51 protein-coding genes and 2 tRNA genes (1 of these 53 running past the window's edge) are annotated in these 57,671 nt (G+C 32.7%); 14 read left to right on the top strand and 39 right to left on the bottom strand.

The features are described from left to right. Window positions 1-549 carry the 3' portion of a hypothetical protein gene (locus DEA20_04950; GenBank protein HBS48515.1) on the top strand. The gene continues 78 nt to the left of window position 1, outside the view, so only the last 549 of its 627 coding nucleotides appear in the window; its start codon lies off the left edge, out of view; the stop codon is at window positions 547-549. Here the strand turns inward: DEA20_04950 and DEA20_04945 are convergent. Together DEA20_04945 and DEA20_04940 are read right to left on the bottom strand one after the other, a co-directional pair. Beyond that, on the bottom strand, window positions 546-1,004 hold the full coding sequence (locus tag DEA20_04945) for a hypothetical protein (GenBank protein HBS48514.1): 459 nt from the start codon (window positions 1,002-1,004) through the stop codon (window positions 546-548). The genes DEA20_04950 and DEA20_04945 overlap by 4 nt on opposite strands. A gap of 92 nt (window positions 1,005-1,096) precedes the next feature. Further along, window positions 1,097-1,801: a hypothetical protein gene (locus DEA20_04940; GenBank protein ID HBS48513.1), complete on the bottom strand. Its 705-nt coding sequence runs from the start codon at window positions 1,799-1,801 to the stop codon at window positions 1,097-1,099. 223 nt (window positions 1,802-2,024) lie between these two features. Here DEA20_04940 and DEA20_04935 point away from each other — a divergent pair, with 223 nt between their 5' ends. Further along, window positions 2,025-2,417 carry a hypothetical protein gene (locus DEA20_04935; GenBank protein HBS48512.1) on the top strand — a complete coding sequence of 131 codons (393 nt, stop codon included), beginning with the start codon at window positions 2,025-2,027 and terminating at the stop codon, window positions 2,415-2,417. Between the two features lie 7 nt (window positions 2,418-2,424). Here DEA20_04935 and dapF read toward each other — a convergent pair whose 3' ends face one another. Together dapF and DEA20_04925 are read right to left on the bottom strand one after the other, a co-directional pair. Continuing rightward, entirely contained in the window at window positions 2,425-3,240 is an 816-nt protein-coding gene (gene dapF / locus DEA20_04930) for a diaminopimelate epimerase (GenBank protein HBS48511.1), read from the bottom strand. Between the two features lie 11 nt (window positions 3,241-3,251). Next, entirely contained in the window at window positions 3,252-4,172 is a 921-nt protein-coding gene (locus DEA20_04925) for a cystathionine beta-synthase (protein ID HBS48510.1), read from the bottom strand. 224 nt (window positions 4,173-4,396) lie between these two features. Here DEA20_04925 and DEA20_04920 point away from each other — a divergent pair, with 224 nt between their 5' ends. Beyond that, window positions 4,397-5,830: a glutamate--tRNA ligase gene (locus DEA20_04920; protein ID HBS48509.1), complete on the top strand. Its 1,434-nt coding sequence runs from the start codon at window positions 4,397-4,399 to the stop codon at window positions 5,828-5,830. On the opposite strand, the gene DEA20_04915 is transcribed toward DEA20_04920, so the two are convergent. The 7 genes from DEA20_04915 to DEA20_04885 all read right to left on the bottom strand — a co-directional run bounded on the left by DEA20_04915 (window position 5,819) and on the right by DEA20_04885 (window position 13,370). Then, window positions 5,819-6,778: a hypothetical protein gene (locus tag DEA20_04915; protein ID HBS48508.1), complete on the bottom strand. Its 960-nt coding sequence runs from the start codon at window positions 6,776-6,778 to the stop codon at window positions 5,819-5,821. The two genes, DEA20_04920 and DEA20_04915, sit on opposite strands and share 12 nt — an antisense overlap. A gap of 242 nt (window positions 6,779-7,020) precedes the next feature. Beyond that, a complete protein-coding gene (locus tag DEA20_04910; protein HBS48507.1) occupies window positions 7,021-7,950 on the bottom strand; it encodes a hypothetical protein in 930 nt (309 codons plus the stop codon). Window positions 7,951-8,000: 50 nt separating this feature from the next. After that, on the bottom strand, window positions 8,001-8,249 hold the full coding sequence (locus DEA20_04905) for a hypothetical protein (protein ID HBS48506.1): 249 nt from the start codon (window positions 8,247-8,249) through the stop codon (window positions 8,001-8,003). 72 nt (window positions 8,250-8,321) lie between these two features. Next, a complete protein-coding gene (locus tag DEA20_04900; GenBank protein ID HBS48505.1) occupies window positions 8,322-9,182 on the bottom strand; it encodes a protease HtpX in 861 nt (286 codons plus the stop codon). A 91-nt stretch (window positions 9,183-9,273) separates the two neighbouring features. After that, window positions 9,274-9,792 carry a hypothetical protein gene (locus DEA20_04895; protein ID HBS48504.1) on the bottom strand — a complete coding sequence of 173 codons (519 nt, stop codon included), beginning with the start codon at window positions 9,790-9,792 and terminating at the stop codon, window positions 9,274-9,276. A gap of 14 nt (window positions 9,793-9,806) precedes the next feature. Next, a complete protein-coding gene (locus DEA20_04890) occupies window positions 9,807-11,624 on the bottom strand; it encodes an elongation factor 4 (GenBank protein ID HBS48503.1) in 1,818 nt (605 codons plus the stop codon). A gap of 42 nt (window positions 11,625-11,666) precedes the next feature. Beyond that, window positions 11,667-13,370 carry an arginine--tRNA ligase gene (locus DEA20_04885; GenBank protein HBS48502.1) on the bottom strand — a complete coding sequence of 568 codons (1,704 nt, stop codon included), beginning with the start codon at window positions 13,368-13,370 and terminating at the stop codon, window positions 11,667-11,669. A 242-nt stretch (window positions 13,371-13,612) separates the two neighbouring features. Between DEA20_04885 and DEA20_04880 the strand changes: the two genes are divergently transcribed. Together DEA20_04880 and DEA20_04875 are read left to right on the top strand one after the other, a co-directional pair. After that, complete coding sequence (locus DEA20_04880; protein ID HBS48501.1) at window positions 13,613-14,428, top strand: hypothetical protein; 816 nt, start codon at window positions 13,613-13,615, stop codon at window positions 14,426-14,428. Between the two features lie 9 nt (window positions 14,429-14,437). Continuing rightward, entirely contained in the window at window positions 14,438-15,001 is a 564-nt protein-coding gene (locus DEA20_04875; protein HBS48500.1) for a hypothetical protein, read from the top strand. On the opposite strand, the gene DEA20_04870 is transcribed toward DEA20_04875, so the two are convergent. Further along, window positions 14,996-16,342 carry a hypothetical protein gene (locus DEA20_04870; protein ID HBS48499.1) on the bottom strand — a complete coding sequence of 449 codons (1,347 nt, stop codon included), beginning with the start codon at window positions 16,340-16,342 and terminating at the stop codon, window positions 14,996-14,998. The two genes, DEA20_04875 and DEA20_04870, sit on opposite strands and share 6 nt — an antisense overlap. A gap of 256 nt (window positions 16,343-16,598) precedes the next feature. Here DEA20_04870 and brnQ point away from each other — a divergent pair, with 256 nt between their 5' ends. After that, window positions 16,599-17,798 carry a branched-chain amino acid transport system II carrier protein gene (brnQ, locus tag DEA20_04865; protein HBS48498.1) on the top strand — a complete coding sequence of 400 codons (1,200 nt, stop codon included), beginning with the start codon at window positions 16,599-16,601 and terminating at the stop codon, window positions 17,796-17,798. A gap of 66 nt (window positions 17,799-17,864) precedes the next feature. On the opposite strand, the gene DEA20_04860 is transcribed toward brnQ, so the two are convergent. Genes DEA20_04860 through DEA20_04815 form a run of 10 tightly spaced genes read right to left on the bottom strand, consistent with a single transcriptional unit; the run spans window position 17,865 to window position 27,020 of the window. Next, on the bottom strand, window positions 17,865-18,206 hold the full coding sequence (locus tag DEA20_04860) for a hypothetical protein (GenBank protein HBS48497.1): 342 nt from the start codon (window positions 18,204-18,206) through the stop codon (window positions 17,865-17,867). Next, on the bottom strand, window positions 18,207-18,608 hold the full coding sequence (locus DEA20_04855; GenBank protein ID HBS48496.1) for a hypothetical protein: 402 nt from the start codon (window positions 18,606-18,608) through the stop codon (window positions 18,207-18,209). A gap of 1 nt (window position 18,609) precedes the next feature. Beyond that, on the bottom strand, window positions 18,610-19,773 hold the full coding sequence (locus DEA20_04850; GenBank protein HBS48495.1) for a thiolase domain-containing protein: 1,164 nt from the start codon (window positions 19,771-19,773) through the stop codon (window positions 18,610-18,612). 6 nt (window positions 19,774-19,779) lie between these two features. Next, entirely contained in the window at window positions 19,780-20,811 is a 1,032-nt protein-coding gene (locus DEA20_04845) for a hydroxymethylglutaryl-CoA synthase (GenBank protein ID HBS48494.1), read from the bottom strand. Beyond that, the gene (locus DEA20_04840; GenBank protein ID HBS48493.1) at window positions 20,812-22,077 is read right to left on the bottom strand and encodes a hydroxymethylglutaryl-CoA reductase, degradative; all 1,266 of its coding nucleotides are present in this window, start codon (window positions 22,075-22,077) and stop codon (window positions 20,812-20,814) included. Further along, entirely contained in the window at window positions 22,074-23,177 is a 1,104-nt protein-coding gene (locus DEA20_04835; protein HBS48492.1) for a phosphomevalonate kinase, read from the bottom strand. Before DEA20_04835 ends, DEA20_04840 begins: the two co-directional genes overlap by 4 nt. 3 nt (window positions 23,178-23,180) lie before the next feature. Next, entirely contained in the window at window positions 23,181-24,158 is a 978-nt protein-coding gene (mvaD, locus tag DEA20_04830) for a diphosphomevalonate decarboxylase (protein HBS48491.1), read from the bottom strand. Next, a complete protein-coding gene (gene mvk / locus DEA20_04825) occupies window positions 24,155-25,057 on the bottom strand; it encodes a mevalonate kinase (GenBank protein HBS48490.1) in 903 nt (300 codons plus the stop codon). The genes mvaD and mvk overlap by 4 nt, the downstream gene beginning before the upstream one ends. Before the next feature lie 12 nt (window positions 25,058-25,069). Beyond that, entirely contained in the window at window positions 25,070-25,633 is a 564-nt protein-coding gene (locus DEA20_04820; protein ID HBS48489.1) for an HIT family protein, read from the bottom strand. Beyond that, a complete protein-coding gene (locus DEA20_04815; protein ID HBS48488.1) occupies window positions 25,611-27,020 on the bottom strand; it encodes a hypothetical protein in 1,410 nt (469 codons plus the stop codon). Before DEA20_04815 ends, DEA20_04820 begins: the two co-directional genes overlap by 23 nt. Window positions 27,021-27,405: 385 nt before the next feature. On the opposite strand from DEA20_04815, the gene DEA20_04810 reads away from it, so the two are divergent. From DEA20_04810 to DEA20_04785, 6 genes are all read left to right on the top strand, one after another. After that, complete coding sequence (locus DEA20_04810; protein ID HBS48487.1) at window positions 27,406-29,028, top strand: hypothetical protein; 1,623 nt, start codon at window positions 27,406-27,408, stop codon at window positions 29,026-29,028. A gap of 94 nt (window positions 29,029-29,122) precedes the next feature. Then, window positions 29,123-30,076: a hypothetical protein gene (locus tag DEA20_04805; protein HBS48486.1), complete on the top strand. Its 954-nt coding sequence runs from the start codon at window positions 29,123-29,125 to the stop codon at window positions 30,074-30,076. Between the two features lie 80 nt (window positions 30,077-30,156). After that, window positions 30,157-30,939 (top strand): adenylate kinase, encoded by a 783-nt coding sequence (locus tag DEA20_04800; protein HBS48485.1) that lies wholly within the window; start codon window positions 30,157-30,159, stop codon window positions 30,937-30,939. Window positions 30,940-31,003: 64 nt separating this feature from the next. Beyond that, on the top strand, window positions 31,004-31,690 hold the full coding sequence (uppS, locus tag DEA20_04795) for a di-trans,poly-cis-decaprenylcistransferase (protein HBS48484.1): 687 nt from the start codon (window positions 31,004-31,006) through the stop codon (window positions 31,688-31,690). Window positions 31,691-31,694: 4 nt separating this feature from the next. Continuing rightward, entirely contained in the window at window positions 31,695-32,696 is a 1,002-nt protein-coding gene (locus DEA20_04790; GenBank protein HBS48483.1) for a glycerol-3-phosphate dehydrogenase, read from the top strand. A gap of 418 nt (window positions 32,697-33,114) precedes the next feature. Then, window positions 33,115-33,834: a TIGR00730 family Rossman fold protein gene (locus DEA20_04785; protein ID HBS48482.1), complete on the top strand. Its 720-nt coding sequence runs from the start codon at window positions 33,115-33,117 to the stop codon at window positions 33,832-33,834. A 48-nt stretch (window positions 33,835-33,882) separates the two neighbouring features. Here the strand turns inward: DEA20_04785 and DEA20_04780 are convergent, their stop codons facing one another. Next, window positions 33,883-34,155 (bottom strand): hypothetical protein, encoded by a 273-nt coding sequence (locus tag DEA20_04780; protein ID HBS48481.1) that lies wholly within the window; start codon window positions 34,153-34,155, stop codon window positions 33,883-33,885. Between the two features lie 481 nt (window positions 34,156-34,636). Here DEA20_04780 and DEA20_04775 point away from each other — a divergent pair, with 481 nt between their 5' ends. Both DEA20_04775 and DEA20_04770 read left to right on the top strand, forming a co-directional pair. Next, entirely contained in the window at window positions 34,637-35,695 is a 1,059-nt protein-coding gene (locus DEA20_04775) for a hypothetical protein (protein HBS48480.1), read from the top strand. A 292-nt stretch (window positions 35,696-35,987) separates the two neighbouring features. Further along, the gene (locus DEA20_04770; GenBank protein HBS48479.1) at window positions 35,988-37,988 is read left to right on the top strand and encodes a hypothetical protein; all 2,001 of its coding nucleotides are present in this window, start codon (window positions 35,988-35,990) and stop codon (window positions 37,986-37,988) included. Here DEA20_04770 and DEA20_04765 read toward each other — a convergent pair whose 3' ends face one another. The 16 genes from DEA20_04765 to DEA20_04690 all read right to left on the bottom strand — a co-directional run. Next, window positions 37,989-39,800 carry a DNA ligase gene (locus DEA20_04765; protein ID HBS48478.1) on the bottom strand — a complete coding sequence of 604 codons (1,812 nt, stop codon included), beginning with the start codon at window positions 39,798-39,800 and terminating at the stop codon, window positions 37,989-37,991. After that, window positions 39,797-40,384 carry an acyl-phosphate glycerol 3-phosphate acyltransferase gene (gene plsY, locus DEA20_04760; GenBank protein HBS48477.1) on the bottom strand — a complete coding sequence of 196 codons (588 nt, stop codon included), beginning with the start codon at window positions 40,382-40,384 and terminating at the stop codon, window positions 39,797-39,799. Before plsY ends, DEA20_04765 begins: the two co-directional genes overlap by 4 nt. 144 nt (window positions 40,385-40,528) lie before the next feature. After that, window positions 40,529-41,428, bottom strand: a complete 900-nt coding sequence (locus DEA20_04755) for a hypothetical protein (protein HBS48476.1) — start codon at window positions 41,426-41,428, stop codon at window positions 40,529-40,531. Between the two features lie 205 nt (window positions 41,429-41,633). After that, window positions 41,634-42,176, bottom strand: a complete 543-nt coding sequence (locus DEA20_04750; protein ID HBS48475.1) for a hypothetical protein — start codon at window positions 42,174-42,176, stop codon at window positions 41,634-41,636. A gap of 282 nt (window positions 42,177-42,458) precedes the next feature. Beyond that, window positions 42,459-42,535 (bottom strand) — tRNA-Met (locus DEA20_04745). 17 nt (window positions 42,536-42,552) lie between these two features. Next, window positions 42,553-44,154, bottom strand: coding sequence for a protein translocase subunit SecD (gene secD, locus DEA20_04740; GenBank protein HBS48474.1), 1,602 nt, complete (start codon window positions 44,152-44,154; stop codon window positions 42,553-42,555). Between the two features lie 82 nt (window positions 44,155-44,236). Further along, window positions 44,237-44,321 (bottom strand) — tRNA-Leu (locus DEA20_04735). Window positions 44,322-44,419: 98 nt separating this feature from the next. Continuing rightward, window positions 44,420-45,877, bottom strand: a complete 1,458-nt coding sequence (locus DEA20_04730) for a hypothetical protein (GenBank protein HBS48473.1) — start codon at window positions 45,875-45,877, stop codon at window positions 44,420-44,422. 149 nt (window positions 45,878-46,026) lie between these two features. Continuing rightward, window positions 46,027-46,488, bottom strand: coding sequence for a hypothetical protein (locus tag DEA20_04725; GenBank protein ID HBS48472.1), 462 nt, complete (start codon window positions 46,486-46,488; stop codon window positions 46,027-46,029). 44 nt (window positions 46,489-46,532) lie between these two features. Beyond that, a complete protein-coding gene (locus DEA20_04720; protein HBS48471.1) occupies window positions 46,533-47,720 on the bottom strand; it encodes a hypothetical protein in 1,188 nt (395 codons plus the stop codon). Window positions 47,721-47,800: 80 nt separating this feature from the next. Beyond that, window positions 47,801-49,042 (bottom strand): serine--tRNA ligase, encoded by a 1,242-nt coding sequence (locus DEA20_04715; GenBank protein HBS48470.1) that lies wholly within the window; start codon window positions 49,040-49,042, stop codon window positions 47,801-47,803. An 83-nt stretch (window positions 49,043-49,125) separates the two neighbouring features. After that, a complete protein-coding gene (locus tag DEA20_04710; protein ID HBS48469.1) occupies window positions 49,126-51,435 on the bottom strand; it encodes a hypothetical protein in 2,310 nt (769 codons plus the stop codon). A gap of 158 nt (window positions 51,436-51,593) precedes the next feature. Further along, window positions 51,594-53,393, bottom strand: a complete 1,800-nt coding sequence (locus tag DEA20_04705) for a hypothetical protein (GenBank protein ID HBS48468.1) — start codon at window positions 53,391-53,393, stop codon at window positions 51,594-51,596. Between the two features lie 36 nt (window positions 53,394-53,429). Next, window positions 53,430-55,121 carry a hypothetical protein gene (locus DEA20_04700; GenBank protein ID HBS48467.1) on the bottom strand — a complete coding sequence of 564 codons (1,692 nt, stop codon included), beginning with the start codon at window positions 55,119-55,121 and terminating at the stop codon, window positions 53,430-53,432. Window positions 55,122-55,261: 140 nt separating this feature from the next. Then, window positions 55,262-57,274: a hypothetical protein gene (locus tag DEA20_04695; GenBank protein ID HBS48466.1), complete on the bottom strand. Its 2,013-nt coding sequence runs from the start codon at window positions 57,272-57,274 to the stop codon at window positions 55,262-55,264. A 24-nt stretch (window positions 57,275-57,298) separates the two neighbouring features. Next, window positions 57,299-57,671 (bottom strand): hypothetical protein (locus DEA20_04690; protein HBS48465.1); only part of this gene is annotated, 373 nt, incomplete at its 5' end.

The following is a 57,671-nucleotide window of genomic DNA, read 5'->3' as shown; positions in this document are numbered from 1 at the left end:
ACAATTTTAAAGCATGATAGCGATGAGTGCGTACCGCATGCAAATCCAGAAGAATTTGAAAATTATGTAAGTGAAATCGCAAAAGAAAAAATGCGGCATCTGATTATCCCTGATAATTTATCCACCCATAAAGAAATATTTGTTTTAACTGCAGACACTTTAATCAAAAGCTGCAAAACAAATCAAATCCTTTCAAAACCAAAAGATATTAACGACGCAAAGAGAATGCTTCAAATCGAACGTGAAGAAGAAATAGAAATTGTTACCGCATGCTGTTTAGACAAAAAAGAATTTAACGAAAATATTTGGAATACAAAAAAAAGAATCATTTTTCACAGTTCAACTACCGCTGAATATTTTGTCCCTAAAAAATGGGAAGATTTTTACTTAACAACAGAACCGCTTGCTCTCAAAGGTTGTGGCGCTGCCATCGTTGAAGGAGTTGGGCAATGCTTTCTAAAATCAATCAGAGGATCTTACAGCTCTGCTGTCGGACTTCCAATGTTTGAGCTTTTAGAAAATTTAGAGAAAATGGGATTTGGATTTTAGTTAATCTGATCTTTAGTCGGATGCCAATTTTTGAGAATCTTTTCTAACAAAATTTCTTTAGAATCTACTTTATCTTCTAAACCTTTATTTAATTTTTTAAGAACTTCTAATTCCGCTTGATTAATACTAACCCACAAAGTTTTTGAATCTACATTAGAAATATTCAACTTTTTAAGTTCTGAAGATATATTTTCTTTTAAATTTAAATTTTTTTGCAAATCTGTTTTTAGCGTTTCATTAAGCGTATCTTCCAAAAAATCTAAAAAATCTAAAAAAGAAAGTTGCAACTCATCATTTCTAATTGCTGCTATTTTAGGATCCATTCCACGTAGCTCATTTCCAAGCCCTTTATCAACAGCATTTTTAATAAGCAACTTAACCTTTGTTCTTTCATTATTTAAAAGCCAGTCTATTAAATAAATAAGTTCAAATGATAATAGAAGACTAGAAGACATTTTATTAATTCCTAAAATAAAGTTTTTTAATTTTGCTTTTAGAAAATGTAGTCTACAATATTTTTTTAAATTTATCTGCTAGTTTTTTAAAATTATCTTCTATGCCTGCCGCTATGAGAACCGCGAGAATGGCCCCTATCCCTATGATGCCTATGCGAATCTCCATACCAATAACTACCATAAGGATAGTAGCCATATGGATACCCATACCATCCTGGATAACTTCCAACTCCAAAATATATTCCTACTCTTGGCTCAGAGTCTGACGATTCGCTTTCCACTTCCACCTGCTGCTCTTGTGCTTGTTGCTGAGTTTGCGAAATATATTTCATTTTTTCTATTATGCTTTGCCCAAAGCTGTCTAAGATAAACGTTCTAATATTTTCAGATGTCATTTGCTCAGGTCTAATATCTCTAGCAAGTGCCACCATCTTACCAGACGAGAAAAGCGCTATCGCTGGATAACCTTTAATTCCCAAATTATCTATCACAGATTTTAAATCTTTTTTCTCAATATTAACTTTGGTAAATAAAACCAAAGGCTCCTTTGCCGCTGCCATTTTAAATGATTCATCTTGTTGTGCTAATAAATCTTTATTTTTTGTAGATCCATCATAAATATATACAGCAACAAGATCATATTTTATCGAATCATAAAAATCTTGATTGCTTTCTATACTATATGATGTATTTGTTTTATTTTCTGTCGATTTTACAATTTTTGCTTTTGGAAAAATTGAATTATTAGATAAAACTACAAAAAACAAATAAAACAGCAAAAAAATCAGTTTTTTCATAATTTTGCCTTCATTACTACTCTCTTTTTATTTACTACCCCTTTTATAAATTTACTAATTGCATTCGTTTTTTATCAATATTTTTATCAAAAATTCAAAAAAACCCAATTTTAACAGGATAATTATTTTTTTAAATTGACAATCTGTAACCCGTTTTTTTAAGCTTAGTTCATAAGGGTTTAGTGTAGTAATGAAACCCTGTTTTTAATAAAAAGGAGTCTTTATGAACGGTTTTAAGAAAACGCTTTTAGCCTCAGGTTTATGTTTATCTCTTATCTCATCTAGTGCTATTGCTTACACGCACAAGGATAAGACAGAAAAATGTCCTGCTACTAATGGATATTGCCCAATGTCTGGGGATAAAACATGTAATTGTCCTAAGAAGGATGGAACTTGTTCTTGCCCTATGAAGAAAAAACATAAAAAAATGAAAGAAGAAAAAGACACCCAAACAGCAAGAAAACATGGGGTAGTGCATAGACAACATGAAAAAGAACGAGAACGTCAACATAAAGGTTCAATGATTAAACCTGAACCTTCACAAAAAGAAAGTAGTGAAGAAAGAGAAGGACATCTTGAATCAACAGGAATGGTAGAAGAAGGCGTTCAAGAGTAAAAAATAGTTAAGAAACTATTCCTTTAAACACCATAGCTGCAGACGACGATTGAAATACATCAAAGTCTGCGGTAAGCCAGGAGGAAATAAAACCTCCTGGCATTTTTATTTTTACTACATTTTCAATTTCGATATCTTTTTTATAATGTAAAAGCGATACAAAAGCGGCAGCTCCAGAACTACATGCCAAAGTGATTCCACATCCTCGTTCAAAAACTATCATATTATAAAAATTTTCCGCCACATTTTGCGGCCAAACAAATTCGACATTTGTTTTATTTGGAAAATTTGGATCTGTTTCTATTTTTGAACCATTCTTTTGCAGCCAATCAAGCGAAACTGTTTTAAAAACAATAAAATGAGGATTTCCAACATTTACAGAATATCCATTGAAAATTTCCTCATCGATTTTTATTGTTTTTTCTTCGATCGATATAGCTTTACCTACATTTGTAATTACTTGAGCAACATTATCTTTTAAAGAATCTATTTTACAATGAATTTTTTTCTTCCCCATCAAAACATCAAACTCTTTGGGAAATTTGTGCTGCGTAAAAAGATGACTTGCAACGCAGCGAATACCGTTAAAACAAACTTCTCCGTTTGAACCATCCGAATTGTAAATCAGAGCTTTTGGTATCGCACCGTTAACTAAAATCAAAATCCCATCTGCACCGATTCCAAAATGTCTATCACAAGAAGAGCGGACAAAGTTTGACCAATTTGAATCGGACAATTTTTGATCTACAAAATTCTGATTTTCCAACATCCAGTCAAGCAAGATAAAATCGTTTCCAAGAGATTGATATTTAAAAAAATTCATTTTAACAACTATTAAAAGTTAAATACTTTACTTAAATAGGCTCTTCCTGAATCTGCAAATAACACAACTGCAATATCTTTGTCGCTTAATTTTTTGCAATAATCCAAAGCTATATGCATAACAGCGCCACAACTAAGACCAACTAAAAATCCTTTTGCAGCAAGTTTACGTGTCATTGCAAAAACTTCATCATCATTAACTGTCAAAATTTGATCAATTACAGCACGGTTAAGCGTATCACTTATAACATCAACACCGATACCTTCTGATATGTAAGCTTTTGGATTTGGATTTGAAAGTTTTGAATTTTCAGCATCTATTCCGATTACTTTAATATTTGGATTTTGCTCTTTGAGATATTTTGCAGCACCTGAAATAGTTCCACAGCTTCCCATTGCAGCAAATAAATGTGTAATTTTACCTTCAGTTTGTTTCCAGATTTCAGGACCAGTTGTTAAATAATGTGCTTCTACATTTTTTTTGTTGAAATACTGGTTTGGCATAAAAGAACCTTCAATTTCTTCATGTAGCGTATCAGCCATTGAATGATAACTTCTAGGATCTTCTAAAGTATCTGTATTTTCGCAAATACGAACATCGGCGCCATAAGCTTTTAATGTATTTATTTTTTCGATACTTGTTCGATCAGGAACAGTGATAATAACTTTATAACCTTTTATGACACCAATCATAGCAAGTGCAATTCCCTGGTTTCCAGAAGATGCTTCGATGATTGTTCCACCCGGTTTTAAAAGACCTCTTTTTTCTGCATCTTCAATCATGTAAAGCGCAGATCGATCTTTTATACTTCCACCTGGATTCAAATATTCAAGCTTTGCAAGAAGAGTTGGGTTTGTTCCAAAATCCAACTTAATTATCGGTGTATTACCAATCGTTTCTAATAAAGTTTTAAATTTTAGCTCATTTTTCATAATTCTAACTCCATCCAAGTTATAAGTTATTATTACTATTTTGAAATTTTATCTATTTTTATATTTACAACTTTGCACTATTAGTTTTCAATTTTTTGCAGAATTTAGTTGCATTTTAGTAGTGTAATACCAATAATTGTTTTTATGAATTTTTTATTTCATTCTATAATGCTATAAATAAAAAAATTTAAAAAAACCTTAAAAATCTAAAAAAAGGGTCCCAAATGAAAAAAGTTCGAGTAAGATTTGCCCCATCCCCAACGGGAAAAATGCACCTTGGAAGTGTAAGAATTGCCCTATTTAATTATCTATTTGCAAAACAAAAAAACGGAAGCTTCATTTTAAGAATCGAAGACACGGATACCGAGCGCAACATGAACTCTGGAATAATCGAGAATTTGAACTTCTTAAATTTAACTTACGACGAAGGCCCTATCGTTGGAGGATCTTACGGACCATATTTACAATCAGAAAGAACTCATATTTACCAGGAAAAACTAGATGAATTAATACAAAATCAAAAAATTTACCGATGTTTTTGCACCCCAGAAGAACTAGAGACTAAGAAAAAAATACAACAATCAAAAGGTGAACCTCCAAGATACGACCGCACTTGCTTGCACCTTTCTGATGACATGATCAAACAAAAACTACAAGAAAAAAAGCCTTTTGTTTGGCGTTTAGCTATAAACCATGATGCCATAACAGAAATAAACACGCTCGACCGCGGAATAATGAAATTCGAACTCAAAAACTTTACCGATTTTGCCATCACTAGATCCGACGGAAGCTTTACATTTCTTTTCACAAATGCCGTTGATGATTGGCTTATGAAAGTTTCACATGTGATTCGAGGCGATGATCATTTATCCAACACAGCTATGCAAGCAGCTATTTACGAAGCTTTTGCCACATCTATGCCAATTTTTTGGCACTTACCAATGATCTGCAATGAAGAAGGTAAAATTTTATCCAAACGTGATTTTGGTTCATCTCTTGACGATTTAATAAAAGAAGGTTTTTTACCTCAAACAATTCTCAATTATCTAGCCGCAATTGGCACCTCGCTAAATCCTGAAGTGCAAAGCCTTGATGAACTTGTTTCAAATTATAATTTTGAACATATTCATGCATCAGGCGCAATCAAATACAATGTAGAAAAGTTAAAATGGTACAACCACAAATGGATAAATCTGCTTGATGAAAATCTTCTATTTTCTTACGCAAAACCATTTATTAATCTACAATTTCCTGAAAGTAACGCTTTGAGCGATGACAAACTTCTCTATCTTGTAAACAAAGTAAAAAACGACGCACAAACACTCAAAGAAATAGCTAACTTTTTATCCTTTTACTTTGAACAGCCAAAGGTATCTAAAGAAGAGCTCGAAAATTTCTTAGGACAAGAAAAATTAAAATCAGTTTTTGAAGTAATCATTTTATCGTTAAGCAAAACTGACAAAATAGACTTTTTAATCGAACAATTAAAACATCACGCAACTGAGCAAAATTTAAAAATAAAAGAAATTTTTGGAAGCGTACGTTATATGCTTACAGGGAAATTCCATGGCTTAGGCATGCATGACTTACTAAACATTTTAGAATGGGATGAGATTAAAAATAGAATAGACGCAGCGCTTAAAATATTAAATATTTAAATCTATAGCGGTTGCTATAGCAAGCAACCCTTTTTTAATTAAGCCAATATCCGGACTCATACTCTCCACAGAAGCTAACTCTGCTTTAACATCTTTGTCTTTAGGATGGTTATTATCTTGCGGTTCTATTCTATTAAAATATAAATGCGCACATAAAAAACTATACTTAATGGCCGCCAAAATATACGCCCTCATCTCTTGATTTTTTCTTAATTCAATCACTATCTCATCTTGGTTAAATACAATAGGCTTACCTTTTACAAGAGCTAAAGAACATAAGAAAGAATTTGTTTCAAAATCTTTATACAAAATATGAGAAAACTCATGAAAAATAATATATTTAAAAATTTTATAACTTGATCCTTTTTTTTGCTTGCAAATTACCATCTCTTTTAGATCTTCTATGTGAAAACCAGCAAAAGTATCCTTCAACTCATTTTGTAGATAAAAATTAATATCTTCTACCTTAAACCCCATCGCAATAGCAGCATCTTTGATAAATGCGCCTTCGGTTGGATAATCTTTAAGCTCGATCTTTTTTATATTCTTATTCCTTTTGTTAATATCTTTATCATAAGGTTTTTGAAAACTATGCCAATATTCGATCGCTTTCATTAGCTCTTCTTTTGTAACACTCCATGATTTAAACAATCGCTGCAAAATCTCTTTTTCCTGGTTATAAAATTTCAATTCCCAAAAATCATATAATTCTTTGTTATCTTTTGCTTTACCATTTTTTAAAATTATAGAATTTTTAGGTGCAATTTTTTGTCCCAAATTTTCTTTAATTAAATCGCTAAAAGCATCCGTACCAGGAATATAAGATAATTCTGATTTCGATGATTCTTTAGAAGCAGCAGTTTGCTGCAAATCTGTTGCATCTTGGGAAAAGATGAAAGAAAAATAAAAAAGAGGTAAAACGACAAAAAGTTTGAAAATCTTAGTCATTAGAAATCCCCACGAATATTAATAATAAACTTAACTTTAGCTTTCATGAAAAAGAAACAATTTTCAAGTGGGTATTGAAGCCTTTTTAGCTATTTCACAACTGAAAATAAAGCCCCTTAAAATAGCCAAAAACTCTAATAAAAATTAATAGCAACCTTTAAAAAGAATGCAAATAGAAAAGATTGCAGTTTACCTTCGATTTGGCAACGGTTTGGAAGTGATTTAAACTCTAAAATAATTCCCTAAATATTAAAATCTAAGAATGTCGCCACCGCTAACAATCCTTTTTTAACTAATCCAAAATCTGGACTCATGCTTTCCACATAAGCTAATTCCTTTTGTACTTCTTCATTTTTAGGATAACACTCACCTTGAAGTTCTTCTCTATTAAGATATAAATGGGTATATAAAAAGCTATATTTAATAGCAGCTAAAATATATGCTCGCATTTCTTGGTTTTTCCTAAGTTCATTAACTATCGGATCTTGCCCATTGAGATCTTTGAGTGATTTTCCTTTTACAGAAGCTAAGGAACACAAAAAGGAAAGAGTTTCGAGATCTTTATACAAAATGTGAACAAACTCATGGAAAATAACATATTTAAAAATTTTTTTACTCGTCTCTTTCGACATTTTGCAAATTGTAAGTTCGATTAAATTTTCTATTCGAGCGCCTTCAAAAATGCATCGCAAATCGTTCCGTAGATAAAAATCAATATCTTCTACTTTAAATCCCATATCTGTGACCACATCTGTGATAATTGCAAATTCGACAGGATAACTTTTTAAGTCAATTCTTTTTAAATTTTTATCGTTTTTATTACCATTTTTTTCTATAAATTTTTGATTAAAATGCCAATCACATATTGCTGAAAATAAATCATCTTTAGTTACAGACCATGATTTAAACAATCGCTGTAAAATCTCTTTTTCTTGATTATAAAATTTCAATTCCCAAAAACCGTACAACTCTTTGTTGTCCTTTGCTTTACCCGAAGTAAGCGTTATTGGCTGCTTTGAAGTGACGTCTTCTCTTCCCAAAGATTCTTTAACTAAATCGCTTAAAGCATACGATCCTGGAATATAACCAAATTCTAAAAGCGAAGGAGCTTTAGAAAAAATAAAAGAAAAATAAAAAGATGAAAAAACTAAAAATTTAAAAACCTTAACCATTAAAAATCTCCTCTAATTTAAAAAAATCGCTTTTAAAAAACTCAAACTACTTACAATTTACCTTCGATTTGACAACGGTTTGGGAGTGCTTTGAATTCCCAAATTATCCCCTCTTTTTGCAAAAGTTGCATTAAATAAACAAACTCTTGCTCATAGTCGGGTGCAACAAAGAATTCCATAAGATTGTTAGGCGCATCCAAAGTCCGGTCAAAAACCCAGTTATTCTCGCTGCGACAAGTTCCCGTAACCATCCAAATTTTATCTCGAGTTGCGGTGGCCTGATAATATTTGCAGAACATAATATTTATTAATCCTTAACCAAATAAAAAAGGCCTAAAATTTAGGCCTTTTAATTGAAAATTTACTTATTTTTATTTTGCCATTGCTCGCAATTTTGCAATTCGTTTTTCCATTGGGGGATGTGTTGAAAATAATGCGATCAAACCTGAAGCAGAAAATGGATAAACTATGAACAAACTAGCAACGCTTGCTTGCGCTGTTGATTCTGGTTCTAAGTGCTGATTTTGCGCACTAAAATGAAGCCTTTCAAGAGCTGATGCAAGAGCAAGCGGATCTTTACAAGCTTCGGCGCCGGTTTCATCAGCCAAATATTCGCGGGATCTTGAAATAGCAAGCTGAATGAGCATCGCTGCTAGCGGCATAATAATCGCTGCAACTAAAGCTCCTAAAACTCCGCCATTTGATTTTTCTCTATCAGAAGACCCACCAAATATTGCTGCCCATTTGACCATGTTTGCAAGAAAACCAATTGCAGTTGCGATCGTTGCTGCGATAGTTGCTACTAAAATATCACGATTTTTTATATGAGAAAGCTCATGAGCAAGAACACCGCGAAGTTCGTGAACATCTAAAATATCCAAAATTCCCTGAGTAACTGCGACGGATCCGTGCTTAGGATTTCGTCCGGTAGCAAAAGCATTCGCCATAGATGTTGGAAGATACCAAAGCTTTGGCATTGGAATATGCATTTCCATTGATAATTCATGAATCATATCGTAAATGTGGGAATATTGTTCCTCATCTAGCTTTTGCGCGCCATACATGCTCAAAACAAGTTTGTCAGAGAAAAAGTAGGTCAAGAAATTCATAAGAAGTGATAGAATTAATGCAAAGTAAATTCCGTTTGTTCCACCAACCCAAAAGCCAAACAATACTAAGACACTGCTTAAAGATGTAAGCAAAATAACTGTTTTAAATTGATTCCAAAACATTTAAGCTCCTTTTGATTTAAAAATTATAGAAATGAACTAATAAATTAGGACTCTTAATTTCGATTTTTATACTATCATGAATATATTGATTTTATTCATTATAGTCAATTTCCCACTCGTCTTCTTCACTCAAATTGCTATCTGAATTTTTGATTCCCTGCTTTTTATTAATTTCTTGATTTAAATCGCCAGAAAATTCTTTTTTATGCTTCTCTTCTTCCACCGTTGTCGACTTCAAAGCGCTCCTTTTTTTAATAGCTTGAAGTTCACTTACCTGATTTTTTATCTGTTTTTTATAATCAAAATTTTCTTGTTCAAGTTGATTTTGAGTATCCACAAACAGCTTATTCATTTCTTCTTGTAGCTTTTGTATCTTTTTTTGCAACTTTAAAATCATCTCCACGCCAGAAATATTTATTTTCAGTTTATGTGTAAGATAGATTATCTCTTCAAGTTTATCGATATCCTCTTCTGAAAAAAGACGGGTATTGCCGGTCGACCTCTTTGGTATAATCAAACCCTCTTTTTCGTAAAGTCGGATTGTTTGCTGATGCACAGAAAACATTCTCGAAACCACCGAGATCGAAAAATATCCTTTTTTTCTTTTCATTAAAAAATCTCTCCTTATTTTTTCAAAACAACAAGAAATGCTTCCTGAGGAAGTTCAACATTTCCTACTTGTTTCATCTTCTTCTTACCCTCTTTTTGCTTCTCAAGTAATTTACGTTTTCTTGTTATATCACCACCGTAACATTTTGCGATAACATTTTTTCGCATAGCTGTTACAGTTTCTCTTGCAATAATTTTTGCACCGATTGCAGCTTGAATTGCAACTTCGAACATATGACGCGGAATAACTTGGCGCAATTTTTCGACCAATTCTTTTCCAAGTCTGTATGCTTTCTCTTCGTGAACAATAACAGAAAGAGCATCCACCGGTTTACCATTTAACATGATATTCATCTTTACAAGCTCAGCTGGTTGATAAGTTAAATTGTCATAATCAAAACTAGCATAACCAGCACTGTAAGATTTCAACTTATCGTAAAAATCCGTGATGATCTCATTTAATGGAAGCACATATTTCAAAATAACCCTATCTTCATCTAGATAAGTCATATCTTTTTGAATGCCACGTCGCTCTTCGCAAAGTTGTAGTAAGCTACCCAAATATTCTTTTGGTGTAATAATCGTAGCATCTACTACAGGTTCATAAATTTCATCTATTTTTGTAGTTTCAGGAAAGTTTGCTGGATTATCGATAACCATCTCTTCTTCACTTGTCAATCGAATACGATACGGAACGGTTGGGGAAGTGGTAATAATTAAAATATTATATTCTTGCTCCAAGCGCTGCTTGAAAACATCCATATGAAGCAAACCAAGAAATCCGCATCGGAAACCGATTCCAAGAGCCACTGAACTTTCTTTTTCGACATGTACACTTGCATCGTTTAAAGTTAATTTTTCAATCGCATCACGCAGATTTTCATAATCTGAAGCTTCTATTGGATAAAGCCCAGCATAAACCATCGGTTTTGCAGGTTTAAAACCAGGAAGAGGTTTTACAGGATGTTTTTTTAAATAAATTGTATCACCAACTCGCGCCTCTTTGACCGTTTTCATACCTGCTATCAAAAATCCCACTTGCCCTGTGTAAAGCGCACCGGTTGGGGTTAACTCTGGATACATCAAACCAATATCCAAAACTTCATATTCCTGATCTGTATTTGCAGATACAATGAAATCGCCTTTTTCCAAAGAACCATCAATAACTTCTATCAAACAAACAACACCACGATATTCATCAAACCATGAATCAAAAATCAATGCTTTTAATGTTTTATTTTCATCACCTTTTGGCGGAGCAATTCGCTCGATGATGGCAGGAAGGAGTTTATCCATTCCAAAACCAGTTTTTGCAGATGTCAAAATTAATTCTTCTTCATGTACATCAAACGCTTTCTCCATTTGTTTTGCAACTCTTTTTGGATCTGCATTTGTCATATCTACTTTATTAATAACAGGAATGATTGTCAGATCTTGATCAAAAGCTAAAAAGAAATTTGCCATCGTTTGCGCTTGAATTCCCTGCGCAGCATCAACAAGTAGCAATGCTCCTTGACAAGCATAAAGGGATCTTGAAACTTCGTAACTAAAATCAACGTGACCGGGAGTATCAATCAAATTTAAAAGATATTTTATACCCTTATGTTCATAAAAAAGAGATGCTGTTTGAGCTTTAACGGTAATTCCGCGCTCTCGCTCAACTTGCAGTTTATCCAAAAATTGTTCCTGCTTTTGTCTATTTGAGATCGTTCCAGTAATTTCGAGCAATCGATCTGCAAGAGTCGATTTTCCATGATCAATATGAGCAATAATGGAAAAGTTTCTAATTTGATCCGGTTTGAATTCTTTTAAATTTATATCTTTTATATCCATAAATCTTTTCTAGCTTTAAACGGCCTGGAAATTTACTAAAAATTACATTTTTTGCGGTTTACTCAAACCGAGCAAATCGAGACAGAATGATAAATTCTCTCGAACCAAATAAATAATCATCAATCGACATTTTGTTAAATTTTCTTTTTCAGAGTCGATGATTCGATTATTTGCATAATAATTGTGGAAAAGTTTAGAAAGTTCAAAAACATAGTATGCAAGCATATGTGTTCCGTAAGTTCTTCGGATACCGCTCAAAATTGATTCCAAAGCTATTAACTTTTTGAGAATAACAATTTCTTCTTTTCCAAGAGCATCATAAATTTGCTCATCAATGTCATCTACATTTTTTAGAGTATCCAAAAATGCCGCATAAGGCATAAGCTCTTTTGCTTTTTCAAGCACGCTTCCGCAGCGAACATACGCATACTGAATATAATAAACAGGATTTTCGTCAGTTTTCTTGAGCGCAACTTCTAGGTCAAATTCCAAATGCGCATCCGCTTTTCGATTTAGATAGAAGAATCTTGCAACATCTTTACCAACTAAATCTATAATGTCACGCAAAGTTGTAAAAACTCCTGAACGCTTGGACATTCGAAGCGCTTCACCACCCTTTTTAATACTCACAAGCTGATTCAAAATAACATCCAAACTTTCTGCTGGGTATCCGAGAGCTTCCATGGTAGCTTTTAGACGCTTTACATATCCGTGATGATCTTGCCCCCAAACATTTATAAGCTTTGTAAATCCCCGATCAAATTTGTTTTTGTGATAAGCAATATCCGCAGCTATGTAGGTCGGAGTATCATCATGTTTTTGAATTACTCGGTCTTTGTCATCGCCAAATTGTGATGATTTAAACCAAATTGCACCTTCAGATTCATATGCAAGTTCTTTATCAAAAAGAAGTTTCATCGCAGATTTTACAGACCCATCTTCATGCAATGTTTTTTCAGAAAACCATGTGTCATAAATAATACCGTAATCTGACAAATCTTTTTTGATATTTTTTAGTAAATGGTGAATTGCATAATTTTCAAAAAATACAGGTGGTTTTTCTAAAATAGATTTGCCATTTTCAGCTATACATTCTTTTGCCAAATCTATTAAATATTCTCCGGCGTAACCATCTTCCGGCAACATGCTTTCCATCCCAAGCTCTTGCTCGCAGCGAATCTTTAAGCAATTGCCCAATTTTCGTACCTGATTACCCGCGTCGTTAATGTAATATTCTTTTTCAACATCATCGCCCAAGAATTTTAGAACGCTACCCAAAACATCCCCAATGATTCCACCGCGACCACCTCCCAAATGAAGCGGCCCGGTTGGGTTTGCACTGACAAACTCGACTAAAACTTTTTCTTTTTTTAAATTTTGAGGCTTAAAACATTTTTCTTTGAATTCTAAAAGATTTTTTGATAACCCTCTCCAAACTGAATGATCAAAAGTGAGGTTCAAAAATCCAGGACCCGCTATCTCTGCAAGTACTACGATTTTTTTCAAATTCGCATCTTGCAAAATAGCTTCTTTGATATCAAGTGCAATTTCTCTAGGACTTCTTTTAAGTTCATTTGCAAGTATCATCGCTATATTGCAGCTAAGATCACCAAATGAGGGGTCTTTATCAATATTTAAACCGAGCTCTAAACTTTTATCCAAATTAGCTAAAAAGCTGCTTGAAAGTGCAAATTTATTTTTGACTAAATCAACAATTTGCAGACGAATTTTACTGATAAGATTCATGGAAAAAGCCTCTTAAAAGAATTTACAATGCGCAAAAAACCACACCAAAATTTAAACAATTAGATGCTATTATAACAACTTTCGTTGTATTTTAAAAGCTGCCAAAAAAGCTTTTTATATCCTCTTTTAGCCCCATTTTATCTTTTTTAATTTTAACTTTTAAAAATTAACCCTAAATTTATTGATTTTTAGACTCTTAGCTGTTTTACTGTATTTTGTTTTTATTTAAAAAAGGAAATTATATGAAATTAAAAATAGTTATTCTCTCTGTTTCAATCATTACATCATTATCGGCACAAAATCCATCCTTCAAAGAACTTACAGATAAAATGGTTCTTCCCGAATATTATACAAGATTAGAAAAATTGCTCGAGGGAAAAGTAATACACCAAACAATTCATTATTCAGATTGCGCAATCGAAAACAGCCCTTCGACAGTAGCTTATGTAAAAGAAAAAATGCAAAAATCACAGGTCCTAGAATCTGATGCACAAAATATGGAAATAGCAATCGCAGCAGCACTAGAAAAAGATAAACAAATCAATGATAATGGAATCTTTGCAGAATTCGGTGTCGGCGCTGGAAAATCTGCGAATTTTATAGCACAAAGAATCGGAAATAAAATTTTATATGGTTTTGATTGGTACAAAGGATTACCAGAAGATTGGAGAGCACCAAACTTTGTAAAAGGCACATTCGCTATAAAACAAGACGTTAGCATCCCACCATTTCCTCTAGAAAAAAATATAGAACTTGTTATCGGCAGATTCAAAGAAACGCTTCCAATATTTGCAACAAGTAAAAATGCACCATTTCTTTTCATACATATCGATTGCGATCTTTACTCATCCACAAAAGAGATTTTTGATAACATAAAAAATCATGTAATACCTGGAACAATTATCGTCTTCGATGAATATTTCAACTACGACGGGTGGCAAGAACATGAATTCAAAGCATTCCAAGAATTTATAAAAGAAAATGGTTTTACTTATGAATATCTTTGTTATAACAAGCTACATCAACAAGTAACTGTAAAAATCACATCTATAAAATAAGAGTAAAAAATGTTAAAAAAACTATTTTATATTTTAATACTATCATTAACTTTCATTCTTACTAATAGCAAATGCGATAATGTAGAACCGTGGACATGGACAGATAAAAACGGAGCAGAAATCTCTTTTCGCATGGGAATGGAAAAAGATTTATCATCTGCAGAAAATCTTTTCGCACAATCACTATCATGGTGGATAAAAAATGCTTTTTTGAATGTTTTCAATGAAGAGGCAAAAAAGCACTTTGCACAAACACACCTAATCTGCGCAAATAAAAATGAAACTTTAGTTGGTTTCGTACTTTTCGATAAAATGAATAACAAAAATGAAATTTATCTAGATTTCTTTGGCGTCGACCAATCTTGCAGAGGCTCCGGACTAGGAAAGGAACTTATCAAATCAATCTGTAAAATTTATCCACAAGCAAAAAAGATAACACTCGATTCTCATACATCAAATCCCACCATAAAATTTTATAAACATTTAGGTTTTACAACGCGAAACGAAGTTATCAAAAAAGATTCGCTTGCAAAATACAACATAAGTTTGGAAATTTTGGTCGAAAAATTATAAATCTTTCTTTTTTGTCACCACAAAAAATCGCCACGAAAAAAATAAACAATCTGCTATAGTCCAAACAAAATAGGCGGCATATCCACCCCAAAGTCCAAAATGCATCTTTATACCCAAAAAATATGCAGTCGGCAAAAATAGAACAAAACTGGAAAAAAGTCCTTCAAAAACAATAAATCGCGTATCTTTTATACCGGTCAAGATACCTCTCAACACAAGATAAACAGTACTAAAAATATTGGTACCTGCGACAAACCAAAGGGTTCGTGCCGTTAACGCTTGAACGTGCAAATCTTTTGGACTAAATAAATAAGCAACATATGAAGGAAAACAAAGCAACATCAAACTAAAAAAGGATGAAAAAATTAAAGCTATTAAACTAATTTTGTAAGTAAGAGGTTTAATCAAATCAAGTCGATCTTCACCTGCAAATTTACTTGCCATTGTCACAGCGGCAATCAAAAATCCCATTGGCGGCAAACTTATAATTATCAAAATATTAAAAATGATATTAAAAGAAGCAAAAGATACAGCGTCCAAATGTTGAAAAATTTTGATAAAAAACATAAAGGCAAGCATCAAAAGACCTGCGTAAGCACCAATTTCAACAACGAGCTTTATATACTCTTTGCGCAAATCTGACGATATGGAAACAAAATTTGTATATTTTTTTGTAAGTTTTTTTCTAAACAAAAATATAAAACAAAACACGGCGCCCAAAACATAGGACAAAAATGATGCAAGGGCAGCTCCAAATACTCCTAATTTAAAATTAAAATAACCCCCAAATCCCATAATAAATAAATAATTAAGAATAATATCAACCACCACAACAACAAGCGTCAAATGCAGAGGATTTATAGAATCTTTTAAACCTCGAAAAAAACCAGTGATCGCAAAAAAAATAAGTACAAACGGAGCGCCAAGTAACGATGCAAATAAAAAATTATCACCAACAGCGCGCAACTGCTGATTACCTATCAAATAAAAAGGATCTATTTTTGAAAAATTTAATTTTATGAAAAAAGCATAAATTATTACAATGCCCCCAACCAAAATTGCTGAAATCAGACTTAAAAATAAAACTCCCGCTATATTTTTCTCATTTTTTGCACCCAGATATTTTGCCGTCAAAACATTTGTACCAGTTCTGATCCCTTCCAAAAAGTTATAAATCGCAAAACAACTATTATTAGAAATCGAAACCGCCGATATCGCAAGAGCACCAAATTGTCCAATAAAAAGCTGCCCGATTAAAGCAACAAAAACAATAACCGCCTGCGAAACGATCGCAGGAACTGCAAGAAAAATAATCTCTTTAAATGTAAATTCCCCGTTCATACCACCCCCTTTTTTTGGTATTTAAGTAATTTAATAATGCCATATTCAAATTCAAATACGCTAGAGTCTGTAATTTTCTTATGAAAAATATGGCTACAAACTGCGAACCAGCTTACTTATGCACAAAATAAAATAACTATTAAAAGCCTCATATCAATCCAATCCAGCAATTATTGACAAACAAAATTTTTGCTAAAAATAAGAAAGTTGTTATAGTAATAAAATGTTTTTTGTAGTTTTGAGATAACTACAAAATATGTTTAATCTAAAGCAAAAAACAGGTTTCATTATGAAAAATCTAAAGCGTTCGCAGATACAAACAACAAGTTTAACAATTTTTGCAATGTTATTCGGTGCCGGTAATTTAATTTTCCCTCTAAGACTTGGAATCGCCAGTGGATCCAAATCTATTTATAGCTTTTTAGGATTCGCATTAACCGGAATTTTATTACCTGTTTTAGGAATTTTAGCCATCGTATCCTTCAGTGGAAATTATAAAGATTTCTTCGGAAGACTCGGTAAAATCCCAGGATTTTTACTTACATTATTTTGTATGTTAATAATCGGACCGTTTGTAGTCATGCCTCGAATAATCACTCTTTCCTACGAAATGCTTCAACCATTTTTACCAAAAATGTCGATTTTACCATTTTCGATAATTTTCTTAACATTAGCATTTTTTGCAGCCTGCAGACCGGGTCAACTATTAACTGTTATCGGCAAAGTATTAAGTCCACTCAAAGTTGCAAGTTTATCGCTAATTTTGCTGATCGGAATATTCACCGGAGTTGCAGCACAACATATTGATATTTCTTCCTTTCAACTTTTCACAACGGGATTTTTAACTGGATATCAAACTTTAGATCTTTTGGGCGCAATTTTCTTTGGTTCGATCATTGTAAACCTATTAACAAACTATGCTTCACAAGACAAACAAATCCCAATAGCAGAAGCTGTAAAAATCGCGGGAATAAGCGGATTATTTGGCGGTTTACTTTTAGGTTTGATTTATGCTGGAATGTTTAGCCTCGGCGCACACCACGGACAAGGTTTTGCATCCTTAAATGAAGGTGAAATATTTAGCGCAATTTCATTCAGCGTACTTGGAACATACGGAGCTGCATTGATAGGTTTAACAGTATTTCTTGCATGTTTCACAACAGCAGTATCACTATCTGCTGTTGTTACAGATTTTACAAAAAATTCAATTTTTCGTGCTAAAATTTCATTTGTCTCTGCGCTTTTAATTGTTTTAACAATCACAGGAATAATTTCACAAATCGGACTAGCTGGAATAATCAAATATTCATTCCCTGTCATAACAACTATGTACCCTCTTTTCGTTGTCATAACATTTTGCAATATCGCAAACAAACTTTGGGGATTTAAATATATCAAAATTCCGGTAGCAATCACCGCCATAGGAATGTTAATAAACATTTTTTTATCTAAATAAAAATTTATAAAACAATAAAAAAGGCCGCAGTTTAAAAGCTGCGGCCTTTTTTATTGAAAAAATAATTTAATCTAATTTACGATATTGTTCCGCTGTCCATTTTGGAGAATTAATCACAGCAGCAACAAGCTTTTGTGCTTCTACAAAATATTCTTGATTTTTCTCAAAAAAGAAAAGATCGCCTGATTTGATGTTGAAAAATTGATTTTTATAAAATATTTTTGCTTCACCACTTAGAACATAATAAATTTGATCACATCCAGAATTTAAAACTTTACCACTCTCCGGATATCGACCATCGATTTCTGCACGACAAAAACTAAGATTATTAGACGGCATTACATATTCATGAACAATGCAGTTTGAAGAATTTTCAATTTTGATAGCATCCGCAACTAAAATTAACATTCAACTTCCTAAAACAAATTTGATCCCATAATTTATTATTCCACTTTTTCCGCATTCATAAACTTTGCGAAAACAACTTTTAACTCTCATTCCAATTTTCAAAATATCAAATGATACATCAACAATTTGTCCTAAAATCCTAACGCCCTCATCAAGTTCGACTAATGCTATTATTATTGGAACCTGATTAGTAAACATCAATGTCGCAACATAACTTTGAGTCAAAGCTATTATCTTTCCGCGTCCGCTTAAAACGATTTTTGAAAAGGATTCACATCCACAACTGCATTTATAACTTTTTGGAAAATAAATTTTGCCACACGCTGTACATTTTGCAGCTTCTAAAAAATAGTTATTGTTATATTTTCGCCATCGGATAATTGGACTATTCAAATAAAACATATCAATCTTCTTTTTTCAAAATGTGAACAACAACAGAAGCTCCACAACCACCCATATTATGTGTCAAACCAACTCGTGCATCTTTTACCTGATTTTTATCACACTCACCTCGAAGTTGTTTTGTGATTTCGACAACTTGCGAAACCCCGGTTGCACCTACTGGATGGCCTTTTGCTTTCAACCCGCCAGATGGATTTACAGCTAAACCAAAATTGGAATCAAAATAAGTTTTACCTTCTTCTGTAGCTTTTCCAGCTTCACCCTTTGCAAAAAATCCCAAATCTTCGAGAGCAATAATTTCTAAAATCGAAAACGCATCATGAAGTTCTACAACATTTATATCTTTAGGATTTAAATCTGCAGATTTGCAAGCTTGATCTGCAGCAAGTCGTGTTGCTTTCATCGAAGTTAAATTTTCTCTGTTTTGCAAACTTAAACTATCAACAGCCATACCACTTGCAACTATATTTACTAATTTTTTATTAATTTTTTTTGCAAAACTGTCGCTGCACAAAATTACCGTTGCAGCTCCATCTGAAACAGGTGAACAATCTAAAACGGTAAAAGGATCCGAAATAATAGGCGAATTTAAAACATCATCTAAATTTATTTCCCGCTTAAAATGAGCATTTGGATTTAACGAGCCATGTTTATGATTTTTGATACTTACTGACGCTAATTGCTTACGCGTCAAACCGTATTTTGAAATATAATTTTGTGCAACTAATGCGTTTAATGCAGGAAATGTTGCTCCGCCAAAAGTTTCAAGTTCTTCCGATGCCGCCGACATCAAAGCTGTAGTAACTTCTTCACTTGTTACATCTGTCATTTTTTCTACACCGCTTACCATGACAACTTCTGCCATACCTGACAAAATAGCCATAACCCCATTTCGAATTGCTACACCACCAGAAGCGCATGCACTTTCAACACTGTATGCAGGAATATTCAAATTAAACATTTCAGCTGCAATCACACCAAGATGAACTTGTCCTGAAAAAATAGCACTATTCATATTACCAACAAAAATAGAATCAATTTGCTCTGGTGATATTCCGGCATCTTTTAAAGCTTGAAATTGTGAAATCGTAAGCAAATCCGAAATGCTTTTATCCCAATGCTCCCCGAATTTAGTACATCCTATTCCAAGAACTCCAATTTTCATTGCAAATCAATTCCATTTTAAAATTGTTGAATAATCTATGTACTCTTTTTGATCTATAAAATTTTGAACAGTTTTTGATTTATTTTGTTTCTTAGAAAGATTAGACGTTGTCGTCAAAATCATTGCATCACACCCACTTCCACTACCATAACTAACAACTAAAATCTTTTGATTTTCTTTTGCTTGATCTAAAACGGCTGAAACACCAATCATCGTTGTAGCGCTATAACAGTTTCCAAAATGAGGAGCAACCAAACCTAGTTCAATTTGTTTTTTTACAAAACCTAATTTTTTTGCAATTGAATATGGAAATGCACCATTAGGCTGATGAAAAACTACATGATCAAAATCCGCAGGCACCATTTTGGCATCTTGCAAAATTTTGTCCACAGTTTGAGTAATATGGAAAAAGTAAGAAGGCTCACCGGTAAATCGACCCAAATATTCTGGGTGATCTTCTCCATGCCTTCGCCAAAAATCGGGAGTGTTTGTGCTAAATGAAACTATTTTGTCAATCGATGCCACAATCTCATTTTCATTCGATCCCAAAATCCATGTAACGCTACCAGCTCCCGCACAATATTCTAAAATATCTCCATTTTTTGATTGAGCTTTGTCTGCTCCTATGACAAGTGCGTACTCCACATATTTTGAAGCAACAAGTCCAAGCGATGCATAAACTGCCGCTGTTGTAGACTTACAAGCAAACTGAAAATCTGCTGCTGTGTAAAAATTTGTTAAATTTAAAGCATTACCAACGATCGTTGCTGTCGGCTTCACTGCATAAGGATGACTTTCACTTCCAACATAAACAGATCCTATTTTTGATTTATCAATTTCTGCCATAATAAGTGCTTGCTGTGATGACTGCACAGACATCGTTGCAGAATCTTCATCTTTAGCCGCAACAGACTTTTCGTTTATTAATAAACTAGATTTAATTTTATTTGGATCTTGCTTGTAATATGCAGCAATCTCTTCGACTTTGATTCTAAACTTTGGAAGATAAACCCCAAATCCAACAATCCCTACAGGCATTTATTTTCCCTCTTTCAAGATAGCAAGAATCTCTTTTGCCCTGACAATTGAAATATTTTTTTCTTCTACCATTCTTGACGCTATCAAATCTACATGACCATTTGATGCCCCAGCATTGATCGCAACTTTTTTAGCATGAAGTTTCATATGCCCAGCTTGAATACCTTCACAAACTAGAGCTCGAAGTGCGGCAAAATTTTGAGCAAGCCCAACAGAAGCTATAACTCCTGAAAGCTCTTGTGCCGACCTCACATCCAAAATTTTTAAACAAATTTTAGATATTTTATTTGCCTGTGTACTTCCGCCGATGATTCCAACAGGAAGAGGAAGTTTTATTTCACCAACCAAATCACCATTTTCATTTTTATAATATTTTGTAAGAGGTTGATAGTTATTTTCCAAAGCTGCAAAGCTATGAGCACCTGCCTCAATAGCCCTGAAATCATTTCCCGTTGCGATCGCAACAGCATCAACTCCATTCATAATTCCCTTGTTGTGTGTTGCACAGCGATAAAAATCTGCCTTTGCAAAAGCATAAGCATCCAAAATATTTTCAATTACTTCTTCACCCAAATCTTCTTTGCTCCAAGTAGCTTTTGCTTCTGCAATTCTATAAGTTGCCAAGTTGGAAACAATTCTAAGTAATTTTGTACCACCGCTAAGTGATTCTAATTTTTCAGCAACAGCCTCAAGCATGGTATCAACAATATTTGCACCCATCGCATCTTTAACATTAATCAAAAGGTGAACAATCATCATTTTACCGCGCTCGGTATCAAGCTCTCGAATTTGCAAATCAACAACTCCACCCCCAACTTCAACCAAAATAGGATCCTGCAAATTGGCAAGATCAATTAAATACTGCTTATTTTTATCAATTACGTTTTTAGCTTTTTGAAAATCAGGAATTTTTGTCAACTGAATTTGACCGATCATTATAGGTTCAGAAGCACTAGAAATAAAACCACCAAGAAATCGCGCAAGTTTTGCAGCATTTGAAGCAGCAGCTATCACACTCGACTCTTCGGTAACCATCGGAATAAGATAATCTTTTTGATTTATTAAAAAATTTGTTGCTATACCAAGTGGCATAGGAAATACGGATATAACATTTTCAGCAAGTCTACTAACAACAGAAAAATCTAACGATAAATTTCTTAAAAGCAACAGCTCGTCATTTGTTAAATTAGCAAAATCTCGAATCAGATCTAGTCGTTCTTGCTGATTTTTTTTATAAAACTCACCAATTCTACTACTTTTTCTCATAAAATTTTTATATCCAAAGGAATAAGTTTGTTAACCCGCCAATTTTCTAAAATTTTATCTGCAATTTGTTTATCAAAAGTGACCGCAATCGCGCAATCACCACCGCCAGCTCCACTAAATTTTCCAGCAGCATTATCAAAAGTTGATAAATCTATCGCCTTTTTCAGAGCCTTAGTTTCAAGGCCGCTACCACTTGCATCCCCTAGGTCACTTAATAGCTTTGCATTTTCTTTTATCAAGTCTATAACTAGCTGCTGATTATTCGCTTCCAAAGCTTGAATTAAGTCAAAAGTTACTTTTTTAATTTCCTTAACAAATTTAAAGTATAAATCTTTTTTTTCTTTTTTAAATTTATTTATTTTTTCAACAATTAGCGCAGTTGACGCAGATTGTCCACAAAAACACGCATTCACAGTCATAGAGGGCGGCAATGTAATAGATTTAATAAACAAAGATGGCCAAGGTTTTTCAAATAGAAATTCGATATTTTTTTGCTCCAAAGCCAATTTTAGAAAACGCTCATCAACTTTTCCATAAATTATAGATTTACCAAAAACTGATGTCGCTACATCATATCCGGAACCAATCTTTCCTTGCGCCTGAAAATGTGAAATCGCTGCAATTTTATAAATAGCTTTCAAGTTTTTTTGAGAAACAATATTTTGGTTATGAATTTTTAAAATAGCTTTTACTACTGCAACACAAACTGCTGCGGAACTGCCAAGACCAACCTTCTGACCGCCAATTAAAGTTTCGCCGCTTGAGATCGCAAGTGAAAAACTATTTATATTTATATTTTTTGATAATAAAAATTTTAAACTGTTTTCTATACTCAAACGAGCAAAACCCATTTTTGAAATCTGTTCTGTAGAAATATTATCTAAAAATAAAAGCTTTTTGGCTTTACAATCGAAAGTTGCTTGCAGCGAATTAATATTAATTTGTGGAAAATTTAAAAGTATGAACTTCTTATTTTGTGAAATCTCTGCATAAACATACTTATTTATAGCTAGCGAAATGCAGCAGGATTTTGGTTCTAAAACAGCCCATTCTCCACTTAACATTAATTTAGTTGGAACTTTTATTATAATTTTATTCATAACTTATATAAGTTTCGCGCCACTGCCAGCACTGCACACGATAATATTTTGGATAAATTTTAATTCTGATAATTTTTTCTGCAATCTAATCAAATCTTTATCCAAACACAAAATCTTAACTTGCGGTCCAGCATCAATTGTAAAATAAACTTCCAGATTTTCAGCTCGCCATTTACTAATCAACTTCATAAGTTCAACCGTTTGCGAATTCCAATAAACCAAACTTGGTTTAGCCGTTAACATAGTCGCATGCATTTTTAAACAATTTAATTCTGCAGTTTCACCAAGAGCTGTAAAATTTTTATTTTTCAAAGCATTTCTCAAATTTTTCAAATCTTCATCGATAGTTGCAAGCCAAACATTATAAAATGGACTTGTCGCAACTGTATTATTCATCCCATCACGACTTGAAGTATCTTTTTTTTCATTCTGTAAAATAACAACAACAACTTTAAACTCTGGCCAATAATTTTCATCAAAAAGTTGTGTCGCAAAAGAGCTTTCATCAACCCCTGCTTCACCTTTTTCCCACATGACAAAACCACCATAAACTGATCTTGAGGCACTACCTGAACCTTTTCTTGCTAAAATCGAAAGTTCTTTGGGTGATAAATTTAATCCTGCCGCTTTGGTAGCAGCAAGAGCAAGAGCTGCAAAACCGCTCGATGAACTTGCAAGTCCACTTGCTGTTGGAAAATTATTTTCGGAAATGACTTTAGCTTTAAAATTTATTCCTGCACGATTTCGCACCAAATCTAAAAAGAGAGATAATTTGGAATGCTCGCTATCACTTTGAATAGAATCATTTATGACAAAAATATCGTTCGATAAATCCTTATTAAATTCAACGGAAGTTATGGTAAATAATTTATCTAGCGTTACCGAAAGACTACTATTGAACGGAATATTTAAAGTTTTATCTTTTTTGCCCCAATATTTTATCAAAGCAATATTTGCATTTGCTTTTGCACTTGCCTTCATAAATTTTCCCTTATTTTTGTTTTGATAGATTTAAAACCAAAACTTAAAAAAGATTGATCAATTTTATCTTGATCACCTTCGTTTGAAGCTAATGCAACAATACATCCGCCGCAACCGCTTCCTGTAATTTTTGCACCCAAAGCTCCACTGTCTTTTGCAATCGCAATCAACTTTTCTAACTTTGGAGTTGACACGCCAATCTCCACAAGCAACTTATGATTTTCATTCATCAATCTACCAACTTTTTCTAAATCATCATCAGCTAAAGCTTCTCTACCACGCAATATTAAATTTTTTGACCGCTCGAGCAAAAAATTAAATTTTCTCAAATTACTATTTTTCCAAGTCGCAACTTTTGCAACCGCATCTTTTGTATTACCAGATTCACCGCTAAATCCAATCACAATATGCAGAGCATTTTTAATTTTTAAATTTTCAGTCAAAATATTTTCTTTTTTTTCAAACCAAATTGGTTTTCCAAACGTTGAAACTGTATTATCAATGCCTGAAGGATTACCATGAAAGATTTTCTCTCCTTCAAAGCTAAGATCATTTATTTGTTCATCTGTTAAATTGAGACTAAAAAAATTAGAAATCGCTCTTGCGCTTGCAACACAAAAAGCCGCGCTTGCGCCCATACCCGCGGCAGGTATTAATGATGTTTGCACAGAAACATTTAGCTCATTTTTTGCATTAATATTTAGAATTTGTAGATATTTTTGGATTACAGATTTTTGAATTTGCCACACATCATTATTTGGATTATTGTTTTCGTTAGTTGTACTTAATGTTACAAAGCATCCTTGTTCTATGGGGCTTGCAATTGCAGGGGATCCATAAACTACAAAATGTTCATTGAAAATAATAATTTTGCCAAAACCAAATCCGGTTGCAGACATCTTCTTAAAACCTTATTTAAGCTTTTCCGTTGCTAGTCTCATTTTTTCAACCGGCTCTTTCATCTGCTCTGGAGTAAGTGGCTTTTGTGGATAACTTTCAAAGAAGCATTTAAAAGCAAAATACCAAGAATACTTTTCGTCCTTTTTTCGAGGAATATAATGATAATGAACATGAGTAACAGATTGTCCTACTTCTAAACCGTTATTTTGCACAATACGAAATGAATAAACGCCAAAAACGTTTTCCGCTGCTTTGTGTACTTTTTTAATAACTTGGAAAATTCGAAGAGTTTCTTCATCTGTAAGATCCTCAGAGCGTTCGACATGCCTTTTGGGAATGACTAAACAGTGACCTTGAGTAAGTGGCTTATAATTTAAACTTGCGAAAACAAGATCATCTTCATAAATTTTTTGCCATTCCATCCTTTTTGAATTACAGAAGGGACAATGTTCCCTTTGCTTGGCAAAAATTTCTGCAGAGTTTGCACTTTTCTGCACAAAATAAACTGCATAACCAAAAATCGCAGTAAACAATAACAAACCTAAAAATTTCTTATTCTTGAGTACCTTCAACATATGCTTTCCAACCCTTGTTTATAAATAAGCGCCATGCGAAAAAAAGCGTATCACTTATAGTCCAACATAAAAACGCTATAAAACCACCTATAGCGCCCATGCCTAATTTGATTCCAAGGATATAGGAAAGAGGTAAAAAGACAAGATAGCCATTAATTACGGCACTAATCAAAAGAATTTTAGAATCTTTTAGCCCTATTAATGCTCCCCTAAAAACAACATAAATTGAGCAAATCATATTGTTTACCGCTATTATTTTTATCGTTTTAGCCAAAACTGATGCAACGACAGGATCATGTGGACTAAAAACTGAAGCTATAAAGGGAGAAAAAATAAAAATAAATAAGCTTAAGAAAGAAAAGATAACAAAAGATATTGTTGCTAACTTCAAAATCGCATATCTGATAAAGATCTCTTTTTTTGACCCTACCAAATTACCGATAATGATTGAAGCTGCACTTAAAAATCCAACCATTGGATAATATGAAAATGAATAAATCTGGAAAGTAACTTGCTGCACCGCAAGATTTGCCTGTCCCAAAGAGCTAAACATGTAGGCAAAAATTATAAAGGTAAAATTTAGCAACCCAACATAAAACCCCATAGAAAATGATATTTTTGTGTAATCTTTTTGTAAGGATTTAAAAGGTATTTTTAAATTAAAATACTGTTTCGTCGCTTTTTTTTTGATAAGAAAAATGATACTTAAAACTGCACCTATTACATATGCAATTAAGGTAGAAATAACTACGCCTTGTAATCCCAATTTTGGAAAACCGAATTTTCCATATAAAAAAATATATTCTAGAAAAATACTAAAAAAGGATGTTGCACCAGTTACTATAAAAGGAGTAACTGTGTCTTTCAATCCGGCAAAAAATCCTGTTATAACAAACTGAATGATAGCAAAAGGTGCACTAAGCAGATAAATATGTAAAAACTGAGCACCCATATCTTGGACCGATCCACTGCTCATAAATGAAAAATAAATTTTGCTAAAATATCCGGCAGAAAGACAAACTAACCCGCCAATAATTATTGCTGAAAAAAGTCCAATATTTAAAGTTTTTGATACATTATCTTTTTGATTGTTTCCCGCAAAACGAGTTGTAAAAACAGTAGTTCCCGTCCTAAGACCGTCTAAAACATCTGAAATAGGAAGCCAAATGTTACTTGCAATATAAGAAACTGCGATAGCAGTCGTTCCGAGCTGACCCATAAAAAATGAATCCAACACGCCATAAACTATAAGCGTAATTTGAGAAGCTACTGTAGGAAAAGATAATTTTAAGATATTTTTTACACTTAAATCCCGCTTGGGACTAGGTAAATTCATAAAAATCTTTTTTAACCTCTTATAAAAATATTTATGTCCCCACCATGGCATCTTCTAAAATAACCATTTAGGCCAATTCTAAAAGATTTCAATGTCCTTAATTATTATCATGCGCCACATAAAAATTTATGCAAGCATCTAACAAAAAACGGTAGAAAAATCGTGATTACTAATAGATTTTAAATTTTAGCATTTAATCATCACTCATAGCATTATTTTACCGCTTCTAATAAAAAATTATTTCACTTAGAAAATACTTATATTTCCGAGCCAAAATTTTCTGTAAAAAATGCAAATTTCGATAAAAAAAATAATTTCATTTTATTTTCGACTTAGACAGGCATAAAATATACTCATACAACAAAGAATCTCTTGGGGGGATTAAACAAAATCGCAAATTTATTTAGTTAAAAATAAATAGAAAAAGGAAAAAATCATGAGGGCTTTTTTAGTTCAAAAAATTAAGGAAAATTGGAAATCAGGACTTACAGTTTCGCTAGTTTCTCTACCAATGGCAATATCACTTGCGGTTGCATCGGGCACAACACCAATGGCGGGAATAGTAACAGGAGTTTGGGCCGGATTAATAGCAGCAATTTTTGGGGGAAGTAATTATAATATAATTGGGCCAGCAGGATCCTTAGTCGGAATTTTAACCGCTTATGCAATAATATATGGACCACAAGTTCTTCCTACTCTCGCCGTCGTTTCTGGACTTTTTATAATGCTTGCCTACTTTTTTAGAATTGAAAAATATTTAATATTTTTTCCAGCAAGCTCTTTAAATGGTTTAATTTTAGGAATTGCTATCACAATGGGTTTTAACCAATTAAACTATGCTATTGGATTATCTAATCTTCCTAAACATGAAAAATTTTTAGTAAACGTCTGGGAAAGTATTAAACATATACCCCAAGCCTCTCTTTCATCTTTTATTATCTTCGCCATATTTTTAATAGCTTTAATATTGCTTGCAAAATTAATACCAAAAATACCCAGCTCAATAATCATTTTCCCAATAGGCATAATTTTTGGATATCTGACAACCAAAGGTATCATCCCGCTTACGCTACAAACACTTGATACCAAATTTCCTGATATGAAAATTTCACTTTTTATACCCCACTCTTTTGATTTTTCTCCAGCACTTTTGATTCCTGCGTTAACAGTTGCAATAATAGCAATACTCGAAACCATGATTTCCGCACGGCTTGCAGATGGAATAACCAAAACAAAACATAACAAACCCAAAGAAATGCTCGGCTTAGGACTTTCGAATATCGCTTCCGGTATCGCTGGAGGAATACCTGCAACGGCAGTTTTTGTACGAACGGCAGTAAATATAAAAACTGGTTGTACTCATAAAACCGCAGGAGTATTAAATGCAGTTTTTACGGGAGCATTTGCAACACTTTTAATCGGTTTTTTCAAATTTACCCCACTTCCAGTAATCGCAGCAATACTCGTAAGCGTCTCTATGGGAATGGTCGAACGTGAAAAATTGGAACGAATGTTCAAAGTAGATAAAGTTGGATTCTTCATTGCCTTGGTAGTCGCTTTTGTAACAATTTATGAAGATCCGGTAGTTGGTATGCTTTTTGGTGGTACAATCGCCATGCTTGTTTTTATGGAAAATATTTCAAAAGGATATTATGAACTCACTCCAAGCGAGCAACATATAAAATCCAAAGAAAATATTGTTTCAGTACTTCGAGAAGTAAAAGAACAAGGTACAGAAGCATTAATTTATTCAATAAAAGGAACACTCGCCTACATCAATTCACAATCACACATTGCAAGATTTGAAAATCGGCCGATCAAAGAAAAGGCTGTAATTTTAGATTTAAAAGATCTTTATGTTATAGACAATGATGGAATTGATGCTTTAGGCGAAATTATCGAACTAGTAGAAAAACAAAATAAAATTATTTTAATTTGCGGAATGTCTGAATTTGTGGAAAAAATGTTAAGCAAAGATGTGATTTACATAACCTTAAAAAATAAAGGCCACATTTTTGATTCAGTACATCATGCGCTACGCTATTTGAGCACCAAATAATTTTTACATTTTCTTATCTTGATGATAGGATTCCTCAGGTTTTAAAAACCTGGGGAATTTTTTATTAACAACAAAATCAAAGAAAGTTTTTATCATGAAATTTTATTTAAAACTAGCATTAGCATCTTTATGTTTTTGTAACAATTTATCTGCAGATTTTGAATTCACAATTAAGCCTTTAGACGACAACACTAAAATAACTTGCAATGGTAAAGTGTTAAAAAATAATCAATCTAACTACACCGATTTTTTAAATTATGTTCATGAAAAGGATTTTTCTATATGGGAAAGAGAGCTTTCAGGTTTTGTAGATTACACTTTAAAAGAAAAACTTTTCATTCCGGACCGTGCTATTAAGACATTTTACGACTATTTCAATCCTGTAATTTTGACTATAAAGAACAGTGAGTCCAAAGCTATTTTCATTCCTTCAAAATTTTTATGTTTAACGGATGAAAGTGATGTTCAAGATAAATTTTTTTTAAGCGGGGAAGGTATAAAAAGGTTATTTCCTCACACTTATTGCCAACATCATAATTCGGAACTTTGCAAATTCGAACTTATGTCGGTAGCTCTTTTTTGCATAATACCTCTAACAATAGCTTCGATTTTTGCTCTTGAATTATTAGAGGTATCACGTTCATGCATCATTGATAAACAAGTTGCTTATTGTTTTGCGGTAGGAGCTATATTTTTAACACTTGATGTATTTTTCGCATCAATATGTTCAGCTAGCGGAGCTGTAATGTCCCTTTATTGGATGCAGGTTTTGAGTTCTTTAAAAGATAGAAAATCCTTTTTCAAAAAAATAATGCAACACCAATCTGGATGTAGAATAGAGCCAAACGGTACCGCAAAAATTGTAACATTTATTCTTCAAGAAAGGACACCGCTTTTTGAGCTTGTAATAAGAAGTAACGATTTCAAATTTCGATATATTCCTGTTAATAAAGTTGCTGTAGAAATGAGACCAATCGGAGTAACGGCCTCATCTTCAAGCAGTAATCCTACTGTCGCTGCTTCCTCAGCTGCAATAAGCCCTGTTTAATTTTTAATCTTGAGCATTTTAAAAAGTAGTATTATGCTGGATCCTTCAATGTTTTTTTGTTAAATAATTTTAGGAGTTATATGATTTCAAAAACTTCAATTCCACAAAAATTAATTTTTGCAATAGCAGCAACAGCTCTTTTTGCATCATGTGGCAACTCCACAAATAAGGAAGATATGAAAACATCAATTGAAAATAAAAAAGAAATTCTTGTACTTTTCGGCGCACCAGGAAGCGGCAAGGGCACACTTGCTCAAAGAGCAGCTAAAGAATTAGGTTATACAACCCTTTCAACCGGCGATCTTTGCAGACAAAATATCGAAAAAGGTACAGATCTTGGTAAAACATTAAAAGGTTACATCGATAAAGGCGAGCTTGTTCCAGACAGTTTAATCTCTGACATGGTAAAAGTTTGGCTTACCGAGCAGCAATCAAGTAAAAATCCAATAATTTTAGATGGATATCCAAGAACCAAATCTCAAGCAGAAACTTTGGTCACCTTGCTTGCAGATCCAAACTTTTCAAATCTCAGTTTAAAAGTTGTCAAATTTGCTATCAGAGAAGAAGAAGTTGTAGACCGAATCGCAAACAGACTCGTATGTGAAAACAAAAAGTGCCAAGCAGTTTACTCTCTCAAATCTAAAAAACCCGCCAAAGAAGGCATATGCGATCTTTGTGGATCAAAATTGATCAAACGAACTGATGATAATGAAGAAGTTGTAAAAAACAGATTCAAAATTTACAGTGCAACTGAAAACGAAATTCTAAACTTTTTCAGCGAAAAAGGAATTTCTATAAAAGAAATTTCCGCCACTCAGCCAGTTGATGAAGTTTACGAATCTTTCAAAAAGATAGTTAAATAAAATTAAAGAAAGCCTCGAAATAAAAATCGGGGCTTTCTTTTTGACTAAAAAAAAGGACTTAATAATGCAACATCTCGCAATGATAATGGATGGCAATCGTCGCTGGGCAAAAGCAAATAAACTTCAAGTTTTTAAAGGTCACGAAAAAGGAGCAGAGGCTATCAAAACTGCTGTAAACTTTTGTCTTAAAGAAAATATTCCCTACTTATCCCTTTACACATTTTCTTTGGAAAATTTCAATCGATCAGAAGAAGAAAAAAATTATCTATTTTCAATACTTGCAAAAAGACTAAGAGAGCGGCTTCCTTATTTTATCGAAAATGAAGTTCGCGTCCGCTTCATCGGAGAACGAAGTTTTTTCCCTCAGCAAACATTAGAATTTATTAATGAAGCAGAAACGAAAACAGCTAATTTCAACAAATTAAATTTAAATTTTCTTTTTTGTTATGGCTCAAGACAGGAAATATTAAACGCTACCCAAATAATTGCGCACAAAGTAAAAAATAATGAATTAGATCCAAAAGATATCACTGCCAAAATGTTTGAAAGTAATTTTTGGATGGCAGGCGTTCCAGATCCAGAAATTATTATTAGAACTGGTGGTGAAAATAGACTTAGTAATTTTTTAATATATCAAGGCGCATACAGTGAATTAATGCCACTTGATATTTGCTGGCCTGAAATTTCAGAAAATATTTTGTTACAATGCAAAGAGCGGTTTGATTCTATAAAAAGAAATTTTGGAAAGTAAAAAAATGGAAAAATTAGTTACTGTTTTAGGCGCTGGCGCATGGGGCACTGCATTTGCCAATCTTTTGGCTGAAAACGGGTACAATGTAATACTTTGGGCTCACGAAGAAGAAGTAGTAAAAAATATTAATGAAAAAAGTATTAATGAAATATTTCTTCCCGGGATAAAACTAAACTCCAAAATCACAGCAACAAGCGATTTGCAAAAAGCATTAACTAATTCCAAATGGATTTTCGAAGTCATTCCTGTCAAATTTCTAAGAAATGTTTTAAACCAATCAAAACCGTATTTTAATCAAGATCAAACATGGGTAATTTTAAGTAAAGGTATAGAGCAAGAAACTTTATTTCTACCATCGCAAATTATCGAAGATGTTTTTGGACCTATAAAAAATAAAGCTACAATCAGCGGCCCAAACTTTGCACGAGATTTCGCAATCAAATCTTATACTGCAACTACTGTTGCGTCTAACAAATGTGAAATAGCTCAAAAATTACAAACTATTTTAAGCAACCACTATTTCAGACCTTATTTATCTTCAGATTTGATAGGAGTGCAAGCCGGCGGAGCTATTAAAAATTTACTTGCATTGTCACTAGGAATACTAAAAGGTGCTGGATATTCTGACAACACTATCGCATTTGTATTAACCCGCGGATTAAACGAAATGAGCTTGATAGCAGAGTATTTTGGCGGTAAAAAAGAAACTATTTATGGTTTGTCGGGACTTGGTGATTTAGTTTTAACATCTTTTGGCAAATCAAGCAGAAACCAAGATATCGGAATATTAATAGGGGAAGGAAAACCTCTCGATGAAATCTTAAAAAATATATCCGCTATTCCCGAAGGTATAAATACAGCAGTTTCTGTAAAACAAATCATCGAAAAAAATAATTTAAATTTACCTATCTGCCTTGGCACATACAAAATGATATTTGAAAAACAACCTATCGAAGATTTCTTAAAATTTATTATGAGCAAACCATTAACTACTGAATGTCAATGATAAAAGGATAAGGAGTTCGTACCCGTTCGACTGCACTCGCTAAAAGCTCGTTTCGCTCAGGGCGAACGACTAGTTTTATTTGGTTATTCTGTCATTAAACTAGTAGACTACATTTTTTTCAAGTTATCTAACCTCTACAATCTTTAGGCCAATCCTAGGTAGCCTCACTAGTAAAACTAGTGTTTTATTTTTTTTCAATTAAAAATTTATAAACCGTTCGCCCTGAGCGAAGCCATTTTATGGCGAAGTCGAACGGGTACGAACTCATTTTTAATATTTTACAAAACTCTATTAAAACAACGTAAATTCGACTTAAAATTAAAAATTAAATTATTTTATTTATAAAACAAACAAAATTAATTAACTATTTAAAACAATAATCTAATAATTATATCGAATTTTAAAAAGGAGCTTGTTTATGATTTTTAAAAGAATTGGAATGTATCTAAAATTTTTACGTAGCTTATTTCATCTAAATATTGGAGTCCTTTTTGGAATGTGGAAACTCACAAAGCTTCCGCAACCGATCATAACAATTTTTGGCGGTTCAAGACTTCCTATCGACAGCCACTACGCAAAAATTATTTATAAAATTTCTCAAAAATTAGCGGCTGAAGGATATTCGATCTTAACAGGTGGTGGTCCTGGAATCATGGCAGCAGCAAATCTTGGTGCAACTGAATATGCAAACGGAAATGGTAATCATCATAAAAAAACAATTTCGATGGGAATAGGCGTAGTAAGACTCGAATCGTACAACAAATATGCACAAGACTTTATTAGCCAGCCATACTTCTTCACAAGAAAATGGCTCTTAGTTCGCAACTCTGTTGGTTTTATTGTTGGCCCCGGAGGTTTTGGAACAATGGACGAACTTTCTGAAGTTTTAACACTTCTTCAAACTCACCATATGCAAAAAACGCCTGTAGTTATAATAGGAAAAGAATATTGGGAACCAATGATAGATTGGGTAAAAAATAAAGCATTAAAAAACGATCTTATAACCTTAAAAGATGTAGATTTAATATCAATCACAGACGACCCGGATGAAGCTGTACAGATTATTAAAAACTTCTGCTTAACATCAGAGGCCACGCCAGGCTATTGCGCCTTGCCAAATAAAAATGTGATGAAATAAAAAAGGCTCCTTTTTACGAGAGCCTTTTTGAATCTAAAATAGAATCTTTTATTTTGTAAGATCTGTTGGAAGTTCAACAGCTTCAACAGGAAGTTGTTCTTCTGTTTTAACTTGTTCTTCTTCAACTGCTGGAGTTTCTGTAACAGCTTCAACTTTTTGTTCTTGAGTTTCGCAACCACAATCACACGCAGGAACGTTAGCAACAACTTCTTGTTGTGCTACACAATTTTCACATGCGCAAGTTTCTTCTGCCATAACAACGCCGCTCAAAGAAACAACTGATGCTAAAACTAAAAACATATTTTTAAACATTTTATTCATAAAAATCTCCATAATTTCAAAATCTAAATTAATTAATATTAAAGTTAAATTAGGCCTTCAAAATACAGTTATATTCTGACCCTATGAATTTAATACTAATGTGAAAACATGAAGTGTCAATGTGTCAAAATAAGGCAAAAATACGAGTTTTATTTTAATATCAGTTGCAAATTTTTAGAAAAAATAAGAATTATTATCAAAAAACTATAATTTATGGAAAAAACGTCTTATTAAAATATTTTGAAAAAACCATTAAAAACGACATTTTTTGACACCCTGAAAGTTTAAATAAATTTAAAAACATCAAAAATGAATAAACAACAAAATTAACATTTCATCAATTATTGCAAATTTTTCATTTTTAACTATTATGACTTTACATTTTATACATGCCCTGTTAGTATTAAATTACAATTAGAATTAACGATCTTGTAGTAATTTAAATTAAAGTAAAATATAAAAATAAAAGAAGGATTTAATTATGAAAAAGTTATCTATAGTATCGTACGCTCTTTTGGGAGCATGCTTGTTGGCAAACAATGCAAAAGCAGTAAATCCAGAAGAAATATTAGCCGCAGAAAAAGAACTCGGTACAAGACATGCTCCGATGGATGTTTTAACACATCAAAAAGAGTTTTTATCTAAAGTATTAGCACCTAAAGAAGTTCAACAACGATTAAATTCATTTACCAACGATCCTGAAGTTAAAGCATTCTTTGTCGAAAGACCTAAAAAAATAGCATCTCCATTTCCACATACCGATAAATCAGACCCTGCATACATAAATTATAATGCCTTAGCGCAACATATTGTTCAAAAATACGAAATTCCTGTTTCTGGAGCTAGACTCCAAAATGGTCAAACCATTCACTTTTTGGGATTTTCACCAAACACTTATGTTTTTACAATAAAAAATCTTCCTGGTTATGTTTTAAAAATGCCTAAAATTTACTTCTCTGATAACCAAGAAATTATCCCCAATAAACACCAAGCTTTTAGCCGCGTTTTCAATAATGAAAAGCTTATCAAATTAGTTCATGACAATAGCCTACAAGACTTTGTTTATACATTTAAAATATGGCTTGCTCCAATAGGACAATTTACAACTTTAAATGACGACAATTATCTCGTAGTAGAATTTAAAATGCCTAATTTGCCATCTGCAGAAGAAAATAGAACTTTATTTAAAGATATGCTTTCCAGTCAAATTCCGGCCAATTTCAATACAAATCGAAGTTTTGATGAAATAGTAGAAGATTTAGCAGCAAATTATATAAAGCCAGAGTTCATCGAACATTTTGCAGCATTAACACAAGTCATTAGAGAAATTGGTGTTTGGAACCTAAACCTCGGCAACACTAGCATAATAAATGATTCTGGTAAGCTAAAATTCGTTTTCTTTGATCTTGAAAGAGCCGCCGGCGGATATGGAAGTGGCGAAAACTTTTACCGCCCAGAATCTGACCAACGTAAAAAAGATCAAACAGCAAGTAATGCAAAAGCCGGTTTAAACGAACTGATAAAAATACTTAAAAGTTAAACTCTAAATATTTACCAAAAAAGAGAAGCCTTAGAAATTATCCTAAGGCTTCTCTTTTTTGTCTTTTTCCAACATTCCATTGCAAATCCCAACCTAAAACTACTACATTTATTCTACTACGCCAGAAAACCTCAAGGCTTTTAGCCTAGGTGATAAATGGCGAGTAGAACCCTTCGTAGCTCCATGGGAGCGAAGTAGGGTTGGCTTCGAAGAATTACGCGTGATACAAAGGCTTTAAAGTCATTGACGCTTCATTTTTAGTAAGCGGATTCAAAAAGAGGTGGGGGAATAAATGAAAAACTTAAAATATCTTTTATTATCTTTTTTATTAATTAATTTATTATCACAAAATATATCTTCAAAACCAATAGATTTGGCATTAGTTGATACATCACAAGCAGAACCTTATTTGTATGAACCTTTTATCAAAATCTCTAAAGTCTGCAATTTCAAACCCCATTATTTTTCAATCGCAGATTTTTTAGATAAAAAGATAAATCTTAACAATTTCCAAGCCATCTTCTTTTTAATAAATGAAGAATTTATATTTTCGCTTCAATCACCTAATGAAGTGACCATAAAATTTTTAAATTTAATAAAACAAACAGCTTCAAAACCAAATAGATTAATTGGAATTTTTATTCCGCCAAACAGTAGCCATATAAAAAGAATCGAACCGATCATAAATGCATTAAATCTCGTGGTCGCACAAAATGGATCTTCATACTTCTTAAATTTCGAAAATCAATTTTATAAGCACAACATAAATTCAGAATATTTTGGCAATTCGATCTTAGACTTAAATAACTTTGATAATCTATTACAAACACTTCTTGCTTCCCCGCTAGAAGTTCGTTCTATAAATTATAAAACAACTCTTAGTGAACCAAGAGTGCGAAAAAATCAAGCATTCACCATGCAAATATCCTCACATAATTTATTTACCACCACACTGCCTATCAAAAGAATTTTTGATCCAAATTCGCTCTCCCCTTACGGAATTTATTGGTACAATCCGCAAAATAAAAATCACATCTTCATCGGCAGCGAAAGCCTTTTGTCGTTTGCAGGTATAAGCGAAAGTTTTTTAATATTCCCGCTCGAAGATGAATATAAAAAAATATTGATTCAAGATCTCGCACAAACATTGGTCGAACTAAACAAAGTAGCAAAACAAAACGTTAAAAATTTTAATGGTATTGATATCGCCAAAATACCAAACGCGCCGCAAAATTTAAAAATCGCAAAAGATGATTTTGTAAAACGACCAGTCAAAGTAGCATGGATGGAAGTTGAGATTTTCAAAGATGCACAAAAATCAAAAGAACAAGATATTTTGATCGATTATATTTACAAAGCAGGTTTAGATTACCTATGGATAAGCATCGCACCAAACTACTACTACAGCCCAATAGGATCTAAAGCAAAAAACAAAAATGATTTGATTAACATGATAAAAAACTTCACCCTCAAACTAAAAGCGCAAAAAGGCAGTAATAAAATTCCAAAAATTTTGGCAGGATTTGAAATTGCAAACAATTTGTACAATGAAAATAAACCTAAAGAGTTCGCTATCGATATTTTCGGCCGCAATTATGAAGATGTTCCTGCGCCTCTTAATGATCAATTTTGGGATAATGAGATAATTTCTTCCTTCAAAAAATTTGCAAAAGATTGGCGAAAATATTCAAACAAAGTTGCTCTTAGCGGATTAGTAATCGATCTTGAAATGTATGGAAGAAAAACTGTCGGAATGTTTTTATCAACTATGGGTTTTGAACCATCAACATTTAAAAAATTTAATACCACAACTACAGAAGCTCCATTACCTTATCTAGTGCAAAATAGAGAAGTAAAAAACTATTTCACATTTTTAAACAATCAAGCAATTATGTTAGGGCAAAAAATCAAAAAAAGCGCTAACAAAGCTGTTCCTCACTGTATCATCGGATGCTATTCTCCAAATATTTCAATAAATTGGTTTTACAAAGGATTCTTCTGTGGGCTTTCTTCCCCAAAACAAAATTTAATGCTTTTAACTTTTAATTCTAGATTTGACCTGCACAAAACATGGATGCTACAAAATAATATTTACGCATTTCATCTGCGAGCATTAATGCTTTCCAAAATAAAATCTCCAGCCGACTTTAAGCTCACAAATGGAAATATTTGGATAAACCGATTTTCTAGATTTATCGACAAACAAGATCCAAAAGAATGGTATGGTAATGAACAGTCTCCACTACCACAAAAAGATATTCCTAATTTTTTGGAATATTTAAGAGAGAATTAATCACTTCTTTTTGTTTTTCTTTTCAGATTTAAATTGAATATCAAAAAGATGTTTTAACTCTTCCACAGTTGTTGCATCGGTTGCAGATTTGTCTGGGCGATACCCCATGATCCTAGGGAAGCGCAAAGCAAAACCCTCATGTGTTTTTATTGCTTCTACAGAACCTGCGGTATGAATAGGTGAAATAGTTATCTCATCCGCTCTGATTGCGCAAACAATCTCAGGTGAAACCCAAATATCTGGATAAAGCTCTTTTTTACAATCAACATTTTTGGGTTTATTTGCTACTTCAAATTCGTCACATTTCTTTTTCAAATCTTTCCACTCCTGATCCGAAAGTCCAGTTCCAATCTTTGCCACAGTTTGAAAAATATCTTTTTTGGGATTGAAAACACCAACCAAAAACGCACCCAAACCAAAATGTGCGCGCTTACCATGACCCGCATTATATCCCAAAATTACGCAATCGATCGTATCTTCCAAATGCCCAGCTTCTTCACGTTTAAGCTTTACCCAATTGAAATTGCGCTTTCCCGGTTGATAAATAGCATCAAGTTTTTTCACAACGATGCCTTCAAGTCCATCCGAAATATTTTCGTGAAAAAATTGTTCCATCTCTTGCGCCGAATCCATCTTTTTTTCCTCAGTAAGCTCAATAATCGCATGCGCATCTTTTGATACTTTGGAAATCAAATTTTTAAGCTCTGCTCTACGATACTTATACTCTTTGTTCAAAATAGATTCACCCTCGAAATAAAGCAGATCAAACAAAAATAACTTAAGTGGAAAATCTTGCGAAAATTTTTCAACCTCGTATTTTCTTCTTCGCTTAACCGTTTCCTGAAATGGCAAAAACGTACCCGTTTCTACGTCAAATGAAATGGCTTCACCCTCTGCTACAAAACTATCTATTTGCATATTTTTGACAGCTTCCGTAAGCTCGGGAAACATATGTGACATATCCTGCAAATTGCGAGAAAAAAATCGTACTTCGACTTTGCCTTTGTGTTTAAACTTGTGCACTTGCAATCTAAAGCCATCAAATTTTGGCTGCGCTACACACGGACCCAATTTTGCAAAAATAGCTTTTGCATTTGCAAGTCGCTCTGCAGCAGCGGGTCGGATCGGAACTCCAGGAATAATTTTCATCTTTTCAATTCCCTTTATTCCGTCTTCCTTTAATGTTTTGATAATCAAACCGATATCTGCAGAAACATTGTACGCATCTTCAAGTTTTACACGCAGCGATTTATCGCCACTCTCCATCCACGAAAAAGCATCGAGCAGGGTCATATCAGAAAAACCCAAACGCAATTTACCGACAATAATTCGCAATATATATTTGGCAGATATTGGATCTAAAATTTTTAAAAGATGCAAAATTTCATTCTCTTTTTTATCCTGAGAACCTGTTCCAGAAATATCTAAAACCGAATTTAATTTTTCATAAACTTCTAAAACAGAAAGGTCTTTTTTGTGACTATCTTCAAAAAGATTTTCTTGATGCTGCCCTGAAAAACCAAATTCCACAAAAACAAGCCCTAAATCCCCTATCTTTTTTAAATAAGTTTTTACCGTTGCTACAGATTTGTTTAACGCAGCAGCGATAACATTTATCAAACTTTTTTCTGCAACATGAAACTGTGTACCCTGGTAAGATGGGCGTAACTCACCAAGCGCAAGATACGAAATAATAGCAGCTTCCTGTGGTGAAGATTTTTTCAAAAGCTCTGCGATCATTTTGGTTATAGAAGTTCTAGAACTCTCTTTTTCAATCTGCTCAAAACTTTCTGTAACAAATTTAAACTTCATGATTTGACTCCAAAATTTTTCAATAAATTTTTAATATTTGAAACATGTCGAAAAGAAACAAAAATAAACACAAAAAGTAAAAATATAAAATCATAAGATAATGGTGAAACGATAAATAAGGAAAAAATCAAAATGAACAAAAAAGAAAACAGTGAAGATATATCAACCCTTTTGCTCAATGCAAAAATAAAAATCCAAACCCAAACAGCTGGTAATAAAAGATATAGAGGATATAAAAAAAGCAGTAAACCAAAAGATGTAGCAACACCCTTACCACCTCTAAACCGCAAAAATGGTGAATAAGCATTTCCCAGCAAAATAAAGACCGCAATTAAAAACAGAAAATTAAAATCACAAACAAAATAACGACATAACAACAAAAAAAGAAATGCTTTACCTGCGTCTAAAAAAAATATTAAAAAGAAAAATTTTTTGCCAAAAATTCGCGCCACATTTGTAGCTCCAATATTTCCAGAACCTTTTTGCGTTATATCAACTCCAAATAAATAATTGGTAAACAAATATCCAGTTGGGATTGATCCAACAAAATATCCCAAAATCACAAAACTTATTATCAATATCATATTAACCTTGCTTATGAAGATTCCTTAAAGTTTATATTAGACCTCTTTTGAAACTATTTTTNNAAAAATAGTTTCAAAAGAGGTCTATTTTTATAGCATGTTAAAATTTTAACAAATTATTTATGAATATAAAAAAATAGCGAATTAATATGCTAAAATTTCTTTTGATTGTTTATTCAAATTAAGAATTTTTTGCGCTTCTTCATCGTTTATAAAATCACCATGATCGTGAATATATTTCATTTGAAACGGTACAATATCTTTGTCCAGCTTTGGATGCGAAGTCAAAAATGCTTGATACCAAAAACCTTCCATATCTATATGCTGGTCTAAAAAAGTATTTATTATATCTTGAATATTTGGTTTGCGATCATCAAAAATAATAATTTTTTTGGGCATCCATTGTGCATATTCTAAAAACTTTTTCAAAACAATCCCTTTGTTGTTAAAAGAAGCAAACAAAATACCTTTATAAAATTTGGGATGCGCCTCACGATATGGATTTAAATCCATAAATGATTTTTCTTTTAAGTTTGTAAAACTATAATTAAAATCCATACCAAATTGCTCTTTTAAATGGTTGTAACGCCATTCCTGCTGACTTTTTATAACCCCATACTCTCCACATGGTATACCAGTTAAAGCAATTACCTTTACACCTCTTTGCTGTAAATTTTTTATCACAACCGGCAGATCTTGTTCAATTAGTTCAAATTTGGATTTCAACTCCATCTTACTACCAATCGAATCTTTAAATTGTGGAGATTTTACTTTGTACGATTCTTTTGCAAGTTCCATAATAAGATTATGTGCAAATTTTTGATCGCTCTTTGAAAATGCTTCCGGACGCCAGATAATATCCAATAGCTTACTGGTTGGTTTAATCAAAGTATGGTCTACGTCAAATACGACAAGGGTATCTTGATTTGCTAATTCTAAAGCTTTCTCTGCCTTTTTTATTGTTTCAATCTCTTTTATTTGTTTATGAGAAGTTGAACAAGAAAATATTAAAAATAAAAACGAAAATAGTAATAATTTTTTCATACACTTTCCTTTAAAAAAAGTATTAATTAACGTGAGTTAGACATAGAAACTTCTGTTAAAAATAAATTTATTTTTAAAAAATTTTGGCTCACGTTTATTCTGCATCAACACAAGGATAAGACTAATAATTGAGTTAGAATATAAAAAGAAGAAGGCCTGCGTAAAAACAGGCCTTCTTCTTTAGTTAATTAATAAAATTATGAGATTATTTAGGAACATTCGAAGCACCTTTAGACTGAGCATAATCCTTTTGTTCTTTGCTCATGTTTGTTGCTTCACGAAAATTAGTCTTACTGTTCATATGAGATCCAAGTAAATTAGTATTCTTCATATTGGCATTCTCAAAATTTGCTTCACTCAAATCCGCATTACTTAAGTTGGCATTAGTCAAATCGGCGCCACTAAAATCGGCTCCAAAGCAATAGGCAAAGTACGAATTTCCTTCACTCAAATTGGCCTTGCTAAAATTGGCATATTTCAAATGAGCGCCTATCAATTGGATCCCTCGCATGTTAGCTTTACTAAAATTGGTATTATCATCCAAATAGGCTCCTATGAGATCGGCTTCGCTCAAATCGGACCCGCTCAAATTTTTTTCTGCATGTGAAGGCTGCAGAGCTAGACTCTTTTTGTTTTTTTCACTTAGTGATTCAGCTTTTTTTACCCAATCAGTTCGGCTCAAAGCAGACGCAGAAAGACTATTGCTTAGTAACAACCCGCTCATTAATAAAAGAATATATTTTTTCATATCATTTTCTCCCAAGTAAATTAAACAGATACTTTACCTTGTTCAACTAAAACAAAAACCATTTCTTTAAGTCAAGCAACTTATCAAAATTTAATTTTTAAAGCTAAAATAAAACCTCAATTCTAATTCAAAAGTCATTAGGCGGCCTTTTATGAAACATGTTAAAACTCATAATTAAACAATTGATTTTAAAATTTTAAAAATTAATTTAGCTATATTTTTAGATTTTTATATTTGAAGCAAATAAAAAAGGCTTAGAAAATTTTTCTAAGCCTTTTATCTTGGTGGCGACACAGGGACTCGAACCCCGGACCTACGGATTATGATTCCGCCGCTCTAACCAACTGAGCTATGTCGCCAAATTTTATTTAACTAATTATACACTAATCTTTTTAAAATTAAAGACATCAAGTATTAATTCAAATACTGATCTCATAAAAAATATTCCAGCAAGCAATGTTGCTACAATACCGACCATCAAAACAACCGCAAAACCTCTGATACTTGGTCCGCCGTAGTAAAATAGTACTAAACCGGTCAAAAATGATGTAATGTTTGAATCCAATATAACTGCTAGAGTTCCGCTGAATCCATCGCTTACAGCCTTTCTAAACGAAGTACCCTCTCTCATTTCTTCTTTAATTTTTTCAAATATCAACACCGAAACGTCTATTGCCATTCCTATCGTCAACGCTAAACCTGCAATACCAGGAAGAGTTAATGTCGCTTTGAAATATGACAAAAATAACAATACAAGAAATAGGTTAACCACAAGAGTAAGTGATGCAAGTAAACCAGCAACTTTATAATAAAAAACACTGAATAAGAAAACTAAAAATAAACCAAGTAACGTTGACCACAAACCTTTATTAATCGAATCTTGTCCAAGAGAAGGTCCAATTCGACGTTCTTCTTGATATGTTACAGGAGCTTGGAAAGAACCGGTTCTAAGCACAATTGCCAAATCATTTGCTGTTTCATATGTATATCGACCAGTTATTCTACCATCAGATCCAATTGCCGTTTGAATACCTGGTGCTGTTTGAACAACTCCGTCAATAATAATTGCAAGTCTTTTACCAACATTATTTCCGGTAACTTCCTTGAATATTTTTCCGCCAGATCTATCAAATTTAAATGCTACTTCAGGTTCACCATATTCACCAGGCTTGACTCTTGCGTCAATAATATGATCACCTGTTAAATCAGGAAACGCTGATACAAGATACCATCTTGAAGCAACTTCGCCTTCTTCACCTGTTTCTTTTGAAACTTCAGCAACTAAAGTTTTATCAACAGGAAGCTCACCATCAAATTTGTCTAAAATTTCTTCTTTTGAAGAAGCTTCTTGTTGAACTATTTTGAATTCTAGATGCGCTCTACGAGTAATAAGATCTTTAACTCTTTGAGGATCATCAACTCCAGGAATTTGTACAACTACTTGATTTGCGCCATGACGCATAACAACAATTCCTTCAACTCCCAAACTGTTTAATCGATTATCAATTATATGAACAGCTTGATCTACAGAATCATTTCTAATTTTTGCATCTTCAGCTGGATTTAATGATGAATAAACTAAATTGCCGCTTTGTGAAGTTTTTAGAGATAAAGCTTCTTTTTTAAGATAGTTGTAAAAAGCTGCGGCTGCAGATTCATCTGGAAAAGTAAAAACCAAATTTGAATCTTTGATTTCTTGTTTTACGGGAAGAGTGCCTAGATTTTTATTTTTAAAGGAATTTTCAATATATTTGCCTTCAGAAAGCAATCGATTTTCTACGGCTTTGTTGATATCAACTCCCAAAGTGATGTAAGTTCCACCTTGCAAATCAATTCCAAGTTTTAATCTGGACATTTCAAGCTTGTTTGGCGCATCAGATTTAAATAATTTTGGAAACAAATACCAAGAACCAACACCAAACAATGCAAGCCACATTAAATTTTTAGCTATAATCATTTTTTTCGCATTACCACTCATATATATCTCCCGAGCATCTATCACTCTTTGCAAAGAATGTATTTTTAATTACAGAATTTAAACATTAACAGTTACTTGCTGATGGTGCCGAGGAAGGGACTCGAACCCTTACAGATTTCTCCGCCGCCCCCTTAAAGCGGTGTGTCTACCAATTTCACCACCTCGGCATCATATATCTATTAATTATTTTCAAAGAAAAGTAACATGCGAAAATTTAACATATCTACTTATCATTTGCAACTTCTATTTTAGGCTAAATTTTGATTCAAAATCCAAGCCAGCCGAACCAATGGCGCCAGAAAGATTTTTCCTCTTTTTTAACAATTTTTTTTGCATTTATTTCCGCTTTATCAGTTGAAGTCGAATCCATCGATGAACTTACAGTTGGCGTATCCATCAAATTTAATTTTTTCTCAATAAAGCTTGAAAACTCTTCACTTTTAGGAATGATACCATCTTGCTCTAATGTAGCAACTCTTTCTTTGATCTTTTCCATACGTTTTCGAGAATTCTCAACAACAGAATCAAAATCTGAAATAAAGTCACCCTCAATATATTCTTTTATACTTCTTACCTTTTTTGTGATTACTTTTATTTCATAAAAATTTGCACGCGCCTTCATATCATCGATCATATCCCACATTTCATTTTGCAAAGACTTTGCTCGCTTTACTTCATTAACAATGATCGAAAACTCTTCATCCAACTTTTCAAATCGCTTAACAATAGCATCATCAAAATCTTTTATGATTTTCAGATTATTTCTAAATTGATCTAATTCGCTTGGTTCTTGTTTTTTCTCTTCTTCTTTTTTTGCAGCTTCTTGATTTGTTGCAATCGGAGCTGCTTCCGTTGGACTCATAGTCAAAGTCGTATCCGTTACACTTTGAGCAAGATCTTGTTTTTTAATTTCTTTTTTTGACTCTTTAGAAGTAGTAACAAACAAGTTTTTTATTTTGCTCCAAACATTCCAAAGTTTATTAGAAACTTTTTGCATCCATGTTTCATTTTTAACCGATGCTTTAGCAAGTTCCAAAGCACGCTTTGCCGCCTCTTTTGCTTCAACAGCTTTTAGACCAAATTCAAGCTCCAATCGGCTTTCAACATTTCCTGCAAAACGATAAAATTTGTCAAATTCATCTTGAACAGATTCAAAAGATTTCCAAATCGGAGCTCTTTTTTCTTCAATTTGCGTAAGAAGAATATCAATTTTTTTATTTTGTTTTATTGTACGTTCTAGCCATTCTCTCTTTTTTACCCAATTTCCCCGAAATCCAATTTGCTCATCAGAAAGTTGCATGGTATCTGGGCCCTCATCATCTTCTTCAGCCTTATCATCTTCCTCTTTTATTGCAACTTGAGGCTCGCTTTGCGATGAAACATTTTCAACCTTTGGCCCATTTTCTTTTGGAGTTTCTTTTTTTTCTTCAGCTGGCACATTAACTGTCGAATCCGGCACTTTCGTATCTTCGACTTTTGCCATAACTGATTCTTCTAATTTTTTCTCTAGAGAGCTTTTTGGTATCTCAACATCAGACTGAGCAAAGATCGATTTTACAAAAGAATTTTTGGGATAATATCCAAATTGATCAATACAAACATCTTTCGGAGTTTTACTTACTAATCGAAAATCTCTTCGAGTCAAAGAAAATAATTGAATATCAAAAAGAAACAAAAATGAAAATAAAACAAACAAATATCTAGAAAATTTAATTGCCTTCATACAAACCCTTTGTTTTTGAAGCGTTTCAAATAGATTGCAAAAAGTATAAATATAAGAGACGACAGAATCAATTTTATAAAAAAATTTCCAAATTTATAAAATTGATTCATTTTATAAATTTGGAAATTAAGAATTTATTTGGTTAAAGATTAAAGATCTTCTGCAAGCTCTTTTAATTCCATAAAGATTGATTTCATAAGCTCTTCGGCTTCAAGTGATGTATAAGTCCAAAGCACACCTGCATCAACTCTACCCAAAATTGATTTATCACATTTAATATCGATAATATCAATTCGAATAACATTCATTAATGGATGCACTTTTGAAGGAGCTCTAACCACTCCGGCTCGCCCTAAAATGCTGTATGCTACATTATTTTCAGCCAAAAAGCAAATCATAACCTTTTTTTGCCAAACTAAGTTGTGATAGCCTTCATGTTCCTTGTGGATGGTCATCAGCAAGCTTTCTCGCCCCTTTGGATAAATACACTGAATTGGAGTTGTATGAGGAAGACCTCTTTCTGAAAATGTTGAAAGAACCGCAACTGTTTTTTCTTTTTTTAAAACTTCCAATAAATCATCGGGCAATTTAACCCCAACATGCTTTGCCATAAAACCTCTAAAAATTAATCAAAACAAAAATTTATAACGAAAAATTACATAAGAGTTAAAATTATCTCTTCTTCTAACATCATTCCCTTGAAGGTTAATGAAATCTTTTGCCCCTGCTGGTGAATCAAACCTAACTCTTTTAAAAAATTAATTTTCTTTAACATTACAGCTTGATCATCCATACTTAAAAAGTATACCATATCACGCAACTCCACCCCCGAAGTTTTCCGCAATCCTAGCATCATTTTTTCATTTTTTTTCTTTTTTTCATCTAATTCTTCGGTAAAAGAATAGAATTGGAATGGTATCTCATTTTTATATCTAAAATCAAGTGGAATTTTATAAAGCTGTAAATATTTCTGTAAATTCTTCAAATTTGTCGATCTAGATTCTCCATCGAAAGAAGCTGCCCCCAAACCTAACCCCACATAACTCTCTCTGTCCCAATAAACTAAATTATGCTTGGACTCAAATCCCTTTTTGGCAAAATTTGAAATTTCATACTGTAAAAAACCATTTGCTTTCAAAAAATCTATTGTTTTTTCAAAAGTATCTATTAACTCTTCATCACTTTTTGGCTCTAACTCTTTATTTTTTATTTTGTAAAAAAGCTGCGTATTTTCATAAATTGTCAAAAGATATATTGAAATGTGCTTTATAGGCCAAGTCACAACCTCTTGTAAATTCGCCATCCACTCTTTTTGAGAAATTTGTGAAAATCCCAAAATAAGATCCACGGTGATATTGTCAAAATGTTTGGAAACAATATCGATAGAATGCAAAACATCACTTCTAGTTTGAAATCTATTATATTCGGCTAAAACCTGATCATTTAAAATTTGCACACCCAAACTTACTCTATTTATCCCTAAATCTTTCCATAGCTTTACTCGATCTTCTGTCAAACCATGTGGATTTGCTTCGATCGTAAACTCTTCCAAATTCGAAATATCAAACTTTTGGTCAATCAATTTCACCATATCTGCAAACAAATCTTTTGGATAAATGCTTGGAGTACCACCACCGATGTAGATTGTCTTAATTTTTTGATGATCCTGTGAATCTGTAAATAAAGAACTGAAAGAAGTTATTTCATTACACAAAGCATTATGATACTGCTGCGCAAAACTATCATGCTTTTCAAAGGATAAAAAGTCACAATAAGTGCATTTGTGAATGCAAAAAGGATAATGAATGTAAATCGACTTTGGTAATTTTTTACTATTCCACATATATCTTTTATATCTTTAAAAATTTAAAAGGCGAGTAAGTATTACTCGCCTTGTCTTTGAATTTAAGCAGATTTTTCAAATTACCACAAATTGTCCATCATTTCTTGCAAAATCTTAGGGAATTTGATGGTTCCATCTTCTTGCTGATAAGTTTCCATAAGCGCAACCATCAATCTTGGAAGCGCAAGCGATGAAGTGTTCAAAGTATGCGCAAGTTGCGGTTTTGCGGTTGCTGATTCTCTAAATCTGATACCTGCCCGTCTTGCTTGAAAATCTGTACAATTACTTGCCGAAGAAACTTCATAATATTTTTGCTGTCCTGGGAGCCAAACTTCAATGTCATATGTTTTTGCAGAAGCAAAAGAACAATCTTGCGCTGCAAGAAGTGATACTTGATAATGTAGCCCAAGTTGCTGCAAAATATTTTCTGCACATTCAACCATATAATCAAGCTCTGCTGCAGAATTTTGCGGATGTACAATTGAATAAAGCTCAACTTTTTCAAACTGATGAATTCGAATTAAACCGCGCTCAAGCGACCCATAACCACCAGCTTCTCTTCTAAAGCATCCGGTCCAAGCTGTGTAGCGCAAAGGAAGTTGTTCTACATTTAGAATAGAATCTGCATGAATATTTGTTAAACTAACTTCTGCTGTTGGAATCAAATAAAGATCATCTGCGGGAACACTATAAACATCTTCTGCAAATTTTGGTAAATTGCTTGAATTTGTTAGAGATTTTGTAGTTGCAAGATAAGGAGGAATAACCGGCTCAAAACCATGTTTTGCATTATTTTTTAACATCAATTGAGTAAGGGCATAAATAAGTTTTACAGCTTCTTTTTTATAAAGTACAAAATTACCGCCTGCGATTTTGGTCGCAGCGTCAAAATCAAACCAATCTAAAGTTTTATTTAATTCGACATGATTTTTGGGTTCAAAATCAAAGCTTGGTTTTTTCGAAAAAGTTTTTACAGCTTTATTATTTTCTTTGCCACCTTCTTGCACTTCTTCCATCAAAATATTAGGGCACGTTAATGCAAGCTTTTTGAACTCCTCTTCAAGTTCTTCAAGCAATTTTTCTTTGATTTTTAATTCTTTACCAACTTCAATCGATCGATTGCGTAACTCTTCGGATAAACCACCACTAGCAGATTTGGATATTTCATTTCTATCTTTTCGTAAATTTTCTACAGCAGATCGCATTTCCCGAACTTGCTCATCAAGAATAATAAGACGCGAAATATCAAATTTTGGATCTTTTTTCAAAATTAAACTACGAATTGTTTCACAGTTTTCACGTAGCAGCGATAAATCAATCATTGCGGCTCCTAAAGAATACACAAACAAACATTTTCTAAATTAAGATTTCAAATTATATCACGGTCAAAAAATAGCCGCAAACTTCAAACAAAAAGACGATCACTAATCTCTTCGGAATATAAAAAAAAGCCTTCAAAATTAAATGGCGCCAAAACTCCATTTTTTTCTTTATTTAAACATTCTTCTAAATTAACAATTGAACATTTAGCTATAGGATAATTTTCAATCGAAAAAAAATGTTCGCTACTAACATAAAATATCGCATCTAACTCGAGCGCCGCAAGTCTATCTAAAATTGAAAAAATGGCAGGATTACTAGATTTAGAAATAGTTTCATGTTCTATTTCACTATCTAACTTTAATAATTTTTTAAGTTCTTCTATAAGATGTAAAATTTCTTTATAGCGATCAAATGCAAAAAACTCCAAATCTTTAAACCTAGAACCTTTTAAATTTTTCATAAGCAAACCTAAAATATCTTTTCTAACCGATTTATCTATAGTCAAAAACTCTTCAGCTCTAATTATTTTTTCTTTTTGCTTTACAATAAAATCTTGCATATATTTCTTTTTATATTCTTCAAACTGCCGCTCTATTTGAATTCTTACTTTACGATAAAGAGTAAAACCCTCTCCTTGCAAAGTCGAAACACCTCCAGCGAAAATAGTAATTCTGGCAATATTTTTCAGAAATTCTGAATAATTAAATAAAATTTGTTTCAATTTTTCACAAAATTCTGCAACCAAAACATCATGAGGAGAAGATTCAACTCTATTTTTTAACTTTTCCACTTCACCTATTATATTTTGTACAACACTCATACCATCATCAAATAAACACCATGGTCTTAAATCTGACCCTATACGAGAAATACCTCTAAAAGAATCTACCAATAAATTAAACTCTTTATTTAATCTATCTTTATTTACGGATGCCACACCACTATTTATAGCAGCTTGAAATTCTAATTTTGCAAGCTCCGGACCAAATGAAGATAATAAAACTAATGAATCAATCCTAAAAATTTGTAAATCTACAATTATGAACTGTTTAACAATAAATTTTTTAAAACTATCTATGGCTTTTGTTAAAACACCATCTTGAAAATAAGGAATAATATTTTTACCAAAATCTAAGGCTATATTCCTTAATCGAGTTGCAGTTAATTGTAAAATTTCTATATCATTAAAATTACAAGCATTCACAAGAGCTCTTACATTAAATAAACAAAACTTCAAAACATGCCATAAATCAATATTAAATTTTCTATCTCTATCAACACTCCAAATATAAGAAGCTTCTTGCAACTCCAAATCTGACAAAATTATAGGATTATCAACACTATGCTTTGTTTTATTTTTTAAATTTTCAAATCTAAAATAAAATTCATTAGAACCATTACTAAAAAATAAAAGCTTTTCTTTTCCAGTAAATAAATAAGGAGCGCCATTTAAATTTATAGAAAAAACGTCTCTATAATCAGAAGGTCCAAATAAAATTTTTTCTGAAAAATTTAAAGCTCCATTTTTTACAATCCCTCCCCTTTTTTTATGCTCTACCTCCGCGATTCTTCTACAATATTCTTCTAAAAAATCAAAAATTCGAAATGTATACATATGCTTCAACATAAAAACATTATTTTCTGCTAAAACCCCATTAGCCTTTGAAAGCGATAAATAAAATAAAAAACAAAACAAACTATTTATATCTTTTAAATAACTAGCATTATCTTTTTTTAAATATTCTTCCGATAACAAGCGATATTCTTCATCAGAACAAAATAATAATTTAAAAGCTAATTTCCCCCCAAAAAAAGTGTCTCTCAAAATTTGTTCATAACGCAAGGTATCAAATTGTTCTCTTGATACCGCAACTACATGACTTCTCAAAACTGGTTCATTTAAAATAAAATTTGTTAATATCATCTGATCAAAAAGAATATTAATTCTACAAATCAATTCATTTTGTTTTTTAATAATAATAGATAATTGTGAAATATTAGCATTACTTCCAAGTCGCTCATTTAAAACCCTAAATTCTTCTATATCCTTTTTTAAAAAATTAACCTCATCTCGCATCAAATTAAATTTTTCAGATGCTGGAAATAATTGAATCTGACTCAGATATAAATAACTCGCTTTTAAACTTGAATATTTTTTTTCAATCCTCAAACTTTGCTCTTCTATAAACTGCAAATAACTTTTCATATTTTTTAAAACAAAATCTTTGTTTTCTGATTGCAATTGACTTATTAACTCCAAATCTGAAAAAGGATTTTGTACCAAAGAGTTTTTCACCCCATTAACTTTTAGATCTATTACGCCAGGATTACCCAATAAAAAACAATTAGGCACCACACAAAATAAAAAAAAATAAACTAAACAACGCTTCATAAAAAACTTCCTTCATTTAATTTAAATAACCCCATGTTTCTCTATTCCAAATTTTAAAATAACTTAAAAGAAGCTTTAATTTCCAATTATTTTCAAAAAAGAAAGAAGGCCCGCTTTTTATAAGCGAGCCTTCTTTTAAAGATTTAACAATTTAGAGATTAAAAATCAACTCTAAATGCTGCATCTAATTCATATATTCGAGCAATATTTCTACCAGCGAAAGTATATTTACCGCCGATTTCAAGTCTGTTATGTTTGTCAAATTGGTGTTGGAAGTTCAAGCAAATTTTATGTGAAACTTGATATGTATTTTCGATCAAATTAGAAGCATTCCAACTATTTGTATCAAGACCAGATCCTACGTGATCTTTTCCGCGAAGATATAAATCATAGAAAATATCAAGGAATCCTTTCTTACAACAGAATCTTTCAAATACGTTTCCGATTCTAAAGTTCAATGCTGCACCTGGTTGCAATTTTATTCTCAAAGTTTGATCTGAAAATCTTCGGGTTGCGGAATCTGGAGAATCAAAAGTTATAGATGTTGCGCCTGTTCCATCATCTTTTGTTTTAGCTCTATCAGCCATTACAAGCATATTCATATCTGATTGATCAATAGTGGAAAGTGTTGTATTTGGAGCCTCGCTTCCATCAAAAGATCTTACCTTTGCTACTCTTCTATCTACTTTTGCCGTCATACCATAAGTTGCTTGTGCGAATACATGAGGATTGAAATATGTGCAATTTGCATACAACATTGCAATATATGGAGATAGTTCTGTAAAGCCGCCATTTCCAAGTTCTGCATCCCATAATTTATGGATATCTCTGTCTCTTGCTGTTGGGAATAAAAGTTTTATTCCTGTTTTAAAATATTCAAGATGTTTTGATTTAATATCATAATTGAAGAATATGGAAATATCACCAATTCCATTTACTGAATTTCTCTTATTATAATAAATCTCTTTTTCTGCAAATATGTCATCTAAAAATGCTTGAAAATTATGATTATATTCTGCGGGGAAATCATTTGTTGCAGCTGTGCTATCTAATTTTGTTTTTGTTGCAGTATCCATACTATATTGAAGTTCAGCCTTTTGATGTCTTGACACAAATGGAATTTGAAAACCTATAGATATTTCTTTTGTTAAGTGACGAGCTATATCCAAAGAGCCTCTCCACTCAGACATTTCTCCCTTGAATGTAATTTCTTGATTTGCAAGATAATGAAGATAACTATCAGTTGCAACACCAGAAATAGGAAGAGCTTCTTCGTTATAAACAAGCTTACTTACAAGCAAGATATCTTGAACTCTGATTGGAGCTTGGCCAAAAGCTAATTTGCTTATATCTTGTGAGTGATCTGAAGAACTATAAGCTTTGGTTGCATATTGGAATTTACCATCAAAAGCTACAAAATCGCTCTTCTTGAAAGGCATTGCTTCAAAATTCCATGATGGTTGTTTGTACAAGAAACTATATTTACCAGGAAGTTTGTCCTTTTCTCTTTTATCTTTTGCTCTTTGATCTTCAGCTTTTTGTGCAGCTTTGACTTCTGCTCTTCTTGCATCTTTATCTAATTTTTGTTGTGCTTTTTTGGCTTCACGCTTTTCTTTTTCTTTTTGTTCTTTTATTTTATGTTCTTGATCTTTAAGAGCTTTTTCTTCTGCCTTTTTAGCCTTTTCTGCCTCATGTTTAGCTTTTTCTGCTTCTTTTTTTGCATGCTCTTCAGCTTTTTTCAATTGCTCTTTTCTTGCTTCTTCAGCCTTTTTAGCTGCATGTTCTTGTTCATGCTTAGATTTCTTTAATTCTTTTTCCGCTTTTCTTGCAGCTTCTTCAGCCTTCTTTTGTGCTTTTTTATCTATTTTTGATTGACTTTCAGGCTCAGCTCCACCGGCATACATAGTCGGAGAAACAAGGGCCAAAGCTGCGGCTAAAAACAGTATTTTTATTTTCATGCTATCCTCTCACTTTAAAAACTTGTTATTTAAACTTTAATAATCGGATCTTCTTCCACTAAGATCATATTTAAATGATCTATTTGTTACAGTATTTTTTCCTGAAACATCATTTGCGCTTTCTCCAGAAATAATATCCCCTACTCTCATTGGAGCAGCTCCGCTATAACCAGTTATAGCAATAGAGCTTGGAGAAATATGGCGGAAAAAACTATTCTTAATTCTTAGTCTTTGAGTTCCAGATTGATCTTCAAATTGAGCACTTTGATTTAATACTGAAGATTGATTTACAATTCTTCTAACAATTTCTTCAGCACTCAAAGTTCCCTCAAAAATTCTACCAACACCCAGCAATTTACCTCTGAAAGCTGATTGTCCCGCAAACTGGAGAGTTCCATCACCATAAACATCTCCACCTTGTGTAGAGAAATTTATACTGGTGGTAATTTGACTATCAGAACTTAAATTCTCACCCAAAATAAAGTTTCCATTGGTTCGAATGTTCATTAAACCATCTGTGTCAAATTTTAGATTTTGAAGATTTCCACCAGTTGAAACAGCACCATTTAAAGCATTAATTTCGACAGCTCCATTATCAAAAGCCATCAAAACACCACCTTGCTCAAAATCAAGATTCAAAGTTGCTTTATACATTGAAATGGTTCCATATCTGCCAATAGACTTTAAAGAACCTTCTCTATCTATCAAAATATTAAAATCATCAGTTGTTGAACCATTTCCACCAATAAACAAATGTCTATTATTCTCAGCTAAAATCTCAGCTCCGTCATCGACTGCTATTATTCCTTTGTTCTTGAAATAAACTTTCGATATTGTTGGATTTGGGGTTGAAAGCGAAGGGCCTAGCTTCATTGAAGCATTACCACTCAATTCAAATTTAGGTCTTGCATTACCGCCTGTTGAACTGAAAATAATTTGGAATCCGTCTTGGAAAACAACAGTTCCATTTCCTTTGAACATCAAATGGGCGTTATCAGGAAGAGTTTGAGAACTATTATTAAAATAAATGATTGGGTTTTCACCTTGATCATCAAATTCGAAAATTAACTCTGCACTGTCTGTAAAGCTTAATGTTCCATAAATTACAAATGTGTTTTCTACTTTAATAGTGTTCGTTGTTCCAATTATCCATAAAGTATCCGCGGCTGGAAGCTCTACGTAATCATCATACAATGTAAGATTTACACCACCAGATAATGTCAATGTTATCAAAGTTGCAAGATTTGAATCGTCTAAATTCTGTATTTTTGATGTTGCATCGGTGAAATATATACCACCAAAATCAGGTGTAAAACTTATTGTAATACCTTGATCAAAATATAAAGTTGAATATGCATCGATTGTACTTGTTACCGGCGAAGAAAATCTGAAAACTTTTCCAATTCCCTGCAAATAAGCTTTTTCTTTAAATTCTAAAGAACCAGTTGTAAGTGAATAATCACCACTCAAATTTACAACAGCATCACGCAATTGCAAATCGCTTCCAAGACCTTCCATAACAAGACGTGAGTTTGTATTTGTTGTTCCCTGAAGATTGTTTACCACAATATTTTGCAAAATTAAACTTTCCGCTTCAGAAACATAAAGCGAAGACGTCACGCTCAAGTTTAGATAATTACCTTCTCCGTCAATTATCACATCTGCTTTTAGTGGCTTGCAAAAATATGCTCCTACAAGCATTAAAAGCAGCAGTATCTTTCTTTTCATACTACCATCCTTTCTTTTTTCATTTATTTACACTCCTAATTAATCATGTACTTTTAAAATTTTTTAAATCCTATAAAAATCAGGATGCAAAGTGCAATCAAATAAATTAAAAACTTTGCATCCTATTTTTTCAAATCAAATTATACCGGTGCTACCCATGTAGTTGGAGTTGTTCCAAGACGAATATTATTCAAAGTCAAATCTTGTTGCAGATAAATATTTGAATTATACAACATTACTTTGGGATCAGAAGTTAAAGAATTAATATTATAAATAGCTAAATTACCACCAGTAATAGCGGCCTCATCTCCCAATGCCAGCTTATATGCGTTCGGAGATACAGCTAACGTACCATCTCCAAGACCTGTAGCTTGATGAACAGGAGTCGTATTTAAAACAGCTTCTGCATTTTGTGTTTTATAAACATTAAATCCTCCTGCATCAATTACTTCAAAATACAAGCTCCAATCTTTAGAAAAATCATTTTTCCATGAACGATAAGCAGGCGTTGTATCAAGAGAAGATTTTTCGGTAAAGGCTTCTCCTGACATTTTGTATATTTTTGTATAATCCGTAGCAAGCGCTGGAGCTGCAAATAAATTGGAAGCCAAGTATATGCCATCAGGTGACCAATGCACGCCGCCAGAGGAATTATAGGCAGGCAATAAAGATCCAAAATTAAGACTTGCTATCAATGTTAAATTAGTACCATCAAGTCTATAAACTTTTAGCATCTCATATGGATTTGTAGTCCCATCATAATTTGAATTAGCTAAACCAGCAGCTAAATACTTGCCATTTGGAGACCACGAAACGTGAAAAACATTATCTTCGGCTCCACTTGTTCCACTAACCACTGTTGAAAACAACGTTAAATTAGATCCATCAAATTTATATACATTTAAGTTATTTTGTACACCAACTGCTAAAAACCTTCCATCCAATGACCATGCAGGATATCCTGTACCGTTATTTGCAATTGATATAGCGGGGCCATAAATTCCACCATCTGTATGATTTACCGGATAAACCCTTATTGCAGCACCAGAGCGTATAAATGATATCCAAGATCCAGTTGGAGACCATTCTAAATAACAAGTATTAGCAACTTCTTCCAATTGGGTTGAAGTTAAACCGGTATCAAGGCCATGTATCCAAAATTTATAATCTGAAGTAGGAGCTCCTGAATAGACTCCACTTGCTACAAATCTTCCATTTGGAGAAATAGACTCAGAAATATGAGCTACCGTACTTCCCAACCCTGCAAATTGTTGCGTTACCCCTGAAATCGTTCCAGTAATAACAGGCGAATAACCATTCAACGTAGAAAAATCAAAATAAGATAAACCACCCTGCCAGGTTATATTTGGAACAAATAAAAATTTACCATTTGTTGCAGAATCTATGTCCAAGGTTCCTCTTCCACCCGAAAAATCAAAGCTATTTTCACCTAAATTTTTGAAAATAATTCCTGCATTTTTCACATTCAATTTTGCACCAGGAAGAATTTGCAACTTACAATCTGCTAGTTGATAAGCTCCGTTACCAAGTTGCAATGAATACATTGTTGATGAAGATGTATTATCAACCGTACTATTTCCATCAATTATGAACCGACCATTAACAAATATAGGATGGTTCGATGAAGTTAAAAGATAATCAACTTTCAAAGTACCGTTATCAAGCAATAATGTTGATGCGGAATTTGAAAATACGAATAAATTAACATTGCCCATTGTTGGTTTAGCAACAAATGTTACGCCATTTACTTTCAAAGTTGCATCATCATCAATCAAAATATTATGACCTTGAAATGTAAAATTACGAAGTCCTGAAGTTTCAGCTGATGCTTTAATTTCACAATCGCCTTTGATAATAAGCGAACCACTTGTAAATGTATAATCTCCATCAAGAGTTATTGTCGCGTTTTCCCATATAACTTGCGATGTTGGATGCGAAACAACAAGCCTCGTCGAAGATAAACTGTCAACAATCACATTTCTGAATGTTGCTACTTGACCTTCTGGTACAGTAACTGAACCATTTGCAATCATATCATATTCTTGAAAGTTATTATCAATAACCAAATCAGCCTTCAGCAAACTGAACATCAAAAATAAGACGATACTTAAAATAGATAAACGTCTTGTCATTATTTTTCTCCTAAATTAATAATTTTATCGATTAGAAATAACATTAAAGGTTCCCTGGATGTGGTAATAATCACCTGGAGCTAAATATGAGTTATTAAGAATTTTTACATTATCAACGACTATTGTTGAGCTTGAATCGCCCCATGTTAACCATCCAGAATGCAAATTCTTCAAAATAATATTTCGAAGCGTGATTGTTTTTCCAGCAGCAACGTTAATATGACCTAAAAGATTTAGATCTAAGTAATATTTATTTCCGCCATCAATCACTAAGTTATTATTTAGTGTCAATATTTTGCTGAATGTTTGATTTTTATTAAAGAATATTTCGCGATTATTTGCATCTGCATCTGTTGATATTGTTCCATTTGTTGTCGAATCTAAAACTCCATTTGCT

The sequence above is a fragment of the Candidatus Dependentiae bacterium genome (assembly GCA_003511165.1).
Classification (GTDB): domain Bacteria; phylum Babelota; class Babeliae; order Babelales; family UBA12411; genus UBA12411.
The sequence above is the reverse complement of the archived record's forward strand: the minus strand, read 5'-3'. Positions and strand labels throughout refer to the sequence as shown.

Coding starts and splice junctions, on each gene's coding strand:
- DEA20_04945 (HBS48514.1), bottom strand. CDS start 1,004: ATGTCTTCTAGTCTTCTATTATCATTTGAACTTATTTATTTAATAGAC.
- DEA20_04940 (HBS48513.1), bottom strand. CDS start 1,801: ATGAAAAAACTGATTTTTTTGCTGTTTTATTTGTTTTTTGTAGTTTTA.
- DEA20_04935 (HBS48512.1), top strand. CDS start 2,025: ATGAACGGTTTTAAGAAAACGCTTTTAGCCTCAGGTTTATGTTTATCT.
- dapF (HBS48511.1), bottom strand. CDS start 3,240: ATGAATTTTTTTAAATATCAATCTCTTGGAAACGATTTTATCTTGCTT.
- DEA20_04925 (HBS48510.1), bottom strand. CDS start 4,172: ATGAAAAATGAGCTAAAATTTAAAACTTTATTAGAAACGATTGGTAAT.
- DEA20_04920 (HBS48509.1), top strand. CDS start 4,397: ATGAAAAAAGTTCGAGTAAGATTTGCCCCATCCCCAACGGGAAAAATG.
- DEA20_04915 (HBS48508.1), bottom strand. CDS start 6,778: ATGACTAAGATTTTCAAACTTTTTGTCGTTTTACCTCTTTTTTATTTT.
- DEA20_04910 (HBS48507.1), bottom strand. CDS start 7,950: ATGGTTAAGGTTTTTAAATTTTTAGTTTTTTCATCTTTTTATTTTTCT.
- DEA20_04905 (HBS48506.1), bottom strand. CDS start 8,249: ATGTTCTGCAAATATTATCAGGCCACCGCAACTCGAGATAAAATTTGG.
- DEA20_04900 (HBS48505.1), bottom strand. CDS start 9,182: ATGTTTTGGAATCAATTTAAAACAGTTATTTTGCTTACATCTTTAAGC.
- DEA20_04895 (HBS48504.1), bottom strand. CDS start 9,792: ATGAAAAGAAAAAAAGGATATTTTTCGATCTCGGTGGTTTCGAGAATG.
- DEA20_04890 (HBS48503.1), bottom strand. CDS start 11,624: ATGGATATAAAAGATATAAATTTAAAAGAATTCAAACCGGATCAAATT.
- DEA20_04885 (HBS48502.1), bottom strand. CDS start 13,370: ATGAATCTTATCAGTAAAATTCGTCTGCAAATTGTTGATTTAGTCAAA.
- DEA20_04880 (HBS48501.1), top strand. CDS start 13,613: ATGAAATTAAAAATAGTTATTCTCTCTGTTTCAATCATTACATCATTA.
- DEA20_04875 (HBS48500.1), top strand. CDS start 14,438: ATGTTAAAAAAACTATTTTATATTTTAATACTATCATTAACTTTCATT.
- DEA20_04870 (HBS48499.1), bottom strand. CDS start 16,342: ATGAACGGGGAATTTACATTTAAAGAGATTATTTTTCTTGCAGTTCCT.
- brnQ (HBS48498.1), top strand. CDS start 16,599: ATGTTTAATCTAAAGCAAAAAACAGGTTTCATTATGAAAAATCTAAAG.
- DEA20_04860 (HBS48497.1), bottom strand. CDS start 18,206: ATGTTAATTTTAGTTGCGGATGCTATCAAAATTGAAAATTCTTCAAAC.
- DEA20_04855 (HBS48496.1), bottom strand. CDS start 18,608: ATGTTTTATTTGAATAGTCCAATTATCCGATGGCGAAAATATAACAAT.
- DEA20_04850 (HBS48495.1), bottom strand. CDS start 19,773: ATGAAAATTGGAGTTCTTGGAATAGGATGTACTAAATTCGGGGAGCAT.
- DEA20_04845 (HBS48494.1), bottom strand. CDS start 20,811: ATGCCTGTAGGGATTGTTGGATTTGGGGTTTATCTTCCAAAGTTTAGA.
- DEA20_04840 (HBS48493.1), bottom strand. CDS start 22,077: ATGAGAAAAAGTAGTAGAATTGGTGAGTTTTATAAAAAAAATCAGCAA.
- DEA20_04835 (HBS48492.1), bottom strand. CDS start 23,177: ATGAATAAAATTATAATAAAAGTTCCAACTAAATTAATGTTAAGTGGA.
- mvaD (HBS48491.1), bottom strand. CDS start 24,158: ATGAAGGCAAGTGCAAAAGCAAATGCAAATATTGCTTTGATAAAATAT.
- mvk (HBS48490.1), bottom strand. CDS start 25,057: ATGTCTGCAACCGGATTTGGTTTTGGCAAAATTATTATTTTCAATGAA.
- DEA20_04820 (HBS48489.1), bottom strand. CDS start 25,633: ATGTTGAAGGTACTCAAGAATAAGAAATTTTTAGGTTTGTTATTGTTT.
- DEA20_04815 (HBS48488.1), bottom strand. CDS start 27,020: ATGCCATGGTGGGGACATAAATATTTTTATAAGAGGTTAAAAAAGATT.
- DEA20_04810 (HBS48487.1), top strand. CDS start 27,406: ATGAGGGCTTTTTTAGTTCAAAAAATTAAGGAAAATTGGAAATCAGGA.
- DEA20_04805 (HBS48486.1), top strand. CDS start 29,123: ATGAAATTTTATTTAAAACTAGCATTAGCATCTTTATGTTTTTGTAAC.
- DEA20_04800 (HBS48485.1), top strand. CDS start 30,157: ATGATTTCAAAAACTTCAATTCCACAAAAATTAATTTTTGCAATAGCA.
- uppS (HBS48484.1), top strand. CDS start 31,004: ATGCAACATCTCGCAATGATAATGGATGGCAATCGTCGCTGGGCAAAA.
- DEA20_04790 (HBS48483.1), top strand. CDS start 31,695: ATGGAAAAATTAGTTACTGTTTTAGGCGCTGGCGCATGGGGCACTGCA.
- DEA20_04785 (HBS48482.1), top strand. CDS start 33,115: ATGATTTTTAAAAGAATTGGAATGTATCTAAAATTTTTACGTAGCTTA.
- DEA20_04780 (HBS48481.1), bottom strand. CDS start 34,155: ATGAATAAAATGTTTAAAAATATGTTTTTAGTTTTAGCATCAGTTGTT.
- DEA20_04775 (HBS48480.1), top strand. CDS start 34,637: ATGAAAAAGTTATCTATAGTATCGTACGCTCTTTTGGGAGCATGCTTG.
- DEA20_04770 (HBS48479.1), top strand. CDS start 35,988: ATGAAAAACTTAAAATATCTTTTATTATCTTTTTTATTAATTAATTTA.
- DEA20_04765 (HBS48478.1), bottom strand. CDS start 39,800: ATGAAGTTTAAATTTGTTACAGAAAGTTTTGAGCAGATTGAAAAAGAG.
- plsY (HBS48477.1), bottom strand. CDS start 40,384: ATGATATTGATAATAAGTTTTGTGATTTTGGGATATTTTGTTGGATCA.
- DEA20_04755 (HBS48476.1), bottom strand. CDS start 41,428: ATGAAAAAATTATTACTATTTTCGTTTTTATTTTTAATATTTTCTTGT.
- DEA20_04750 (HBS48475.1), bottom strand. CDS start 42,176: ATGAAAAAATATATTCTTTTATTAATGAGCGGGTTGTTACTAAGCAAT.
- secD (HBS48474.1), bottom strand. CDS start 44,154: ATGAGTGGTAATGCGAAAAAAATGATTATAGCTAAAAATTTAATGTGG.
- DEA20_04730 (HBS48473.1), bottom strand. CDS start 45,877: ATGAAGGCAATTAAATTTTCTAGATATTTGTTTGTTTTATTTTCATTT.
- DEA20_04725 (HBS48472.1), bottom strand. CDS start 46,488: ATGGCAAAGCATGTTGGGGTTAAATTGCCCGATGATTTATTGGAAGTT.
- DEA20_04720 (HBS48471.1), bottom strand. CDS start 47,720: ATGTGGAATAGTAAAAAATTACCAAAGTCGATTTACATTCATTATCCT.
- DEA20_04715 (HBS48470.1), bottom strand. CDS start 49,042: ATGATTGATTTATCGCTGCTACGTGAAAACTGTGAAACAATTCGTAGT.
- DEA20_04710 (HBS48469.1), bottom strand. CDS start 51,435: ATGAAGCGTTGTTTAGTTTATTTTTTTTTATTTTGTGTGGTGCCTAAT.
- DEA20_04705 (HBS48468.1), bottom strand. CDS start 53,393: ATGAAAATAAAAATACTGTTTTTAGCCGCAGCTTTGGCCCTTGTTTCT.
- DEA20_04700 (HBS48467.1), bottom strand. CDS start 55,121: ATGAAAAGAAAGATACTGCTGCTTTTAATGCTTGTAGGAGCATATTTT.
- DEA20_04695 (HBS48466.1), bottom strand. CDS start 57,274: ATGACAAGACGTTTATCTATTTTAAGTATCGTCTTATTTTTGATGTTC.